The 55,365-nt window shown below is 70.4% G+C and carries 53 protein-coding genes and 8 pseudogenes (1 of these 61 only partly in view); 32 read left to right on the top strand and 29 right to left on the bottom strand.

Going from position 1 to position 55,365, the window contains the following annotated elements; translation table 11 throughout:
- The first annotated feature begins 378 nt into the window (after positions 1-378).
- The gene (locus tag QMK28_RS03240) at positions 379-1,053 is read left to right on the top strand and encodes a formylglycine-generating enzyme family protein (protein WP_326435427.1); all 675 of its coding nucleotides are present in this window, start codon (positions 379-381) and stop codon (positions 1,051-1,053) included.
- A gap of 284 nt (positions 1,054-1,337) precedes the next feature.
- Here the strand turns inward: QMK28_RS03240 and QMK28_RS03245 are convergent.
- Together QMK28_RS03245 and QMK28_RS03250 are read right to left on the bottom strand one after the other, a co-directional pair.
- Positions 1,338-1,896 (bottom strand): annotated as a pseudogene (locus tag QMK28_RS03245) (transposase family protein); the annotation flags it as partial.
- 118 nt (positions 1,897-2,014) lie between these two features.
- Positions 2,015-3,428 (bottom strand): annotated as a pseudogene (locus QMK28_RS03250) (NF041680 family putative transposase).
- 250 nt (positions 3,429-3,678) lie between these two features.
- Here QMK28_RS03250 and QMK28_RS34145 point away from each other — a divergent pair.
- Positions 3,679-4,026 carry a zinc finger domain-containing protein gene (locus tag QMK28_RS34145; RefSeq protein ID WP_443050520.1) on the top strand — a complete coding sequence of 116 codons (348 nt, stop codon included), beginning with the start codon at positions 3,679-3,681 and terminating at the stop codon, positions 4,024-4,026.
- A 29-nt stretch (positions 4,027-4,055) separates the two neighbouring features.
- The gene (locus QMK28_RS03255; RefSeq protein ID WP_326435428.1) at positions 4,056-4,622 is read left to right on the top strand and encodes a hypothetical protein; all 567 of its coding nucleotides are present in this window, start codon (positions 4,056-4,058) and stop codon (positions 4,620-4,622) included.
- Positions 4,623-4,645: 23 nt separating this feature from the next.
- Here the strand turns inward: QMK28_RS03255 and QMK28_RS03260 are convergent.
- Positions 4,646-5,103, bottom strand: a pseudogene (locus QMK28_RS03260) (transposase); the annotation flags it as partial.
- Positions 5,104-5,125: 22 nt separating this feature from the next.
- Here QMK28_RS03260 and QMK28_RS03265 point away from each other — a divergent pair.
- Positions 5,126-6,226: a M20 family metallopeptidase gene (locus QMK28_RS03265; RefSeq protein WP_326435429.1), complete on the top strand. Its 1,101-nt coding sequence runs from the start codon at positions 5,126-5,128 to the stop codon at positions 6,224-6,226.
- 781 nt (positions 6,227-7,007) lie between these two features.
- On the opposite strand, the gene QMK28_RS03270 is transcribed toward QMK28_RS03265, so the two are convergent.
- Positions 7,008-7,889, bottom strand: a complete 882-nt coding sequence (locus QMK28_RS03270; RefSeq protein WP_326435430.1) for an ABC transporter permease — start codon at positions 7,887-7,889, stop codon at positions 7,008-7,010.
- A gap of 126 nt (positions 7,890-8,015) precedes the next feature.
- Between QMK28_RS03270 and QMK28_RS03275 the strand changes: the two genes are divergently transcribed.
- Positions 8,016-8,411, top strand: coding sequence for a hypothetical protein (locus QMK28_RS03275; protein ID WP_326435431.1), 396 nt, complete (start codon positions 8,016-8,018; stop codon positions 8,409-8,411).
- 29 nt (positions 8,412-8,440) lie between these two features.
- On the opposite strand, the pseudogene QMK28_RS03280 reads toward QMK28_RS03275, so the two are convergent.
- Together QMK28_RS03280 and QMK28_RS03285 are read right to left on the bottom strand one after the other, a co-directional pair.
- Positions 8,441-8,761, bottom strand: a pseudogene (locus QMK28_RS03280) (FtsX-like permease family protein); the annotation flags it as partial.
- A gap of 160 nt (positions 8,762-8,921) precedes the next feature.
- Positions 8,922-9,110, bottom strand: a complete 189-nt coding sequence (locus QMK28_RS03285; protein WP_443050527.1) for a transposase — start codon at positions 9,108-9,110, stop codon at positions 8,922-8,924.
- A gap of 141 nt (positions 9,111-9,251) precedes the next feature.
- Between QMK28_RS03285 and QMK28_RS03290 the strand changes: the two genes are divergently transcribed.
- A complete protein-coding gene (locus tag QMK28_RS03290; protein ID WP_326435432.1) occupies positions 9,252-9,422 on the top strand; it encodes an alpha/beta fold hydrolase in 171 nt (56 codons plus the stop codon).
- Positions 9,423-9,671: 249 nt separating this feature from the next.
- Here the strand turns inward: QMK28_RS03290 and QMK28_RS03295 are convergent, their stop codons facing one another.
- Positions 9,672-10,472, bottom strand: coding sequence for an MFS transporter (locus tag QMK28_RS03295; RefSeq protein ID WP_326435433.1), 801 nt, complete (start codon positions 10,470-10,472; stop codon positions 9,672-9,674).
- A 362-nt stretch (positions 10,473-10,834) separates the two neighbouring features.
- Between QMK28_RS03295 and QMK28_RS03300 the strand changes: the two genes are divergently transcribed.
- Positions 10,835-11,434, top strand: coding sequence for an RDD family protein (locus tag QMK28_RS03300; RefSeq protein WP_326435434.1), 600 nt, complete (start codon positions 10,835-10,837; stop codon positions 11,432-11,434).
- Between the two features lie 361 nt (positions 11,435-11,795).
- Here QMK28_RS03300 and QMK28_RS03305 read toward each other — a convergent pair whose 3' ends face one another.
- Entirely contained in the window at positions 11,796-12,557 is a 762-nt protein-coding gene (locus tag QMK28_RS03305; protein WP_326435435.1) for a hypothetical protein, read from the bottom strand.
- A 290-nt stretch (positions 12,558-12,847) separates the two neighbouring features.
- Positions 12,848-13,315 (bottom strand): Pycsar system effector family protein, encoded by a 468-nt coding sequence (locus tag QMK28_RS03310; RefSeq protein ID WP_326435436.1) that lies wholly within the window; start codon positions 13,313-13,315, stop codon positions 12,848-12,850.
- A gap of 219 nt (positions 13,316-13,534) precedes the next feature.
- On the opposite strand from QMK28_RS03310, the gene QMK28_RS03315 reads away from it, so the two are divergent.
- Positions 13,535-14,047: a DinB family protein gene (locus QMK28_RS03315; RefSeq protein ID WP_326435437.1), complete on the top strand. Its 513-nt coding sequence runs from the start codon at positions 13,535-13,537 to the stop codon at positions 14,045-14,047.
- A 361-nt stretch (positions 14,048-14,408) separates the two neighbouring features.
- Here QMK28_RS03315 and QMK28_RS03320 read toward each other — a convergent pair whose 3' ends face one another.
- Positions 14,409-14,615 (bottom strand): hypothetical protein, encoded by a 207-nt coding sequence (locus QMK28_RS03320; protein WP_326435438.1) that lies wholly within the window; start codon positions 14,613-14,615, stop codon positions 14,409-14,411.
- A 203-nt stretch (positions 14,616-14,818) separates the two neighbouring features.
- Between QMK28_RS03320 and QMK28_RS03325 the strand changes: the two are divergent.
- A pseudogene (locus QMK28_RS03325) lies at positions 14,819-16,047 on the top strand (GDSL-type esterase/lipase family protein).
- A gap of 284 nt (positions 16,048-16,331) precedes the next feature.
- Here the strand turns inward: QMK28_RS03325 and QMK28_RS03330 are convergent.
- The 3 genes from QMK28_RS03330 to QMK28_RS03340 all read right to left on the bottom strand — a co-directional run bounded on the left by QMK28_RS03330 (position 16,332) and on the right by QMK28_RS03340 (position 19,989).
- A complete protein-coding gene (locus tag QMK28_RS03330; protein WP_326435439.1) occupies positions 16,332-16,940 on the bottom strand; it encodes a hypothetical protein in 609 nt (202 codons plus the stop codon).
- Positions 16,941-17,865: 925 nt separating this feature from the next.
- Entirely contained in the window at positions 17,866-18,543 is a 678-nt protein-coding gene (locus tag QMK28_RS03335) for a hypothetical protein (protein WP_326435440.1), read from the bottom strand.
- 723 nt (positions 18,544-19,266) lie between these two features.
- The gene (locus QMK28_RS03340) at positions 19,267-19,989 is read right to left on the bottom strand and encodes a hypothetical protein (RefSeq protein WP_326435441.1); all 723 of its coding nucleotides are present in this window, start codon (positions 19,987-19,989) and stop codon (positions 19,267-19,269) included.
- Between the two features lie 184 nt (positions 19,990-20,173).
- Here QMK28_RS03340 and QMK28_RS03345 point away from each other — a divergent pair, with 184 nt between their 5' ends.
- Positions 20,174-20,524, top strand: a complete 351-nt coding sequence (locus tag QMK28_RS03345) for a hypothetical protein (RefSeq protein ID WP_326435442.1) — start codon at positions 20,174-20,176, stop codon at positions 20,522-20,524.
- Between the two features lie 250 nt (positions 20,525-20,774).
- Here QMK28_RS03345 and QMK28_RS03350 read toward each other — a convergent pair whose 3' ends face one another.
- On the bottom strand, positions 20,775-21,554 hold the full coding sequence (locus tag QMK28_RS03350; RefSeq protein WP_326435443.1) for a S1 family peptidase: 780 nt from the start codon (positions 21,552-21,554) through the stop codon (positions 20,775-20,777).
- 770 nt (positions 21,555-22,324) lie between these two features.
- On the opposite strand from QMK28_RS03350, the gene QMK28_RS03355 reads away from it, so the two are divergent.
- The 3 genes from QMK28_RS03355 (at position 22,325) to QMK28_RS03365 (ending at position 23,825) form a co-directional block, all read left to right on the top strand.
- Positions 22,325-22,705: a peptidase inhibitor family I36 protein gene (locus tag QMK28_RS03355; protein WP_326435444.1), complete on the top strand. Its 381-nt coding sequence runs from the start codon at positions 22,325-22,327 to the stop codon at positions 22,703-22,705.
- Positions 22,706-22,923: 218 nt separating this feature from the next.
- Entirely contained in the window at positions 22,924-23,187 is a 264-nt protein-coding gene (locus tag QMK28_RS03360) for a hypothetical protein (protein ID WP_326435445.1), read from the top strand.
- Positions 23,188-23,480: 293 nt separating this feature from the next.
- Positions 23,481-23,825, top strand: a complete 345-nt coding sequence (locus tag QMK28_RS03365) for a hypothetical protein (protein ID WP_326435446.1) — start codon at positions 23,481-23,483, stop codon at positions 23,823-23,825.
- 144 nt (positions 23,826-23,969) lie between these two features.
- Here QMK28_RS03365 and QMK28_RS03370 read toward each other — a convergent pair whose 3' ends face one another.
- The gene (locus tag QMK28_RS03370) at positions 23,970-24,353 is read right to left on the bottom strand and encodes a hypothetical protein (RefSeq protein ID WP_326435447.1); all 384 of its coding nucleotides are present in this window, start codon (positions 24,351-24,353) and stop codon (positions 23,970-23,972) included.
- A gap of 551 nt (positions 24,354-24,904) precedes the next feature.
- Complete coding sequence (locus tag QMK28_RS03375) at positions 24,905-26,413, bottom strand: alpha/beta hydrolase (protein WP_326435448.1); 1,509 nt, start codon at positions 26,411-26,413, stop codon at positions 24,905-24,907.
- A gap of 112 nt (positions 26,414-26,525) precedes the next feature.
- Here QMK28_RS03375 and QMK28_RS03380 point away from each other — a divergent pair, with 112 nt between their 5' ends.
- The gene (locus QMK28_RS03380; RefSeq protein WP_326435449.1) at positions 26,526-27,446 is read left to right on the top strand and encodes a helix-turn-helix domain-containing protein; all 921 of its coding nucleotides are present in this window, start codon (positions 26,526-26,528) and stop codon (positions 27,444-27,446) included.
- 115 nt (positions 27,447-27,561) lie between these two features.
- Here the strand turns inward: QMK28_RS03380 and QMK28_RS03385 are convergent, their stop codons facing one another.
- A complete protein-coding gene (locus tag QMK28_RS03385; RefSeq protein WP_326435546.1) occupies positions 27,562-28,377 on the bottom strand; it encodes an HAD-IIA family hydrolase in 816 nt (271 codons plus the stop codon).
- A gap of 136 nt (positions 28,378-28,513) precedes the next feature.
- Between QMK28_RS03385 and QMK28_RS03390 the strand changes: the two genes are divergently transcribed.
- From QMK28_RS03390 to QMK28_RS03410, 5 genes are all read left to right on the top strand, one after another.
- On the top strand, positions 28,514-29,803 hold the full coding sequence (locus QMK28_RS03390) for a phosphoribosyltransferase family protein (protein ID WP_326435450.1): 1,290 nt from the start codon (positions 28,514-28,516) through the stop codon (positions 29,801-29,803).
- Positions 29,804-30,490: 687 nt separating this feature from the next.
- Positions 30,491-31,477, top strand: a complete 987-nt coding sequence (locus tag QMK28_RS03395; RefSeq protein WP_326435451.1) for a DUF1259 domain-containing protein — start codon at positions 30,491-30,493, stop codon at positions 31,475-31,477.
- Positions 31,478-31,943: 466 nt separating this feature from the next.
- Complete coding sequence (locus QMK28_RS03400; RefSeq protein ID WP_326435452.1) at positions 31,944-32,342, top strand: acyl carrier protein; 399 nt, start codon at positions 31,944-31,946, stop codon at positions 32,340-32,342.
- Positions 32,343-32,346: 4 nt separating this feature from the next.
- Positions 32,347-32,835 (top strand): hypothetical protein, encoded by a 489-nt coding sequence (locus tag QMK28_RS03405; protein WP_326435453.1) that lies wholly within the window; start codon positions 32,347-32,349, stop codon positions 32,833-32,835.
- Positions 32,836-33,989: 1,154 nt separating this feature from the next.
- The gene (locus QMK28_RS03410; protein ID WP_326435454.1) at positions 33,990-34,847 is read left to right on the top strand and encodes a lamin tail domain-containing protein; all 858 of its coding nucleotides are present in this window, start codon (positions 33,990-33,992) and stop codon (positions 34,845-34,847) included.
- Between the two features lie 228 nt (positions 34,848-35,075).
- Here the strand turns inward: QMK28_RS03410 and QMK28_RS03415 are convergent, their stop codons facing one another.
- Together QMK28_RS03415 and QMK28_RS03420 are read right to left on the bottom strand one after the other, a co-directional pair.
- Positions 35,076-36,362: a sensor histidine kinase gene (locus tag QMK28_RS03415; RefSeq protein WP_326435455.1), complete on the bottom strand. Its 1,287-nt coding sequence runs from the start codon at positions 36,360-36,362 to the stop codon at positions 35,076-35,078.
- Positions 36,363-36,552: 190 nt separating this feature from the next.
- On the bottom strand, positions 36,553-36,747 hold the full coding sequence (locus tag QMK28_RS03420; RefSeq protein ID WP_326435456.1) for a hypothetical protein: 195 nt from the start codon (positions 36,745-36,747) through the stop codon (positions 36,553-36,555).
- Position 36,748: 1 nt separating this feature from the next.
- Between QMK28_RS03420 and QMK28_RS03425 the strand changes: the two genes are divergently transcribed.
- The 6 genes from QMK28_RS03425 (at position 36,749) to QMK28_RS03450 (ending at position 41,475) form a co-directional block, all read left to right on the top strand.
- Positions 36,749-36,940 (top strand): hypothetical protein, encoded by a 192-nt coding sequence (locus QMK28_RS03425; RefSeq protein WP_326435457.1) that lies wholly within the window; start codon positions 36,749-36,751, stop codon positions 36,938-36,940.
- Positions 36,937-38,265 carry an ATP-binding cassette domain-containing protein gene (locus QMK28_RS03430; protein WP_326435458.1) on the top strand — a complete coding sequence of 443 codons (1,329 nt, stop codon included), beginning with the start codon at positions 36,937-36,939 and terminating at the stop codon, positions 38,263-38,265. Before QMK28_RS03425 ends, QMK28_RS03430 begins: the two co-directional genes overlap by 4 nt.
- A gap of 281 nt (positions 38,266-38,546) precedes the next feature.
- A complete protein-coding gene (locus QMK28_RS03435) occupies positions 38,547-38,987 on the top strand; it encodes a hypothetical protein (RefSeq protein ID WP_326435459.1) in 441 nt (146 codons plus the stop codon).
- The gene (locus QMK28_RS03440) at positions 38,984-40,189 is read left to right on the top strand and encodes a glycosyltransferase family 4 protein (RefSeq protein WP_326435460.1); all 1,206 of its coding nucleotides are present in this window, start codon (positions 38,984-38,986) and stop codon (positions 40,187-40,189) included. The genes QMK28_RS03435 and QMK28_RS03440 overlap by 4 nt, the downstream gene beginning before the upstream one ends.
- Positions 40,190-40,198: 9 nt before the next feature.
- Complete coding sequence (locus QMK28_RS03445) at positions 40,199-40,582, top strand: BlaI/MecI/CopY family transcriptional regulator (protein ID WP_326435461.1); 384 nt, start codon at positions 40,199-40,201, stop codon at positions 40,580-40,582.
- Positions 40,579-41,475, top strand: coding sequence for a M56 family metallopeptidase (locus QMK28_RS03450; protein ID WP_326435462.1), 897 nt, complete (start codon positions 40,579-40,581; stop codon positions 41,473-41,475). The genes QMK28_RS03445 and QMK28_RS03450 overlap by 4 nt, the downstream gene beginning before the upstream one ends.
- 71 nt (positions 41,476-41,546) lie before the next feature.
- Here the strand turns inward: QMK28_RS03450 and QMK28_RS03455 are convergent, their stop codons facing one another.
- Entirely contained in the window at positions 41,547-42,902 is a 1,356-nt protein-coding gene (locus tag QMK28_RS03455) for a sensor histidine kinase (RefSeq protein WP_326435463.1), read from the bottom strand.
- Positions 42,899-43,567 (bottom strand): response regulator transcription factor, encoded by a 669-nt coding sequence (locus tag QMK28_RS03460; RefSeq protein ID WP_326435464.1) that lies wholly within the window; start codon positions 43,565-43,567, stop codon positions 42,899-42,901. The genes QMK28_RS03455 and QMK28_RS03460 overlap by 4 nt, the downstream gene beginning before the upstream one ends.
- Positions 43,568-43,669: 102 nt before the next feature.
- On the opposite strand from QMK28_RS03460, the gene QMK28_RS03465 reads away from it, so the two are divergent.
- A complete protein-coding gene (locus tag QMK28_RS03465) occupies positions 43,670-44,497 on the top strand; it encodes a COG4705 family protein (RefSeq protein ID WP_326435465.1) in 828 nt (275 codons plus the stop codon).
- Positions 44,498-44,614: 117 nt separating this feature from the next.
- Here QMK28_RS03465 and QMK28_RS03470 read toward each other — a convergent pair whose 3' ends face one another.
- From QMK28_RS03470 to QMK28_RS03490, 5 genes and pseudogenes are all read right to left on the bottom strand, one after another.
- Positions 44,615-45,814: an SPFH domain-containing protein gene (locus QMK28_RS03470; protein ID WP_326435466.1), complete on the bottom strand. Its 1,200-nt coding sequence runs from the start codon at positions 45,812-45,814 to the stop codon at positions 44,615-44,617.
- A 36-nt stretch (positions 45,815-45,850) separates the two neighbouring features.
- Complete coding sequence (locus QMK28_RS03475) at positions 45,851-46,069, bottom strand: hypothetical protein (protein WP_326435467.1); 219 nt, start codon at positions 46,067-46,069, stop codon at positions 45,851-45,853.
- A 224-nt stretch (positions 46,070-46,293) separates the two neighbouring features.
- Entirely contained in the window at positions 46,294-47,040 is a 747-nt protein-coding gene (locus QMK28_RS03480; protein WP_326435468.1) for a phosphatase PAP2 family protein, read from the bottom strand.
- Between the two features lie 11 nt (positions 47,041-47,051).
- Complete coding sequence (locus tag QMK28_RS03485) at positions 47,052-47,657, bottom strand: phosphatase PAP2 family protein (RefSeq protein WP_326435469.1); 606 nt, start codon at positions 47,655-47,657, stop codon at positions 47,052-47,054.
- A gap of 83 nt (positions 47,658-47,740) precedes the next feature.
- Positions 47,741-47,896: pseudogene (locus QMK28_RS03490) on the bottom strand (DedA family protein); the annotation flags it as partial.
- Between the two features lie 111 nt (positions 47,897-48,007).
- Here QMK28_RS03490 and QMK28_RS03495 point away from each other — a divergent pair.
- Positions 48,008-48,379 (top strand): BlaI/MecI/CopY family transcriptional regulator, encoded by a 372-nt coding sequence (locus tag QMK28_RS03495; protein WP_326435470.1) that lies wholly within the window; start codon positions 48,008-48,010, stop codon positions 48,377-48,379.
- Positions 48,380-48,625: 246 nt separating this feature from the next.
- Here QMK28_RS03495 and QMK28_RS03500 read toward each other — a convergent pair whose 3' ends face one another.
- From QMK28_RS03500 to QMK28_RS34150, 3 genes are all read right to left on the bottom strand, one after another.
- Positions 48,626-49,102 (bottom strand): hypothetical protein, encoded by a 477-nt coding sequence (locus QMK28_RS03500; RefSeq protein WP_326435471.1) that lies wholly within the window; start codon positions 49,100-49,102, stop codon positions 48,626-48,628.
- 211 nt (positions 49,103-49,313) lie between these two features.
- Positions 49,314-49,631: a hypothetical protein gene (locus QMK28_RS03505; RefSeq protein ID WP_326435472.1), complete on the bottom strand. Its 318-nt coding sequence runs from the start codon at positions 49,629-49,631 to the stop codon at positions 49,314-49,316.
- Positions 49,570-49,977, bottom strand: a complete 408-nt coding sequence (locus QMK28_RS34150) for a TetR family transcriptional regulator (RefSeq protein ID WP_443050522.1) — start codon at positions 49,975-49,977, stop codon at positions 49,570-49,572. The genes QMK28_RS03505 and QMK28_RS34150 overlap by 62 nt, the downstream gene beginning before the upstream one ends.
- Between QMK28_RS34150 and QMK28_RS34155 the strand changes: the two are divergent.
- From QMK28_RS34155 to QMK28_RS03525, 5 genes and pseudogenes are all read left to right on the top strand, one after another.
- Positions 49,862-50,206 (top strand): annotated as a pseudogene (locus QMK28_RS34155) (MFS transporter); the annotation flags it as partial. The gene QMK28_RS34150 and the pseudogene QMK28_RS34155 sit on opposite strands and share 116 nt — an antisense overlap.
- 70 nt (positions 50,207-50,276) lie before the next feature.
- Positions 50,277-50,759 (top strand): MFS transporter, encoded by a 483-nt coding sequence (locus QMK28_RS03510; RefSeq protein WP_326435547.1) that lies wholly within the window; start codon positions 50,277-50,279, stop codon positions 50,757-50,759.
- A 468-nt stretch (positions 50,760-51,227) separates the two neighbouring features.
- Positions 51,228-53,572: pseudogene (locus QMK28_RS03515) on the top strand (FHA domain-containing protein).
- 18 nt (positions 53,573-53,590) lie between these two features.
- Positions 53,591-54,478, top strand: a complete 888-nt coding sequence (locus QMK28_RS03520) for a hypothetical protein (protein ID WP_326435473.1) — start codon at positions 53,591-53,593, stop codon at positions 54,476-54,478.
- Positions 54,479-54,570: 92 nt separating this feature from the next.
- Positions 54,571-55,365 carry the 5' portion of a serine/threonine-protein kinase gene (locus QMK28_RS03525; protein ID WP_326435548.1) on the top strand. 165 nt of this gene lie beyond the right edge of the window, so only the first 795 of its 960 coding nucleotides appear in the window; it begins with the start codon at positions 54,571-54,573; its stop codon lies beyond the right edge, outside the window.

Genomic DNA, 55,365 nt, shown 5'->3' on the forward strand with positions numbered 1-55,365 from the left:
CGTCGAGAAGCCGGGAACCGTGCCCCGCCCCGAACCGTCCCGAGCCGCCCGAGCAAGGATCATGAGTCCTGGCTCCCGCGTCGACCGCGTCTTCGCACTGCTGCGATCCGAACCAGATCGCTCCTTCACCCCGAGCGAACTGGCACGGACGCTCGAGATCATCAATATCAACAGCTTCAGCGTTCAACTCGCCACCTGGGCCCGCCGCGGTCTGCTCGCCAAACCCGCACGCGGTCGCTATGCAGCCCCGAGCAACTGCCCCGCACCAAGCCCCTTGACCTGCGCCGATCCGCCTTAACTACGCGGCATTGCATCAAACCCGGAACGGTTCAGTCGATCTGGTCTGTCTCCGCACAGGCGCGGTAGGCTCACCTGATCATGGATGCGAGCGCAGGAAACGAGATGATCGCCATCCCGCCGGGGCCGGTAACGCTGTCGGACCGGCGGACGCAGCGCAGCTGGTCGGTCGAGCTTGCGCCCTACCAGCTCGCGGCGTTCCCGGTCACCCAGGCGCTGTACGAACAGATCACCGGCCAGCGGCCGAGCACCGCTCAGGGGGACGAGTTGCCTGTCGAGGGCGTGTCCTGGTGGGATGCGGTCCGGTTCTGCAACGCTCTGTCCCAACGCGACGGGTGCGCGCCCGCCTACGATCTCCAGGCCGACGGCGAAGGCATCGAATGGGACGCGTCCGCTGACGGGTACCGGCTTCCGACCGAAGCCGAGTGGGAGCACGCCTGCCGTGCCGGTACGACCGGACCGCATTACGGGCCGCTCGACGAGATCGCCTGGTACCGCGTCAACTCGCACGAGCGCATTCACGACGTGGGAGGCAAGCGGCCCAACCCGTGGGGTCTTCACGACATGCTCGGCAACGTCTGGGACTGGTGTTGGGACGTCTACGACGCCGAGGTCTACGACACCTACCGGGTGCTACGTGGCGGTGGCTGGTTCGACGAGCACTGGAGTTGCCGGGCCTCCGCACGGCGCCGCAGCCACCCGAGCTTCCAGGTCGACGACGTAGGGTTCCGCATCGCACGTTCCATCGCGCGCTGATCCGCGTCGTGCAGGGAGGCGCTGTGACCTGGGGTGCCTCAAGTTGAGCGAGACACCGAGCGTTCGTCTGTCTCGCTCAACCTGAGGAAATTTGTCACGCTGCCTTGGGCTTGTGGGCGAGGAAGAAGCCTTGCCGGGGCTTCTCGCTCTCGTCGGGTTCGCGGATCATCTGGGCGTCCATGACGAGGCCGGCCTTGCTCATGAGGTCGGCGTCGGGCGCTGAAGCGTTCCGCGCTCGCGCACTGAAATCTTCCGTGTGGGCCGACATTGAGCCTTTTCCAACCTCAGGTTGAGGCGTGGTGAAGGACGACGACAGCCTTCACGATGTCGGTGATTCGGTTGGTGCTGCAGCGGAGCTTCCGCAGGAGGCGCCAGCCCTTGAGAGTGGCCATGGCCTGTTCGCCGAGACAGCGGATCTTGGCGTGGGTGCTGTTGTGTCGCCGCTTCCAGCGTTTGAGTCGACGGCCCCTGAACGGCACCCGGACGGGGCGGCCGGCACCCTGGTAAGCCTTGTCCGCCCAGCACTTTACGTCGGCCTCGGCGAGCGCGTCGATGATGCCGTGGTGCCGGGCGGCGGTCAGGTCTTGGGTCGAGCCGGGCAATGCCGGCGAGGCCCACAGCAGTCGGCCGAACGGGTCGGTGAGGACCTGGATGTTCATGCCGTGGCGTTTGTGTTTCCCCGAGTAGTACGGGGGCGTCGGCGGCGATTCGGTCGATCGGCAGCAGGGTACCGTCCAGGATGACAAAGGCTTTCTCCCGTACGGTCTTCATCGCCTCGGTCAGGGTCGGCGCGGCGGTGGCCAGGACGTCGATCACCTCACGTATGTATCGGTACACGGTCGCGAGCTCGAACACGTCTACAGCGCCGTCGCCCTCAACCTCATCCGCCTGAGCGCCTGGTGGAACGGCCGACCACTCGACCGCCGCCACACCAGCCACCTCGCCCGACTCGAACTCACCCTCACTGCATAGCCGAATGGGCAACAGGGTCTTTGCCGACGTCGTAGCGAGGTACCCGGTGCTTGTTCTTGGCGCCGGGTGGACGTCCGGGGCCGGTGCCTGTGGGTTGGGGAACACGGGTCGGGCAGGCGAGGTGAGCGGATGTTCCTGAACCCCCGGCGGACCCGGGCCGGGGTGAGCCGGCCGGAGGCAGCGGGCTTCTCCCACGGGCGGCGGAGGTCATCGGCGAGGGGACGGGCGAGCCGGAGCTGAGTGTGGGCGACGATCAGGAGCCAGGTCCAGCGGTCCGCGGCCTCGGGCGTGCGAAGTTTCGGGGTGGTCCAGCCGAGGGTCTGTTTCGCGAAGCGGAAGGTGTGCTCCAGATCGAAGCGGCGTAGAAACGCCTGCCGGCAACGGTCCACATCGTTGGGGGCGGCGCCGGTCTTCGAAGACCACGACCATACCGGCGGAGCATCCCGTTCCTTCGACAGGAACTCGACCTTCAGCCGGATCAACGTGCCTTCCACCAAGGGAAGTTCGCCCTCGTGGTCGAGCCATGCCGAGCGGTGGGTGAGCCGAGGGTGGACCCGGTCCCATGCCTGGGTTTCGGCCTTGCCGTAGTTGCTGGTGTCGGTGGCCGTGGTGATCGCGGGCTCGGGCCAGGTCTCCGGCTTGGTGAAGCGGAACTCCGGCCCGTGCTTGGGCGGCCGGCCGTTGACGCCGTGCGTCCTCGGCGGCTTCGGCAGGCGCATCACGCGGTCGGAGCGGACCCGGCCGACCAGCTCGACGGGCAGGTCTCGCAGGACCCAGGCCAGGCGGGTGACGTCGTAGCCGGCATCGCTGACGATCACGATGTCCGGGTCCCCGGCCTGCCACTGACCGGCGGCGATGAGCCGCTCGACGACTCCTCGCAACTGGACGGCGGTGACAGCGGTCGCGTCGTCCACCGGTGTGAGCCGCACCGCGTCCAGGATCGCGGTCCAGGAGGTGGCGCCCGGCTCCAGCACGGCAACGAAGGAGTAGGGCCAGCCCGGAATGAACTGCGAGGCCGTCTTCGCGCGACCGTAGACGTGGCAGAACAGCCGCTCCGCCGAGCACGGCGCGTCCGAACGCAACCACGGCGACACATCGACCGCCAGCACCAGCCGCCCGCCGTCGAAGCGGGGCAGCGACAGCCCGGCCAGCACGGTCCGCAGCCGGTCCATGTCGATCCGGCCATGGTTCAAGCCGCCGTACATCGCTCCGTGCCCACGACGATGCTCAGGCGACAGTGTCAAGTCCACCGGAGACTTCACCGCCCCGTCCGCGCACAACACCGCGTCGGACAGCTCGAACAGTTCATCGCGCCGCGCGGTCAGACACGCGTAGAACTCGCCCCGGAAGCGTGACGCCTCCGCGAACGCTTCCCTCCGGACAGCATCAGGCAGCAGACTCACCCTCACGGTCTTCGTCTTGGTCACGTGCACCTTGGTCGGAGCACATGATCAGACGAAGGCCGCCTCCACGTCCGGCGAATCCCCAGGTGAGCGACCCAGTTCGAGGCGTCGTTCGAGACCGGTAGATAAAGAACAAGCTGAGAGACCACGGACTCTCGCCGGACCGCATCCGGTTTGCCCCTGATCTTCGTTCTCATAACCTCTCGCAAAACAGCTTTCGCACAATGCCTCTCGCGATAGGTTCTGCGACATGCCAGAGCTCGCCGAACCGGCCGTCGCCGCCGAACAGTTCGACTGCCCCACTTGTTCCGTCCCCGCCGGAAGCACCTGCCGCACCCGCGGCGGCAAGGTCGCCCCGATGTACCACACCCCGCGATTCATGCTCGTCCCCCAACTCCGCGCCGAGCTCGAAGTCCGCACCCCCGCCGACCGCGGCCCCGGCCGCACGTGGGAGATGGGCCCGGCCATCGACGCCGCCGCCCCGGAGGCCGCGGCCAAGCCCACAAGGGTGCTCCCCACGCACGTGGGGATGGTCCCTTCTCCTCGTCGACGACCTGTCCAGGGTTGTAGTGCTCCCCGCGCAGGGAGGATTGGGTAGTAGCTCCGCTACTTGATTGAGGGTCCTTGATGAGTCTGACCGGCCAGATACTTCCGCTCGTCGGCGTCGTGCTCGGCGCTGTCACATCGTTCCTGGTGGGGAGCCTGAACGAGCGGACAAGGTGGCAAAGACAGCAGTCCGTCCGGTGGGACGAGCGCCGGCTGACTGCCTACGCCGGGTACATCGCTGCCGTCAAGGAACTCGCCGCCCGCTATCAGCGCATCGCTGCGGCACGCGGGTTGGTCACCGGCCCTGCGCCCCTGGAGCTCACGGACGAGGTCCTCGCTGAGCTCGCCGAGTGGGAAGCCCGCCGGTCTGCCTTGTCCGCGACGTGCGGGCTCCTGGGAGACACCGAGACGAACACCGCGTCGAAGCCGCTGAACCACTGTCTCTGGCGTCTGGAACACCTTGCGCGGGGCGTACCGACCGAAGTCGAGCAGAACTGGGAGCAGGCATACCAGGAGTTCAGGGATGCGCGGCGGCAGTATGTCGAACGCGCCCGGGTCAGCCTGGACGTGCCCGGGGCTGTCACTCGCGAGGTCGCCTGGCCCGCAGCCTGGCGGCCCGCATCACACTCATCCCGGACAGAAGACTGACCCCGGACCGATCACGGCCGGAGTCACAGCCGGATCGCGGCGACGCTGACCGCCCCGTAAAGACGTAGGCCCTGTCGTCACAGCGGGCCGCGACCGCTCGGAAAATCTTGAGCCGGTTGATCGTCCGCTCGACTTCGTTGCGACGACGGTAGATCGTCTTGTCGAAGCTGGTCGGACGGCCACCCTTGTCGCCACGGCGCTTGCGGTCGGCCCGCTGGTCCTTCGGCTCCGGGATCGTGTGCCTGATCTGCCGCCGACGCAGGCAACACCGGCTGCGGCGCGACGAATAGGCTTTGTCACCCCCGAGGTGGTCGGGCCGAGTGCGTGGGTGTCCGCCTCCGGGCCGGGGTACTCGAATCTGATCCAGCACCGGGATCAACCACCGGGCGTCGCCCCATTGGCCAGGCGCCCGCGTGCCGTCCGCTGCAGGCGACCGCGACCACACCCCGGCGGAACGTCGGGGGCAGTCCTTTCCGCCACGGAGTGCCAGCTACCTTTGCAACATGACGATGCACAAGACCGTCCGTGTGAGTGTCGACGCGATGATTGAGGACCTCAGGACACTCGTCGAGATCGAGTCTCCGTCGCGCGATCTCGACTCCTTGAGCGCATCGGCCAAGGCTGTCGCCGCTGTCATCGAGAGCCGCCTTGGCGGGCAGGCCATCCTCGTTGAGAGCGAAGGCGGGCCGCACGTCCACTGGTCAGCCGGCGGCGATCCCAAAGTACTGATCCTCGGTCACCATGACACGGTGTTTCCGCTCGGCACCCTTGAACGCCGCCCGTTCATGGTCGAAGACGGGCATGCAACCGGCCCCGGGGTCTTTGACATGCTTGGCGGTTTGGTACAGGCCGTTCATGGTCTGGCAATGCTGGATGACCGGTCAGGCGTCGAGATCCTGGTGACCGCCGACGAAGAGGTCGGCTCCCGCTCCTCTCGAGCTCTCATCGAAGAACGAGCCCTCGCTTGCGGCACTGTACTTGTGTTCGAGGGCGCCGCTGATGGCGGAGCCCTGAAGACCGGCCGTAAAGGCTGCGGCACCTTCCAAGTCTCTATCGCGGGCCGGGCGTCGCACGCAGGCCTTGAGCCCGCAGCCGGGGTCAACGCCCTGATCGAAGCATCACACCAGGTACTGGATATCGCAGCGCTTGGTCGACCCGATATTGGCACGACTGTTACCCCGACCGTCGCGTCCGCAGGAACCCTGGACAACGTCGTTCCCGCAGAGGCGACCGTCATCGTCGACGTCCGGGTCGAGTCGGCCGGCGAGAAAGAACGAATCGAATCTGCGTTCGCAGCACTGGCTCCGCATCTCGCTGAGGCGGAGATCGCGGTTCAGGGAGCTGTCAGCCGACCCCCGATGCCTGAGTCGGCGTCGGCCGAGCTCTTTGCCATGGCAAAGCAGCTGCTTCCTGACCTCGAAGGCAAGGCAGTCGGCGGCGGGAGCGACGGCAACTTCACGGCCGCACTAGGGGTGCCGACACTTGATGGCCTTGGAGCAGTCGGGGGCGGTGCCCACGCCGACCACGAGTACCTGGTGCTCGAAGCCATGGCCGAGCGGGCGAACCTTGCTGCTGGACTGGTGAACGCGATTCAGAACACCTAGGAGAACGAGAATGTGTGGAGCCGGGCGCGACCTGTGAGCGATCACGCGAGGGCGCGATCTGCGAGATGCGCGTTCGGTGATCGAACACCGCTGCCGACACGGGGCGCTGAGGCTGACTCGCAGAGCAAGACGCAACACGCACAGACTTTGCCACAGATCTTCACTTCGGCAACCTCACCACCAGCGAGCCGACCCTGCTCGACTTCGAAGGCTTCGGCCTGGCACCGGCCGGCTACGACGGCACCCTGCTGTACGCGTACTCCCTGCCGGCCCCCACCACCGCAGCATGCATCCGGACGGAATTCCCCGCCCGCGACACCACGGCCGGACGAACCGCCCAACTCGTCGCCGCCGCGACCTGCTGCAGTCCGCCTCCCGCAGCGACCACCCCGAGCTCACCGCCCCGCTGCCACCCGGATCAGGAGTTGTTCGCGGTAGGCGGCCAGCACCTTGTCTCCCCATCGGTCATCCGGGTAGGCATCCGGATCTGTCTCCCAACGCTGCACGAAGTCCGACAGGGGGCCGCTGCGGGGTGCGGGGAGCAGGGGCGGACAGTTCCTGCCACAAGTCGTACGATGCGCCGGTCACGCGGTCGGAGGCGGCCGAAGGCTGAGTGCCGTCGAGGAGCTTCCGAGGCCCGCCGGCGCATACCCGGAGCGCTTGGCCCGCCGATGCCGTCCCCAGCTGTGGCGTCGTGGATGAACCGCAGGTCGTCCCCGTATCCCGGGGTAATAGCGAAGAGCGCCTGCCCCGTCGCGTTGCGTGCGATCCCCGCCGCGCGCTATTCGCGGGCGGCACCTGCCTCCATCGGGCGCGTGCGGAGCAGGACGCGGGCCGGGAGGCCGGTGGCGGCCAGGCCCAGGAGGAGCACACCGGCTGCGATCGCGGCGGCGACGCCGGGCGGTACGTACGGGGCGCCGCCGGTCAGACCGCGGGCGATCGGGGTGAGGGTCGCCCAGGCGATGGCCGCGCCGATCCCGATGCCCGCGGTGCCGACGAGCAGCGCCTCCCAGCGCATCATGCCGAGGACCTGGCGGCGGGTGGTGCCCGCCAGCCGCAGCAGCGCGACCTCGCGGCGCCGGTCGAGGACCGTCATGACCAGGGTGTTGGCCGCCGCGACGGCGGCGAACCCGCCGAGGACCATGGCCATCACACCGTTGGCCCAGGCGCTGAGCTCCAGGTCCTTGTCGACCTGCGCGCCGTAGCCGGCCCGGTCGGTGACCGTGACGCCCGGCGCGTCGAGCCGCTGGAGCGCGCTCGCCACGGCGGCCCGATCGGCGCTCCGCGTGTCGCGGACGAGCATCTGGCTGTCGTATGCGGCCGGCACATGTCCGGTGACCGCCGCGCGCGGCAGCAAAACCTGGCCGAGTCCCAGGCCGCGGTCGTAGGTGGCGACGACCCGGGGGCGCACTGTGGTGCCGTCACCGAGCAGCAGCTCGACGCGGTCACCGACCGACGCCTGGACGACGTCGGCGAGCAGCGTGTCCACGGCGACGGTGTCGTTCCCGGCCAGTCCGGCCAGCGCGCCGTCCTTGACGCCGAGGTCGAGCACCTTGGCCAGATCAGCCGGATCGCCGGAGATCCCCAGCGTGCTCGCGGAGGCGAACGTATCGGCCGCCTTGTAGAGCACGCTGGTACGCAGCACCCCGACGGCCGCGTCCACGCCCGGCACCCGTGCCGCCTGGGCGGCGGTGCCGGCGGGCAGTCCCGCACCGGTGCCGCTGACGATCTGGTCGGCGACGACACCGTCGCGGACCTGCTCCGCGGACGCGTGCGTGATGTGCTCTGCATGAAGACCAAAGTGCCGCAGAAGGCGATGACCAGCACGATCGGAGTGATCGCGGAGGCCAGCCTGCGGGAGTTGGCCCGGGTGTTGGTGGCGGCGAGCACCCCCGGTGCCCCGCCGCCCGCGTGCAGCGGCAGTCCCAAAACGGTCGCGGCGAGCCAGGCGACGAGCGGTCCGAACAGGGCGACGGCAACCATGAAGAGCATCACGACCCCCAGCGCGAAGTTGGCCGCGTCCGCCCCGGTGGCATGGGCGGCGAGCGACGCCATAACGATCCCCCCGACAAGCGCGACCGTGCCGAACGCCATACGGACGATCCCCGGGCGCCGCTGTTCCACCGCCGCCTCACCGAGTGCCTGGCTGGGCCGGGCCTTGGAGGGGCGGCGGGCGGCCAGGTAGCCGGCGAGCAGTGACGCGAGCAGACCCGCGCCGACCGCGCTGACCATCGGGGTCCACCCGGTGGACAGCTTCAGTCCGGCGGGCACCGCGCCACGGACGACCAACTGGTCGAACCACCAGTGGGCGAGCGCCAGTCCCGGCAGGATGCCGGCCGCCCCGGCGAGCGGGGCGATCATCACCGCTTCGGTGGCCACGGTGCGGCGGATCTGCCGGGGGGTCGCGCCGATCGCCCGCAGCAAGGCGATCTCCCGGCTCCGCTGGCCGATGGCGAGGGCGACGGTGCCCATGACGACGAAGACCGCGGTCATGGTGGCGATGCCGCCGAAGGAGCCGCCGAGCGCGGTCAGCATCTCCTTCCCGCCCGCGAGTTCGGGGTGTTCCACCTCGCCTCGGGCGTCTCCGGTCCGCACCAGTGCGTCGCCGCCCACGGCGTACCGGACCTGGTCGGATAACCCGAGGTCGGGGGTGATGAAGACCCGGCTCTGTCGACGATCTTGTGATCGGGGGCGGTCAGGCAGCGAGGACGATGCGTTCGCGGAGCAGGTCGAGGTTGGCACGACCAAATCCCATCCGTTTGAGCAATTTGACGCGTGTGACCTGACCCTCGACCTGACCGGAACTCCAGGTGGTGGACAACCCTGCGGTCACTGCGGCTTGGTCGCGGCGGATGCCATTGATGAAGGAGCGGAGTTCAGGCAGCTCATTCGATTCCCGTCACTCGCTCCACAGTCAAGGCCCAGGTCAATGCCCGGGGCCACAACAAAACCTGCGGCCAGGATCTACGCGCACGTGACAGGCCCGGCCAGCATAGGACTCCTAGCAGAATGACCTCGGAAGCCGGTGCTGTTGCTCGCCGGTGAGTACGACGTCGGGCTGCCGCCGCGGAATGCCGCCGAGCATGCCGGTCTCTTCGAGCATGCCGAGTTGGCGGTGCAGCCCGGCGCCGGGCACCTTCCCTGGCTCGACGATCCGGCGTGGTTCACGCGGACGCGGGCGGCCTTTCTCGGATGACCGCGTCGAGAAGCAGCTTCGCGGCCACCGTCGCCCCGTCGGTGCGGATCGCGCCGACCCACGGCGGTCGCCCGTGCGCGGGTCTCGGGGGTCAGGGTCGCCTTGAGCGCGGCTGACAGGGACTCGGTGGCCGGAGTCGGACCCTGGCAACGATGGAACATGCCAGCCAGCCAGCCGAGCACCAACTCGCCGCCCTGGACGACCTCTACAACCTCGCGAGCGCGGCGGACAACGCTCATCCGACAGAGATCAAGACTGCAGGTTAATACTCTGCGAGCCCTGACTTCTCTCCGAGATCGGCGCGTTATCCATCGTCGGTTCCCCTGGCTCTGTGGGCTTTCGAGTAGGACGTAAGGCGGTCGCCAGCAGGACTGCTCCGGAGAGTGCGATCAACATGGTCCAGACCGCGCTGACGTGCATGGCGTGGATGAACGCGTCATCGGCGGCGTGCGCCAGGGCGGGCTGGTGGATCGCGGTGGCGGCATGCCGGGCCTGTTCCGCGGAGACCCGTGCCTGGTCCTGTACTGGGCCGGGCACATCGTGCAGCGAGGCTTCGATCCCGCGCCGGTACGCGATCGACATGACCGTGCCGCCTACCGCGATCCCGAGCAGGCTGCCGGTCTGTCGCACGGTGTTGGTGACGGCCGATCCGGCGCCGGCCCGTTCCAGCGGCAGGGTACTCATCAGTGCTGCCGTCACTGGGCCGATCACCATGCCGATCGAGAGGCCCTGGACCAAATAGACGATCTCGTTCCAGACGAGTGGGGTGTGCAGCCCGAAGAACGCGAGGGAGCCCATGGCCAGTCCCGCCGTGGTCTGCGCCGTCGCGGTAACGGCGCGTAGCGACCAGCGGCGGACCAGACGGACGCCGAGCGGCGCCCCCACGATCGAGCCGAACGCCGCCGGGGAAAAGGCCAAGCCCGCCTCCAGCGGTGAGAAGCCGCGTGCGCCTTGCAGATAAAACGCGCCGTAGAGGCTGGCGGCGGTCATGGCGAAGAACAGCAGCCCGAGCGCCGCGTTGGCGCCGCCGAACATACGGTGGGCGAGCATGCGGGGATCGAAGCTGGGCTGTGCGTGGGGCCGGACAGCAGGTCGAGGACCGGCATGCCGTACTGCGCGGACAACTGGTCGAACACCCCACGTGACATTGAATCGGTGGGACCGTAGTCGTCCCGTCCGCTCCTGTCTCATCCCCGGTCCGATGCCCGCCCGGAGCGGTGTGAGCTCGCTGCTGTGGCGGCTCGACGTGAATCTTCAGATGCGGACTGCTGATCGGATTGGACATGCAGTCAAGTTACGAACACGATGAACGCGCAAGATCGCGACTGTGCGGGGGGCCAACCGCTCGTGCCGCGAAATAGCCCTCCACTCAGGTCGCTTCGTCCCCATTTTATGCCTGGAGAGACTGCGCCATGAGCTTCGGCGACCCTAACAACCCCTACAGCCAGCAGCCTTCGCAGGGCCAGCCCGGTTATCCGCAACAGGCGCCGCAGGACGTGCCCCCGCAGTACGGCTACCCGCAGCACGCGCAACAGCCGTACGGGGCGTACCCGTCGGCCGGAATGGCCGGCATACCGGGGGCAGGGCTACCGCCGCTGGCCCACTGGGGGCAGCGCGCCGGGGCGAACCTGCTCGACGGGCTGATCATCGCGGGTCCGATGTACGCGCTGGGGATCATCGACCTCGCCAACAGCGACGACCCGGCGAACGCCGCCCCCGGGCCCCTCTTCCTGGTCGGCCTGGTCTACTGCCTCGGCATGGCCATCTTCCAGCTCTACAAGGAGGGCAAGACCGGTCAGACGACCGGCAAGAAGGTCCTCGGCATCAGCCTGCGCCGGGAGGCCGACGGCAGCACGCTCGGCTTCGGCATGGCGTTCGTGCGCAAGCTCGCGCATGCCCTGGACACTATGGCCTGCTACCTCGGCTGGCTGTGGCCGCTGTGGGACGCCAAGAAGCAAACCTTCGCCGACAAGGTGTGCAGCACGGTTGTCATCAAGGTCGACAAGGGCTGAGCCGCCGACCGAGGTTAGATGGGACGGCTGGGCGAGGCCGTCCCATCCGGCAGCCCGGTGAGCGTGCGCCCCGTCCGCACCCCTGCCCATGCCCCTCTGAGGACCGTCGCTGTCTCCACTCGGCAGAAGGGCCGGTACGACTGCGGGCCGCCTCACGGCCGGCTGGCACCACGGCTCTGGTCATGGGGAACAGGGCCGCAACCTCCCTTCGCACCACGCGACCGCAACCCGTCCTGTCGCTCCATCGCCCGCAGGGTTCGACCGATCGCGCCACCCGCGTGCGTGCAGCGCCGTGCGAACACGGCCCGTGCCGGCAGATATCCCGGCTCGTTGTTCTGCGGTGATACCTCGGCCTCGGTCGTCAGGAGGAGTCTGCGGGCCGGGTGCACAGGCGGGCCGCGGGGCAGGTCTCACAGTCCTTGCGATCCAGCCATCCCGTCGCCCGGATCGCGGCGAACAACTGCCGGGCGTGGTCGGAGCCGTTGACGCCGTCGAACGCGCCGTACTCCTCAGGGTCCGGCTCCTGCCGCTTCGCCCGCTGGGCTTGCATGTACGCGAAGGCGCCGAACTGGTCCGGCGGCAGTTCGTCCCGGGCCTGGTGCGGGATGCACACGCCCGGCACGGCCGCCGCGTCCGGATCGCCATCCATGATCCAGCGGCCCCCGGGCCGGTCAGGACGGCCGACCACACACCGCAGCATCAGCACATCTTCGTGTTCCTCCACCAGCAACGCACCTGCGGCGTGGAGCTCGTGCAGGCCCGCCCGCACGTCCTCGGACGCAGCAGGCAGACCGAACCGGGCGCCGAGCTCCGCCAGCGGTAGGATCATTCCTTGATCATCGCCTGTGGTCAGAGCGACTTTGCCGATCTCGATCGCCATGTCCAAGCTCAAGGCCGCCAGCGGCACCTGACGGCCGTAGCGGGGACCGAGCCTGGCGAGCCTCACCATGAGATCCCGCGATGCCTCATCCAGGCGGTCGTCGGCGAGCGCATAAGAGGCGTCGAAGCCGCGCTGCACCTCGACCCATTCGTCGTACAGCGCGCCCGGCGGACGCAACTGCCGCAACGTGTAGGTTGCGGCGGCCCGGGTCCGACGAGGTTTGCCCAGCTTCTTCCGGCCCATCTGCGCCGCCCTCCGTATGCTGCCTGCGTTCGTCACCTGCCCAACGACGTCCCGGATCCGGAGGTGCGCGCTGCGCGGGCCCGAGTCACAGGAGCCGGCGGCTCGCACGGATCGCCTCCAGGGCGCCCGGTGCCGAGCAGCAGCACGGAAGCGACCTCGCCCAAGGCTTCGGGGACTGAGGATGTTCACATGCCCCTGTGTCACGCCGGGTTGGATGCCATGGCGGTGACCCGGTTCTTGAGTCGGTGGCTGTTCATGGGTGGAGAAGACGGGCTCCCAAGACGGCAAGCTCAGACCGTGACGACGAGGACAGCTGCGAGCGCCAGCAGGCCGAGCCCCGCGAGCATGCAGTCAACTGCAACCCGGATCAGTCGGAACTTCCGCATGGCCAGTGCTGCCATAAACCTCAGATGGTCCACTTGGTAGCCAGATGTCAGCCAATCGCGCAGTTGATCGGAGCTCGACTGGGGCCAGCTCGTCCAGCCGCTGCCTCGAAGGTTCGGACGGACGGCGAGTAACAGGATCAAGGTCGCGGCCAGCAGCGCAGCGGCGCCGAGAGACGCGGCCACGGCAGCTGGAACGGTCGGATGGAGTTTCGAGGCTGTCGAACCCACCGCCACAAGTCCGGCTCCGGCCAGGGCCAGCAGCAGGCTCGCTTTGGAATCGGAACGAGCCAAGTCAGCTTGCAGTGTCGTCATCATCGCGGCGATACGGTCTTGCGTCCTGTCTGGCTGCAGGTTGGGAGCGGTGGTTGCCATCAGTGTGCCTTCTCCCACCTCATCGGCCGACTTCAACGTGCCCAGGGCCACCTGCCAACGGCCCCAGGAAAGGCTCTGCGCAGTCCGTTGAGATATAGGACGTCGTCATCGGCCGCACAGTTCCGTGGCGTTCTGCTGCCGCGAATCGGCGGTGTCCGCGAGCACCCCGTACAGCCTGTCACGAGCGCATTGTCAGACCCCCCTGCCACGCTGACGACCATGAGCACTCCCGAACGCGCCATGCCCCCCTTGAACGCCGATGAGCGGACCTCCCTGGAAAGCTGGCTCGACTTCTACCGCAGCACCCTCGCTCAGAAATGCGACAGCCTGGAGGAGGACCAACTCCGCGAGACATCCGCGGCGCCCTCACCCATCACGCTGCTCGGCCTCGTCCAGCACATGGCGGAGGTCGAAAGGAACTGGTTCCGCCGCGTCCTGGCGCAGGAGGACGCCCCGCCGATCTTCACCCCCGATGCCGACCCCGAGGCCACCGACGGTGGGTTCGACCTCGACGAAGGAGCCACCTACGGGAAGTCGCTTCCGATCTGGCAGGCCGAGATGGACCATGCCCGTAAGAACTGCGCTGCGCACACGCTTGAGGACACCAGCCCTTTTATGGGCGGGCAGGTCACCCTGCGCTGGATCTACACCCACATGATCACCGAATACGCCCGCCACTGCGGCCACGCGGACCTCCTCCGCGAGCGCATCGACGGCCGGACGGGCGTCTGAGCACTCTCCACCCACGGGCCAGCGGCGGAGCCAAGTCGGATCTCGGCGACGGCGCCGGGGCCAATCCATGAAAGTCCGGTACCGATGCCGGTGACAGTCCGGTGCCAGTGCCGCGGAGTGTCCAGGGACGTTGTCGTACCCTGCAGCCCCGCACCCGGACGTCCTTGAGCTGGAGATGGTCCGGCCTCCGCGTCCGCGTGGGCCCCGGACAACCCACGGATCACGTCCCGGGACAGGCCCTGGCATGGGACTGTCTGTCGCGCCCAGCGTGGTTGAGGCCGAAAGGGCCGTCTGAGCAGGCAAGACAGGACCCACCGGCAGAGTCGCCGTCAGCCCCGGCCACGGGCTGTCGTGGCCTGATTTACCGTCCCGGTTCGTCGGCGTCCGGCCGCTCGGCCACATCCGGAACGTGCTCCCGGCAGTCGGGGTTGTGGCAGGGACCAGCGACCCATGCGGGCACGAAGATACCCAGCGTCTTGTGCCGCTTGATCACCGTCGTCACGGGGTGGTCGCAAGCTGGGCAGACGTGCTCGGCCTGCGTTGCCGTATCACGCTCTTTTCTGCGCATGCTTCTACGGTAGACCCGCGCGGTGCATCCGTGCAGCCCAGCAGCCGCGGACCGTCGAAGTCCCGGTCGGACAGCGACAGGGCGCCGATCCGCTGGGGGCTCGCCCGCTGATCGCCGGGTGACGGCGGCCGTCGGCATCAAATACGCGGGCGGTGGGCCGGAAAAACATGTGCGGATCAGGTATCCGGTGACAGGCTGAGATCATGAACCCTCGGCACGACCCCGTCCCTGGCTCCTCCGTTACTCCCCGGGCAACTACTCCCCGGGCAACGGACTGGATCACCACACCCGTCACCGCTGACCTCCTGCGCGGCGCACTCGACTTGGAGCGCACCGAGCACGGGGTGCTACCGCACCGGCTGCCGGCCCGGGCCCGCGCGCAGTGCGCCGACGGGCAGCTGGCCATGGCGGAGACCCAGCCCTCCGGCGTACGGCTCGTCTTCCGTACCCGAGCCACCGCCATCGAGCTGGACACACTCCGTACCAAGATGGCCTACCGGGGCGCTCCGCCGCGTCCGGACGGGTTGTACGACCTGCTCGTCGACCGCAGCCTGACCCGGCAAGCCAGTGTGACCGGCGGCAACGTCCTGATGGTGGACCTGGCCACCGGGTCTGCGGAAACCCGTCCAGGCCCGGTCGGCACCGTCCGGTTCCCCGGTCTGCCCGACCGGGTGAAGGACATCGAGATCTGGCTGCCCTACAACGAGATCACCCAGTTGGTCGCCCTGCGCACGGCGCCCCCGTCGAGGCCCTGCCGACAGAGGGCCGCAGTGTGTGGCTGCACCACGGCAGTTCGATCAGCCAGGGCTCCGACGCCGCAAGCCCCACCACGACCTGGCCGGCGCTGGCCGCCTCTCTCGGCGGTGCGGAGCTGACCAATCTCGGTCTGGGCGGCAGCGCCCTGCTCGATGCGTTCACCGCCCGCGCGCTGCGGGACACCCCTGCGGACCTGATCAGCCTCAAGATCGGCATCAACCTGGTCAACACCGACCTGATGCGTCTACGCGCCTTCACTCCCGCGGTGCACGGCTTCCTCGACACCATCCGAGAGGGGCATCCCACTACTCCGCTGCTGGTCGTCTCGCCCATCCTGTGTCCCATCCACGAGGACACTCCCGGCCCCAGCGCCCCGGACTTCAATAACCTCAGCGCGGGGAAGGTCCAATTCCGGGCCGCGGGAGACACCGCCGAACCGGCCGGCGGGAAGCTGACGCTCAACGTCATCCGGGACGAACTGGCCCGCGTTGTGAGGCAGCGGGCAGCCGACGACCCGAACCTCCACTACCTCGACGGCCGCGACCTCTACGGCGAAGCGGACTTCGCGGAGCTGCCGCTGCCCGACCAGCTCCATCCGGACCCCGTCACACACCGCCGCATCGGCGAACGCTTCGCCGCCCTGGCCTTCGGCACCGGCGGACCGTTCGCCGCGTGAACCGCGCCGTAGGCGGGCGGCCCCGACACCGCAGCCTCCGCCTACCGGACCGGGACGCATCCCTGGTGCTGCGACGGCTGCTGGGATGCGCGGCTCGGGCAGCGCCGGCCCGTATCCGAAAGCTACGGCCCGCGACCGTGTCCACTCCCCACGCTCGGGCAGGGACACGGTCGCGCCCGGCCGGCCGGCGGCGTTCAGCCGGTCCGGGCTACCCGCCCGACTCACCAGAGTCTTCACACACCACAGTGATCCCATCCGGAACCAGCGGAGTGCTTAAAAAGGAATCAGGCTGCCTTGAACTTCCAGATGTAGGGGTCCTCGTCGTCATCGTTGGCCGCCCAGTGGACCGCCAGTTCCTTCGTCGCCTTCGGGACCATGTAGGTCTCGCAGATGATGTGGCTCTGGCCCTTCTTCCAGTTCTCGATGTCGTTGTCGCTCTCGCAGCCGGGCGCGTCGTCCGCGGCGCCGATGAGCACCGACCCGCGGGTGCCGTCGGCGTAGATCTCGACGTTGTCGCCGACGCCCGGGTACTTGCTGACGACACCGCCGGCCTTGTTCGTGTACTTCACGTAAGCCACCACCGGGACGAGTCCCTTGGCGTCCGCGGGGTCGTTCACGAGCTTTTTGGTCTCGGCCTCGGTGCCCACGTCGACCTTCTGCGCGAGGACGGAGTAGGTGATCTTCCCGTCATCCTCCTTGAAGGCGCTCGTGGCGTCTTCGCCGGCCTGGAGCTCCTTGCTCGGAGCCTCAGCCTTCTGGGGCTCGCTCTTGCTCTTGCCGGCGTCGGCCTTGTCGGCGGTGCCGGAGTCGGATCCGCCGCAGGCACTCAGGGTCAGCGCCAGGACAGCGACGGGCACGGCCGCGCGCAGCAGCACCGTTTTACGGTTCAGCACGTACATCTCCTCGTGGGGAAAAGGCAAGCGCCGCCGCCCCGAAGGCGACGGCTTACGTGAACCCTACGAGTCGGGTCTGACATGTCCCGGACCGGGCTGGCCTGGTCATCCCACAGCACCGCCCCCGCGGCCGACTTCGGGAGCCTCCCCAACGGCCGGATCACGAACCAGCCTCCAGGCCAGGCGAGTTGAACCTGCCTGCTCCGCGAGTCCACTCCCCCGCGCCATCGGCGGCGCGTCCGCTGTCCGGTGAGACGCGGGCGGGCCGGGGCGAGCAGCCCGTACCCAACCGGTATCCGCCGCTCATCGGCCGCGGCCTGCCGCCGCACCAGTGGGCGATGTACCCGGGGTTCCTCCCGGGTTGGTGGCCCGCCCGGGGCAGGCGCGGCACGGACTCGGTAACTGGGGGCACGGAACGGCTGGAACGGTGTTCAGGTGGGCTTGGGCCGGTCTTGCCGAACCAGCGCCTGGCAACCGTGTAACGCGGAGTCGCGTTACACCCCCGGCGAGGCTTCAGGCCGGCCGCCGCACGGGTGGTTGTCCTGTCGCGGCGAAGGTTGATCGTTCTCTCCGAAGGTTGACCGCTGCCCGATTCGTCACATCGACGATTGACCACGCAGGTCAGGCCGCTGCCATGGTGCCTGGTGAACGTTTCAGAGGTCGCTGCCAGCCTCTTGTTCCCCTCCGTGGACATGAAACCCCTGATCATGTCGCGGCGTGTCGCCAGAACCGGCGTTGGCCGAAAGCATTATCGACCAGGCCGCTGGGCCGCACCCGGCGCGCTGGACTCAAGCGCATGTTCGCCCAGATGCAGCTGTTGTCGTCAGTGCGACGCGGCTGTCTCCCAAGACCATGGACGGCTGGCACCGCGCTGACGGCTCGTCGTAACCCGGCTGCCGGAGAGCCTGGCGCAACCGGGTGCCGCTCACCGCTCCCGCCCAACCCGGCCGGCCCGCTCCGCGCGAGCGCGCTGCCGCGCCGCTCGGTACACCGGATCGTCGTCCACGGCCTGGCGCGCAGCACGGGCCTCCAGAATCACGCTGTCCTCAGGGCCCGGCTCCGGCAAAGGATCACCGCCCCGCAACCGCGGCGTGGCCGGATCAGCGTTCTGAGCCCGTACCCGCTCCAACGCCGCGTCCATGGACGCCCGCTGCTCCGCTGACGTCCGGCGCGGCGAGCCGATGCGGGTGCCTGTCAGCGCGCCGGTCCGCAGCGGGCTGCTCAGCAGTGCACGGCGCATGTCCGCGGCTGCCCGGGAGGCGACCTGGGGCGAAGCGGGCCGGCCTTGGCCAGGGGTGAAGCGGTGTTCGGGTTGGCTGCACGCGGGACAGGAGCAGTCGGCGTCCAGGAGCCTGCCGTCCTCACAGCCTGCGGCCTGGCACCAGCCGGCCCGGACGAGGCACACCGCGACCTCGTCCGGATGCCAGCGGCGTCGGCCCTCCGCGTCTTTCTCCGTCAGCGCGTGCGACCAACGGCTGTACCAACGGCGTTCGATGCGCTCGTACAACTGCTGCGGCGAACGGTGGGCCAGCTGGTCCCGGATGGTCTCCGGCACGGAGCGCGGCAGCCGGTGGCCCAGGGCCTGCATCATCGCGTCAGGCACCGCTTGCAGGACGAAACCGATCGGGTCACGCCCCGGAGAACGTTGACGTTCGCCGCACGGTGCGCACATCTGCCGGCCGGAGCCGGGGTCCAGGGCACCGCCGCAACGCCGGCACTCCCGGCGGCAGATCGCGCACAACCCGCCGGGCAGGCCTTCCAGATGCTTGGCCGGCATCCGTCCGCACCACGAGCAGCAGGTCGCGCACAATTGGCACAGCCGCTCCCCGCCGACGCACGCGGTCCACGGGCGGTCCTGGCACCGGCAGCAGCTCTCGCTGTCGCAATGCTCCTCATGCCGGCCGCCACCGCGCCCTGTCACATCCACCGGCTGCGGAATGCGCAACACCTCGGAACCTCCGCACGGTTGGCCGAACGGCAGCCGAACCTCGCTGCCCGTCTCACCAACGGCAGTTGAGGCTTCAGGTCACTCGAAGGCCGACAACTTGCCCCAGCCGGGTGACGCCGTCCCCAAGCACCTGGTGAAGGATCTCGCCGACGCCTGGAGGACGAAACCAGGTACGACGACGCCCGTCGCTACACCACGGCGGCATGGTCGGAGAACGGACTGAAGCGGATCAAGCTCCCCGCGGACGACAGCAACCGAATCGCGGACCTCGCGTGGTCGGACACCAACAAGACCACCGGCCCGTGGCACAACGTCAGCGCGGCCTGGTCCGGCTCCCCCGCACCGACCTCATCCGGGTCAGAGCCGTTGGCGTGCCGGTCAAGCGCTGTAGGCACCCGGTGCGTGCTGCCGGGGCAGGTAGGTCACCTGCGCTTCACAGTCGTACGATCCCCAGCTCTCGCCGGCCCGGCGGTGGCGGCCGGCGTTGTCCTGATCCGCCACCGTGCGGGGGTACGCCGCAGCCGGCGGTGGGGCCTGCGCGGCGGGAATGGACAACTGCTGCACACGCAGCATGACGCTGCGCAAGTCCATACCGAGCTGATCGGCCAGCACCTGTGGATCCAGCCCAGCCCACCAGCCCTGGACCAGGACCGCGTCCATGGAGGAGGTCCACCACGGCGCCCGGGAAGCCGCGGGCGCGGGCTCCGGCGGCGGCGTCATGCCGTCCGGCACCGCAGTGAGATCGGGCGGCGGCAAGGGACCGGCCTGCTGCTCATCGCCCGGGTAGCTTTGAATCGTTTCTGCAGTCGCGCTCCCGGGGCCGTTCCCGCCGGATGCCTGGGCGAAAAGCTGCTCGGCCGTCTCGCGCCCCTGCGCTCGGCCCACCGTGCGCCGGGCCGAGCGCACGGAGCGCTCCCCCACTCCCAGAAAACCTGCCACCGCCCCGTCGCTACCGACCGTCACGGCCATCGCCGCCAGCAAACGAGCCCGGGTCTCCTGCTCAAAGTCCAGCGACCGCTGCGCCATCGCCACCCGCTCCTCCGCCTGGCAGAAGGCCTCGGCCAACGTCGCGTTCCGCTCCCAGACTTCTCGTACGTCCACACCCGCCAAACGTTCGGCGTTCTTCCTCGTTGCGGTTTCCCGCCCCGCCAACCCGAATGCCGACTAAGTCCTCTAAGTTCATTAGATGATCCGCGCTGTCCCGGTCCGGCCTTGTTCGCTTGACGTTGCGAGAACCACCCTATTGCCGCGCATCTCATCGCGAAGAGGGCCTGTTAGCCGACACATGGACTCCCCTTCCCCCCGCCGACTCGCAGAGTCAGCGGCATCCGGCGACTTCGACCTGGCTCCGCCCCAGCCCTGGATCTTTACCGCCGCCACCCCGGCCCCCCACGGCGACATCGGCCACGGAGCCTCACTCCAGCGCGGCGACCAGCACGTCCCTCTGCTCTACTGCGGCCAGGAGCTCAGCGACTTCCTCCTCACCATCCGTCGGCTCGAAAGCGACTACACCCAGCACAGGACACCCGCTCGGCCCGTTCGTGAGGATGGGATTCCCGATGCCGCGACCGCTGTCGCGGCCCTCGCGAAGCCGGCGTCGACGAGCTCGTCGCGGGTGCAGGTACGGGTCATGTGAGTCATGGCGGCCCGCCTCCGTCTCTGCCGGACCGCCATCCTTCCGTACCGCAGCCCAACCGACGCAGCCTGCGACAGTGCGGTTGCACCCCCTTGACCGGCCGCAGGTCACGAGCGGGACCGGCGCAGCGCGGCAGGTGCCAGCCAGCCGGCGGTGGAACCCCGAATGGCCACCGCCGAATTCATCGGCCCTGGAATCAACTCGCGCGACAACAAACCTTCGGCGTTGGCCGGGGAGCTGGTCGCTCCTGCTACGCGACCGGGAGGCCCAGTCCGGCGGCGACCGCGCTGACTCGGGTGTACACGGAGACGGGGTAGTCGTCGTCGCAGTACTGGTTGCCGGTGGAGACGACACCGATCACTTTCCCGCCGGCGACCAGGGGTCCGCCGGAGTCACCGCGGCAGATGCTGTCGTGGGCGCCGGCGGCGGTGACCCCGCACACCTTCTGCGCGTTGGACTCGCTGGGGTCGGTGAAGGGCTCACAGCTCTTGAGCGGCGCCAAGGTGAGCACGGCCGACTTCAGCCGCGTTCCCGGGGTGTCGGTGGTGGTCCTGCCCCAGCCCATGGTCTTCGCGGTCTTCCCGAAGGTGTAGAGGGCCGTGTCCTGGGGCCCTGCCACTGGCAGCGGGGCGTATGGCATGGACGCGGAGAGGGTGATGACCGCCGCGTCGTAAGTGAGCGTGTTCTGAGCGAACTTGGGGTGGATCTTGACCGAGGCGACGTGCCGGACCGTCCCCTTGGTGCTGCCCATGTCGGTGCGCCCGCCTATGATCCGCAGGTCGAGGGGCGCGGCGGCGTCTTTGACGCAGTGCGCGGCGGTGAGCACCTTGGTGGGAGCCACGAGAGTGCCGCCGCAGAACTGCGTGCCGTCCGGCGTCTCGATGAGCATGGCGTACGGGTGGTCCACCACGGTGGTGTTCTGCCCGCCGTGGATGGCGGCGGCCGGTGTCGCGGCGGCCGCGAGACCGGCCGTGGTGAGAACGGAAGCGGTGAGTACGGCAGCCGCGGTACGCCTGTTGAACGTGAACATGTGATCCCCCGGGGCACTTCGCACGCGGTCCGGTGACCGCGCGTCCCTGCTGTGCATCATGATGAGAAGATCAGCGGATCGGTTCCATCACCGGGCGGTGCCGTCGCCACGCCCCGGAGCGGGCTGTGCCCGGGATACGGGCTCGAGCGCGGGCTGCCGATGAGGTCGCCCCCGACGGGGCCACACCCCCGCACTCCGCCGGCTCACGGTCCAACCGCTCGGGCCCGGCCCGGTCACGAGCCGCCCCCGCAGGGTCGGCGCGCTCCTGGACGCCGGTCATGTCTTCCTCAACGCCCGCCCCCAGCGACTCGCTCCCCCGCCACAGCCCTTCCCGCCGCGATCTGCTGACACCGACCGCAGTGGGCGCCGCGCCTCCCAAGCCATGCTCCGCCGACGAGTTGCTGATCACTCGGATGCAGAACGGCCAGGCCGACACGCCCCATCCTGCGTCGCTGCACCGGCCGCTCGGCGCCAGCCGACCGGCCGCAGGCCGTGTCTGCGCTCCGTGACCCCACAGGGGACCCCTGCCAATCGCGCCATGTTGCCCGCCCCCCGGCGGGACCGGTGCCGCGAGCCAGGTGCCGACCAGTCGGCGGGGGGAATCCCGCAACGACCACCGTCGAATTCATCATCCCTGGCACCAATCTCCCAATACGACAAGCCTTTCATCATGAGTTCCATGAATTCATTGACACGGATTACCCGTCCCGAGGAAAGTCAAAGCCACACCACCTGTCGATGAAGTCGCGTAATTCTGGGGGAATTTTTCGATGAAGCGAACCATGGGCATCACGCTGGCCACCCTCGCCCTCGCGGCCGGGACCACCGTGCTGGGTACAGCGGGCGCCTCCCAGGCGGCGGTCGCCTGCGGTTCCGGCATGGTCTGCATCTACCCGCAGACGAACTACGGCGGCGTGCCCTACGTCCGGCGCGCCTCCGACGGCGGAGCACGGTTCCAGAACCAGCCCATCAACGACAACACGTTCTCCGTCATCAACAACTCCGGCCGCACCGCCCGGATCTACCGCAACAGCCTCTACGGCGGATCACACACCTGTATCCTCCCCAACGGCCGCATCGCCGACCTGCAGAGCTACTCCGTCGGCCGCTGGGGATCATCGGTACGCATCAACGACGACAGATGCGGATAAGGACCCCGACACACCGGACCGCGCCACGATCCACTCCCCGCCGACACGCCCAGTCGGCATCCCCTACCAGGGGGCGGGGCGACGGACAGCCGGGCCGTCCCATCCAACATCAGGCCAGGCAGCCGGCCGGGACGTGGTCAGGGGTATCGGCTTACGAGTACATCGGCCTGTGGGGGCTGCTGGCCGATCCCGACAAGGAGGTCCCGCGCAGGGCCGAGATGTACCTCGGCCCGTTCGGCGACGCCAGCGGCTGGTGGTTCGACAAGCGGCACAAGGACACCAAGCGCCTGCCGATGCCCCTGGCACCCGAGCACGAGCACATGACGGGGCTGACGGTCCGGGCCGGGCTCTACTCGATCTACGGAGCCCAGGTCCGGCACGGCAACACGTGGTCCAAGCGCACGGGCAGCAACCAGGGCTCCAACGACGAGGGCGGCAAAGGCAATGAGCGGGGCGGCGGCAAGCCGGAGACCACGCCGTAGTACCCCCAGCCGGGGAATTACATCGCTGAAGAACAACGGCTTCAGCTACGCCCAGTGCCTGGTCGTCGGATTCCGTCCCCTCCAGATTCAACTGCGCTGCGGCACCCCCGATGTGGGGTTGGAGGCACATCAAACAGGGCCCGAACGTCGAAGAGTTCCGCACCCTCATCGGCACACCCGTTGGAACCAATGGCCTTCTCACCGCGCACAAGGTCACTACTCTGGCTGCGTGTTAGCAACCACGTACGGGAACTCGTTCCCCACCGGATGAGGCGAAAGGGCGGATGATACGTATGGTGGCGCAGACACCGGCTGAGCGGGCTCTGGCCCGCTCCTACACCACTGGTTTCGGTCCGGTCGGATTCGACATCTCTGATCTGTCGGTCGATCATCACCCGAACCGCAGTCTGACGTTGACCTACCGGCTCACCGTGGTGCGTCCAGGTCACCCCGACGAGCGGTGGGAGTTCACTCTGCTGTGGGACGACAAGTCCTTCGTGGATGTCTTCACGTCCGCCACGCCCGATCCCGAGCGGCTCAGGATGCTCGTGCACCTGGTCCGCTCCCTGTTGGAAGAGTGGTTCGACACCAAGGGGCATAACCGGCGGTCGGCGCAGATGGGACGCCAACTGCCCTGAACCGCCGCTGATTCGATACCGGGCTCCGCGCCTTCCCTTCGGAGTGCGGAGCCCGGCCTGTCCTCTACGGTGTGACCAACCGCCCTGGCGCCGGCCCTGTCGGGCACGGCCCCGCGGCAGGAAAGCCGCTGCCGCGCCCTGAGGTCACTGGACCACGGGGCCCGGGCCGTAGCCGGGAGTGCGCGGCCTGTTGAACCACTCGCGCGCAGTGCGCCGGCTGAGCAGCACGACGATGGTGATCGCGCCGGCCAGCGCGAAGATTCCGCCCGGGACTCCCCGGAAGGTGGCGCTGAGCGTGAGCAGGATGTGCACGCTCGCCAAGACGATCGAGGTGACGCGCACGCCGTTTTTGGCTGTGCGGTAGCGGAACGCCAGGATGAAGAGCACCCAGCCCAGGAGGTTCTGGCCGCAGACCGCGCCGGCGGCCCGCGAATTGCCTGCGATGCCCACCAGGGCGGCCATCAGCAGGATGATCAGCCCCGTCATCACGAAGATCGTCACCCGCGCGGCACGGACACTGGTCGGCATCGGAACGTGGGGGGACGAGGTTCCGGACGGGCCCGGAGTTACGTAGGCGGCTGGAGCGCCGGGCTCCCCAAACGGCGCCGGGGTGACGGGCTGCCCGTTCGGGGTCGACTGGGGCGAATATTCGTTCGACATGCTGAGACTCTAATCGGCACGAATATAAGGTTCACGCGGCCCGTCAGCCCAGTGCAGTATCCCAACTGCCCCTACGCCGACACCCCGTCCGGCACTCGGTCCATCGCGACGGACACCGGCAGCACCGCAGCCACCACCTGCTCGACCGGTGCCTGGCCGCAGCCACCACCTGCTCGACCGGTGCCTGGCCGCAGCCAGCACCTGTGTCAGCGGGAGTTGGCCGCCGAGCGTCGTGGCCACCCGGTCGGCGGGTAGTCCGCGCGCCGCGTGCGTGGGGCCGGCCAACAGTCGAGGACCGGCCTGCGGCCAGGGGCGCCGCCACGGAGTGCGGGCCACGGCACCTGGCCGCCACGGGCTTCGGCGAGCAGACCTGTGCGGCGGCTCGGAACAGCACCTCGGACTGCTCGTCGGAGCAGGCCTCAGCTCCGCAGGTGCCCCAGCACGGATCGCACCGCGTGGTCCACGGCGTGGCGCGCCTGCTCGGTGTGGTCGATCGTCTCGAACCCGTGGTGACCGAGCGGCACGTCGACCACCTCGATATTGGCGTCGCAGTCCTTGGCGGCGGTCAGGAATTCCTCGACCGTCACCGCGATCTCCGCGCGCTCCAGCCCCACCCGGGTCAACACGATCGGCAACTGCCCCGCAGCGCTCACCGCAGCCGCGGGGCGGAATCGGGTATCCGCGAGTCCCCAGTTCGGCAGCGGCGCGAGCACGGGGTAGGTCGCCGCCACACACCGCAACCAGGGCGGGGGCGCCGCGAGCCAGTCCGCCGACAGCAGCCCGCCGCCGGAGAAGTACCACAGCGCGACGCGTTGCCCGTCGACGCGCGGATCGGCTCGTACGAGCTCGACCGCTTCGGCGACGTCCTCGGCCGCGCGCCCGTAGTCGCCGAGACTGTGCAGCCGGTGATCCACCGTCACGCCGACCGCTCCCAGGCTCGCCACGTACCGGCCGTAGCCGACAAAGGTCGGCCAATCCCGCGGTGTGGGCCGCGTGCCAGGAGGAACCGGGCCGCCGTGGACGAACACCACCGCCGGACGCGGCTGGTCGGCGTCCGGCAGATGGAGATCGACGCGTCCCACCCGCTCGCGACGCCGTTCCGGCACCTCCATGAGGAAGGGGCGAAGATGTGCGGGCTGCTCGCTCACCGTCGCGGCCACCCGGTGCCCCTTCCCCGCGGCGGCTCCCAGCAGCACTTCGGCCAGCTCGTCGGGGCACGAGAGCATCGGCCAGTGCCCGGTGTCGAGTTCGAAGAGGCTCACCCGGGGGTCGGTGAGCGCCTGGAAGCGCGGCTCCCCGAATCCCACCATGGTCTCGACCAGGGCGATGCTCGACCCGTTGCCGGTGCACAGGACGCCCGTCATCGGCAGCTCGGAGACTGCCCCCGACAAGCGGAGCGGCTGGGTCAGCGTGCCCGACGGCTGCGGTGCGGCAAGGCGGTCCAGCCGTGCCAACGCGTCTGCGGAGACGCCCGCGACGCTGCCCCAGCGCTGCCACGCGTCGCGTGACGGCGCGGGGATCCGCCAGTCGTCCCCGGCCGGCTCGGCCGACTGCCGCAGCCGGTCGCGGACCGCCTGGTCGGGGACCAGTTCGAGGGCCGCGTCACCGTCCTGGGGCAGGCCCGCGTCCAGGTGGACGATCCGCGCGATCCGATCCGGGCGCCGGTCGGCGGCGCCCAGCACCGGGTGGATGCCGTAGCAGTGGCCGACGATCACCACTTCCGGCGCATCGACATGGTCGATCAGCCGCACCAGATCCTCGATGTGCGTCTCCAGGTCCGTGTCAGGACCCGCCAGATGGCGGCGGTCTCCCATGCCGGTGAGCGTCGCCGGGTACACCTCGGATCCCGACTCCCGCAGCCGAGCGGTCACCTCCCGCCAGATCCAACCGCCGGTATGGCTGCCCGACACCAGCACGAACGCCGTCATGATCGTCTCCTCGTATGCAGTGGTCCGCGCGGGCGGCCTCGCAGGCCGTCCGCGCTCGCAGCTACGGTAGGAGCTCCCCCTGCGGGAGGTTCAAGCCTTGTCCCCTGATGACATGTGGAGTATCGGAGAGCTCGCCGAACAGGCGGGCGTCACCGTCAAGACCGTCCGCTTCTACTCGGATCGCGGTCTGCTGCCCGAAGCCGCCCGCAGCGCCGGGGGCCACCGCCGGTACGGTCCCGAGGCGCTCGACCGGCTCCGCCTGATCCGCTCGCTACGCACCCTTGAGCTGCCGGTCTCGGAGGTGGGCCGGGTCCTCGACCGGGAGGACGCGCTGGAGGACGTCATCGCGGCACAGCTGCGGGAACTCGGCTCGCGGCGGGCCGCCCTGCACTGGCGCGAGGCCGCCCTCCGCCTCCTCCGGGACTGCACCCCCGAGGAACGCCCCGACCGGCTGCGGCTGATCGGCGCCGTAAGCGCCCCGCCCAACACGGCCGCGCTGGCGCGCTTCTGGCGTCGCGTGCTGCCCGTGGGGCTGCCGGCCCGGCTGGTCTCCGTGATCATCGAAGCGGCGGTTCCGCAGCCCCCCGCGGATCCGACTCCGGGCCAGGTCCTGGTCTTCGCCCGGCTGCACGCCCTCGCCTCCGACGCCCGCATCGTCATCGATCTGTGCCAACCCGCGTTTCGCCTGTCCGACGGGGGCTGCCGCCCGGCCGTGCTCTACGACGGTCTCGGTGAGGCGTGTGCGCTGGTCTCGGCGGACCTGCGGGCCCAACGGCCACCCCACGAGGGCGAGGCACTCGACTGCTTCGTCTCCGCGCATGCCCGCTCACGCGGTATGCGGGACACACCCGCCTTCCGCCAGCAGCTCAGCGGCCTGCTCACCCGGATGGCAAATCCCCCTATCGACCGCTACTGGCAACTCGCCGCCGAACTGTCAGGCCCGCGCTCCGGCCCGCCGGAACCGACCCTCGGTGCCGCCGACGACTGGCTCCGCGCCGCCCTGGACACCCAGATCGGCCGTCCAGGCCTCTGACCTGCGTGGCTTCACCCGGTGGCGGGCGAACAGCGCCACGGCCATGGCCGGCGAATCGGTTCCGGTCCGGCGCCCGGATGAGCACGGACCATGCCGGAACGTACCGTCTCTCCTGTCACTCCTGTCGTTCCAGCAGGGCGGGAAGTTCGGCGAAGGATTCGAGGACATGGTCCGGCCTCCCCTCGGCCGCCCGGTGCGTCTCGGGCAGGTACTTGCCCGTCTTGACGAGAACGCCGGTGATTCCGCTGCGCTGGGCCGCCAGCACGTCGGATTCGATGTCGTCGCCCACCATCAGCGTTTCGGACGGCGTGGCGCCGAGGTGTGCCAGTGCGGTGGCGAAGAACGCTTCGGCGGGTTTCCCGGTGATCTCCGCCTCGACACGGGCAGCTCGCTCCAACCCCAGGAGGAAGGCTCCGGAGTCGAGGTCGAGTCCGGCGGCGGTGCGCCAGTACAGATTCCGGTGCATGGCGACGAGCCGGGCACCGCGTTGCAGATGGCGGAAGGCGCGGTTGACGGCCGCATAGCTGAATTCGCTGCCCGCGCCGCCGAAGACGACCACATCCGGTGCGGCACCGTCCCCGTTCCGGGCTCCGTCCGTGACCGCTTCGTCGACGAGTGTCACGCCCGCGAGATCGTCACGGACGTCACCCGCGTTGAGCAGCAGGCAGCGGGCGCCTGGGTAATGTTCCCGAAGGTACGCGGCGGTGGCGGCCGGCGCGGTGAGGATGTCGTCGACGCCGACGGGAAAGCCCGCCCCGGCCAACGTCACGGCGATCGAGGCACGGGTCCGTGAGGTGTTGTTGGTGACCAGTGCCAGCCGGAGTCCCGCGGCGCGCAGCCGTTCCATGGCCTCCACGGCGCCGGGCAGCGGCTTCCAGGACACCGTGAGCACGCCGTCGATATCGATCAGGACCGCTCCGATTCGCTCCATACGGCCAACCGTAGCCACCAACGCGCGGCGGCCGCTGAGCGCATCGTCCCCGACTTGCGAAAGGGGCGAATATGGGGTTATTTCTAAATAGGTGAAGATATGGTTTCCGTCTCCCCCCGGTTGGGGTGAACCCACGATGCTGTTCACCGATCGCGCCGACGCCGGGCAACGTCTTGCCGAAGCGCTACAGCACGTGGAGCGGGAAAACCCCGTCGTCCTGGGCCTGCCCCGCGGCGGAGTCCCGGTGGCCTTCCAGGTGGCACGGGCGCTCGGTGCCCCACTCGATGTGATCGTGGTTCGCAAACTCGGGGTCCCGTACCACCGTGAGCTGGGGTTCGGCGCCATCGGCGAGGGCGGGGTGCGGATCATCAGCGACGACATCGTCCGCCGCAGCCAGGTCAAGGACGAGGACCTCGCAGCGGTCGAGCACGCCGAGGAGGCGGAACTCGTACGGCAGGCACGGCGGTTCCGCGACGACCGACCGCGGGTGGTACTCGAAGGCCGAACGGCCATCCTGGTGGACGACGGGGTCGCGACCGGCGCCACGGCCGCGGCCGCGTGCGAGGTGGTACGAGCGCAGGGCGCGGCCCGCGTGGTGCTGGCCGTTCCGGTGGCGCCTGCGGACGCTGTCGCCCGGCTGCGCACCGAGGCGGACGAAGTGGTGTGCCTCTCCACGCCGGGCGCGTTCTCCGCCGTCGGCGAGTGGTACCGGGACTTCTCTCAGACCCCCGATGAGGAGGTCGTCTCCCTGCTGGCGCGGGCCGCGGCCGACGCCGCACCTGGCCGGTGCACTCCGGACGCCGAGGTCGAGGTGGACGCGGGCGGGGTCCGGCTGGCCGGGGACCTCACCCTGCCGGAGGGTGCCCGGGCCGTCGTGATGTTCGCCCACGGCTCCGGCAGCAGCCGCCACAGCCCGCGCAACCGCTGGGTGGCGGCTGCCTTGAACCGAGCGGGCCTGGGCACCTTGCTCTTCGACCTGCTCACGCCGGCGGAGGAAGCCGACCGGGCGAACGTGTTCGACATCGAAACCCTGGCCCGGAGACTGGCGGACGCCACCCGCTGGCTGCGGCGCCGCGAGTCCGTCCCGATCGGCTATTTCGGGGCGAGCACCGGAGCCGCGGCGGCGCTGTGGGCCGCCGCGTCCGCGGACGCGGACATCCGCGCCGTGGTCTCCCGTGGCGGCCGTCCCGACCTCGCCGGGCCACGGCTCGCCGGCGTACGGGCGCCCACCCTGCTCATCGTGGGCGGCCGCGACCCGCTGGTGCTCGACCTCAACCGACAGGCCCAGGCTGAGCTCCACTGCGAGACCCGGCTCGAGGTCGTCCCGGGCGCCACGCATCTCTTCGAGGAACCGGGGGCGCTGGACCAGGTCGCCGACCTCGCCCGGGACTGGTTCAGCAGGCACTTGGCGACGCCGGCCGGGTAGCGCCGGCTACGGCTTCCGCCGCGATCAAGGCCAGGGCGTGCACGCGTCCGCGACGAGCCGAACGGGTCCTCACCGTCGTCTCCGCAGTCCATGGCATGAATGGACCGGCGAGCCGGAGAACGTTGAGCAGCGCGGGGCGATGTCACCCGGCTCGCTCTCCGCGCCGACCGGGGGGCGATGAGACCCGGCGCGACGCCCGTCGCGAGGGCGAGGATCGTGGTGCGGTTGTTCACTCGTCACCGGAGGTAAGTCGGCCAGATCGGGGTTGTGCTCCGCCGCGAGGGCGACCAGTTCGTCCACGTCGACGTCCGTGCGAAGCTGCCAGACGTCCCGTGCCGCCCGAAGGGCTTGACCCGTGTGCGGTACCTCCAGTTGCCGATCCGCTGGGTCGACGCATCGTTCACGTGGATCATCACCGGTCGTAACTGCCGCCGCCCTTGTCCAACGTTGCGGCTATGTCGCCGGCTTCGCGCTGCCGCTCGGGGCTGGTCGTCTCGTCGGTGAACACGAATAGCCGTACGCATGGCTCGACAACGACCGCGCAACCTGCCGCGCCGGCCCACACGGGGCGGCCTGGCCACTGGCCGCGTCGTCCCCCATTCGCCCCCGGGAACGCGAGCACGACGCGTCGGACATCGGAAAATCGGCCCGCGCATGTTCCCCTCTCAGCATGGGAAGGTGGATGCGATGAACAGCAAACAAGAGGGTCCGCCCGCACGGCCGGCGACCTCAAGACGGCGGCTGCTGGCGGCCGCCGCGTTGGCTCCTGTGCTGGCAGGGACGGACGCGACCGCCGCGCCAAGACCGTCCGGAAAGATCCGGGAGCTGGTCAAGCCGGTGCGTACCACCGAGGCGGACTGGACAGGCGTTGCGGACGCGCTGGGCCGCGGTGGCGACCTGAAGCACGGGACCGTTTACCACACAGCCTTCCCGCGCGGCGACCTGCACGTTGTCTCCTACGCAGTCACGGTCACCCCCGGACTCGCGCTGGGGACGCACGTCGCTTTCGTCCGTTACGCCGACGGCAGCACGATGCTCATGGGTGATCTGGTGGTCACCGAAGACGAAGTGCAGCGAGTCACCGAAACCCTGCAAGCCCACGGAATCGGACAGAGCGCGATCCACAAGCATCTGCTCGCTCAGTCCCCCGACATCTGGTGGACCCACGTCCACGGACACGGGCGGGACCCGGTGTCCCTGGCCCGCGGCCTGCGTGCGGCTCTCGACCGCACCGGGACACCGCCCGCCACGCCGCCGGTGCCATCGCCGCCCCTGGATCTGGACAGCGCGGGGATCGACGCGGCGCTGGGCGTCAGGGGTTACAGCCAGGACTGCGTCTACAAGTGCGTCTTCGCGCGCCGCGAGACCATCATCGACCACGGGATGGTGCTGCCACCGGGCCTTGGCGCGACCTCCGCGTTCAACTTCCAGCCGGTGGGTAGCGGCAGGGCCGCGGTCAACGGCGACTTCGCCATGGTCGCGGAGGAAGTCCAGGACGTCATCAAGGCACTGCGGCACGGCGGGATCAGTATCGTCGACCTCCACAACCACAGCCTGACGGACGAGCCGCGCCTGTTCTTCATCCACTTCTGGGCCGTCGGCGACGCCGTGGAACTCGCCAGAGCCCTGCATCCCGCGGTGGCCGCCACCAACGTCGCGCCGACCGTCCGATGAAGGAGCGTTTTGGTCCGGGTGAGGGTGCCTGGTGCGAAGTTCAGGCACTTCGCCGGTTCGGGGTGGACTGCCGGTGACTCTCGGCTCATGAAGTCGATCACCGCAGGGTTGATCATGGCTTCGGAGCGATGCGGCGGTGTCGCGTATTGTTCCGCACTCCCGGCTACCGCGACCTGAGCTGAAACGAGCACGGCGAGACGGCAAGTGAGCCCTGGTCAGGCGGTGCGCGCCATGGGTGCGGTCCGGGTGAACCCAGGTCCATCCGCTGCCACGGCAGTTCGGCATCCGTACCCTGAGCCGCTCGCGAGCGTCGGCGACGCGTCGTTCCTGCTCCGGTGCACGCTCACCGTCCCCGATCGCGGCGACGACGTCCCGCGCATCGCCCGATCCTCCAGGCCCTCGATGCGGTCTCGAGTGGGGCGCGGGACGCTTTAACTGGGCCAAGGCCGGCGCGATCCTGAAGTTGATGGCTCGCCCGCGCATGGCGAACCTGGTCCCCGCCCGAGGCGAACAGAACGGCTTCACGCGCGAAGACCTCGTCAGCGGGATTTCCAGCGAGGACGTGCTGGGCTTCCTGACCGAGAATCTGACCATCCTGCTCGCCCAAGTCCTCCATATGGCTCCCGGTCAGCTCGACCACAACCGTCGGCTCGACGACTACGGCATGGACTCGCTGATGGCGGCCGAACTGCTGATCGCGCTCCAACAGCTTTACGAGGTCGGCATTCCGCCCATGGAACTCCTGCGCGCGCAGCAACGGCACGATCGCGGACATCGCCCAGCTCGTCCATATGCGCCTCGGCCAAGCCGGCGAGGCGCCCGCCCGGGCCAAGGGTGCCCCTTCCGCCCGGAGCCAGGACAATGAGCCCATGAAGAAAAAGACCCTGGTCATAGTCGCTGCCTGTGTAGGTCTCTGGGCTGCCGGCTCATGGATGGCGCCGGCGCTGAAGAAGCACGACGACAATTTGCCGGACGCGTTCAACGACCACGTCCTGCACGAGCGAATCAAGACCTTCCCGACCGCGCGCAGCGCTCCGAAGAGCGGCGAGGGCGAAGGGCTCTTCGTCCTCCCCGACTGGGTCCCCCAGGACGCCACCGATGTGAAGGTGAAGGTGCAGACCGACGGCAACGCCAAGTTGATCCGTTTCACCCTCGCCTCCGCCCCGCTGAAGCCGAGCGGCACGGACTGCCCCGAGGGCGCCTTCGGCGACGGGCCGACGCTCGAAGCGAGCTGGTGGCCGCAGAACGTGGGCGACGACGCCGGGCGGCCGGAGTGCTCCGAGATGTACCAGTTCCGGGTGGCGGCCAAGGGCGACCAGGTCTACGCCTGGAGCAACGGCGATATGACGCACGCCTGACGGGACGCCCCAACGACTGCCCTTGCCGTTTGTCCTCCCCCGCAGGCTCGCGGGGAGGCCGAACGGAAAGATCGAGCCGGTTTCACGACTTCCACGTCGGGCGGTGCGGTGTCGACGACGCTCCCGGCCCCGGCCTGCACACCGCGTGCCGGTCCCGGCGTTCACCGCTCCGTCGCCTCAGCCACCCTGCCGAGCGCCCGAGCGGCGCGCCCCCGGTCCGGACCTACGGTACGCAGGCGCACCGCCCCTCACCGGGTCGTCGACGGGCGGCGTCGGCATACCTGTCGGTCACCCAACAGGTTCGAGTTCCTGTCTACCAGGGCGATGAGAACCCGCTGACAGTCGTGACGGTGTCCCCCGGAACGGCACACCGCACCGTCGAAGTCCCTCGGCTCGTCACGATGTTCCCCCAGTGGAGATAGGTCTGCCCGGTCCGCTTGGAGCGGCAGTTCGTGTACGACCGCCAGGGGGACCAGTAGGAGTTGCAGGTGATGGCGTACCCGGCGTGCCCGCCGCTTCCGGTGGGGTAGCGCTCGTAGCACTCCGGGGGCAACCAGCGGGAAGCGGATGCGGATGCCGAAGGGGCCGAGAGGGTGAGAAGGCCCGCTGTGATCATGATGAATGACGCCGCGGCGGCCGCGCGGCTTCGTGCTCGCATATCGGTTCTCCAGCCGACAGTGGGGCGCACTGGCTCTCCATACCTGGCTGCCGAGCGGACGGCGAGGCGGGTGCGCTGTGGTCAGAGTGACTCTCGCACTGCCGACAGCCGCTAGCCAGGGTTGGTTTCGGCTCATCTGCACCACCTGTTTTCGGCCGCCTGTAACGCGAAACGACGAACGGTACAGGAGCTCTCGACCTGTCCCATTCCCGTCGAGCCAAGGCCGCCCCTCTCCCCTCTCCCCCGGTGGCCGGAGCGGAGTCCGGCGTACTCGTTGAAGCACTCCTCCAACGGTCCCGCCAACATGCCTTTGTCAAAGGCCGATTCATCCTGACCGGCCAAGAATCCCGACAGCGACACGCTCTTATCGGCCATTACCCGCTACTTCCTCCGTAACCATGGCATGTGCCTTACAAGGGGAGACTCGGGAAGTTACGGTTGCGTGCCCCGGCCGCCAGGCCGGCACGACCCTCAACCGGGGAGATGAAATAGGCGTATGTCAAAAGTCGCCACGTCCGGCACCTGGACCGGCATCAGCGTGACCCCGCCCAACCTCGCAGGTCTCACAACGGACAACGTCACCTGGGGCATCCCCGCAGGCGGGGGCAAGAGCGGTTACGTGTTCTCCGGCAAAACGACCGAAGTGGCCCTGGACGGAACAGAGTTCACACTGGGCACGTTCATCCACCAGAACTTCCCGATCCAGGCGATGCCGCAGAGCCAGTTCGAGGTAGACCTCGCGGTGCGCATCGTGTTCGAGGACGATGTCGCGCGCGACTTCAGCTTCCGGTTCCGGCACAACGAGACGCCCAATGTCGGGCCCAACCCCGAGGACGAAGTCGATCTGCCCACGACGGTGTCCCCGGAGACGGTGACCATCGACGGGACGGAATACTCGGTCGTGATCACCGGCTTCAAGCAGGGGGGCCAGATCGTCACGAAGTTCATCAGCCCGGAGAACGGCGCCAACAGCGGCGACATCGTCGCCGTCCTCGCTCGCACCGGCGTTCCGGACGTGGCCATCACCAACGTGCGGTACAAGGGCGAGGTCAAGCGCACCCAGGCCGACGAGTACGTGGAGATCGTCAACCGGGGCACCGCGCCCGCCGATATCTCCGGCTGGGTCCTCGGCGCCGACGACCCCGGGCAGGACTTCACCTTCCCGCCGGGCACCGTGCTCCAGCCCGGCCAGCGCATCCGGATCTACACCAACGAGGACCACCCCCAGTGGGGCGGCTTCAAGTACGGCAGCGCGCGCCCCCTCTGGAACGACAAGGGTGACGCCGCCAAGCTGCGTGACACCGGCGGCAAGCTTGTGTCCGAGTACCGCTACGGCTCTGCCGTAAAGCCTTGACCTGACCGCCCACCCGCCCGTCGACACGCTTGTGTCGCCCGGGGCCTCTGCCGCCGTCCCGGCAGAGGTTCCGCTTCAGGACACCGTCGCCGCCGTCCCATCGCCGGCCGACGCCCGGCTCCAGGACACGGCCGCTCCCCCGCTTCCCCCGTCGGCCTCGCCCGGGTGCGTCGACACCTCCCCGGACGGCGCGGCGGGCGGCGCGCTGTCCGGCGGCAGACGCCGTCGTCACCGTGGGGCGGGCAGCAGCAGGGTGAACGTGGTCGGTGTGGAGCCGGCCACGCGGAGCCGGCCGCCGGCCGCCTCGGCCAGTTCCCGGGCCAGGGCCAGTCCGATGCCCAGGCCCTGCCCCGTGGTGGTGCCCCGGGCGAAGGCCGCCGCCGGGTCCAGCGCCAGGGTTCCCTCGTCGGCCACGTCGACAGCGACGGCGCCGCCGATCTCGCGCAGCGTCACGTCGACCGTGCCGCGGCCGTGCTGTCGGGCGTTGTCGAGCAGCACGTCGAGGATCTGCGCGGCGGTGGAGCCGGGGAGCAGCGCGGTGCCGGCTCCCGGTTCGACGGTGAGGCGCAAGCGGCGGCCCTGGCGGGCGAAGATCCCGTGCCAGCGCTCTTCGCCGGCGGTCAGGAGCGCGGCGGCCGGCTGCGGCGTGGTGGCGGTTGCCGGATCGTGCGCCGCTGTGGACATGCGCAGGACTTCGTCGATGGTGGCCTGTAGGTGCCGGGAGCCTTCGAGGGCTTGTCGCAGTGCGGCGCGTGGGTCGGGGTGCGGGTGTTCCAGGGCGGCCTCCAAGCCCAGTTGCAGCCCGGTGAGGGGGGTGCGCAGTTGGTGGGAGGCGTTCGCGCTGAAGTGCCGTTCGTGTCGCAGCAGCCGGGTCAGCCGGGTGACCATCGCGTTCTGGGTGTGGGCGACTTGGTCGATCTCGGGGATTGCGCTGGGGGCCGCCCGGGCGTTGAGGTCTCCGTCGGCGACCGCTTGGACGGTGGCGGACAGCGCTTCCAGCGGGCGGCTGAGCGCTCGGGCCTGGTGTCGCGCGACGAGTACGGCGGCGGCCAGCGCGGCCAGTGCTGTGCCGAGCAGCGCCAGCCAGGTCAGGAAGATCCGGTTCCATACGTCCTGGGTGCGGCTGGAGGCGCGCACCACGCCGATGACCTGTTCCGCGGCCGGGACGGGGACCGCGACGACGAGATCGGCGCCGCTGGTCGCCTGTGCCACCGCCCCGCCGGCCGCGCGGCGGGTGGCGGTGTCCGCGCGGTCTGGGCCGGCGCCGGCGCGCAGGCGCCGCGCCGGATCGTAGACGCCCACCCGGACGCCCGGCTCCGCGGTGGGCAGTTCCACCGCGTCGCCCGACGCGAACCGCGGGCCCACCCGCACGGCGGCGGCGAGCGCCTGGCGTTCGAGCTCGCCGCGCTCCTCGGCGAAGTACGACGCTCGGATCACGACGGCCAGCGGTAGCGCGAGCAGGATGAGGGCCACCGTGACGGCGACCACGGCCACGCGGACCACCCGGTGTCTCATGCGCCCATCATCACCGCGCCGCCGCCCGCTCGGTGGCCCGGCTCGATTTCGGGGCGTGTTTTGCCGTCGTCTAACCCTCGTCGTGCTGCGCGTTAACCGTGCCCCGCCTAGCGTCGTGGACATCACCGGGTTCGTGCGGAGGGTTCCGTGTCTGTCCACGTGTCTGTCAATAAAGCAGTGACCGTTCTCGTCAGCGCGGCTGCGGTGGCAGCGGTGCTGGGGGATGTTCCGGGTCCAGCGGCTCCCCGGGCGCGGGCGCCAGCTCGGGCTCTTCCGCGGCGTCGCGGCCGGCGGCGGGGGCCTCGGAGTCCAATCCGGCCGGGGACATCCCGGACGACCAGGCGTACGTCGCGTACGCGCCGGCCGGCGGCGGCTTCACCGTCAAGGTGCCCGAAGGGTGGGCCCGTACGCCGTCCGGCAAGGGGACGGCCTTCACCGACAAGCTGAACCGGATCGAGATCGCGGCCGGCACCGCGCCGCGCGCGGGCCGCGGCGTGCTGCTGGTCACCCACAGCGCCGCGGTCGTCAAAGTCGCCGACCGCGTCATCGCCCTGCGCGACGGGAGGATCCAGCCATGAGCACCTCCCGCCCGCTCGTCGGCTGCCGCGACGTCGCCCGCACCTTCGGCCGCGGGCCCGCGGCCCTGGTCGCCGTGCACGGCACCAGCTGCCAGGTGCACCCGGGCGACCGGATCGCGATCACCGGCCCGTCCGGATCCGGGAAGTCCACCCTGCTGCATCTGCTGGCCGGACTGGAGCAGCCCACCAGCGGCGATGTCAGGTGGCCGCGGTTCCCGGCGAGCCGAGCCGGCCGGGCCCGCGACATCGGGGTCGTCTTCCAGAGCCCCAGCCTGATCCCGGTCCTGGGCGTGAGCGAGAACGCGGCCTTGCCCCTGGTCCTGGCCGGAGTGCCGGAACCTCAGGCGCGGCGGCGCACCGCCGAGGCCCTGGCCCGGGTCGGTGTCCGGGACCTGGCGTCCAAACTCCCCGACGAACTCTCCGGCGGACAGGCCCAGCGCGTCGCCGTGGCCCGGGCGCTGGCGCTGCGCCCCAGGATCATCCTGGCGGACGAGCCCACCGGCCAACTCGACCGGGCGAGCGCCCGGCACGTCATCGACGTGCTGCTGGACGCCGCCCGGGAGCTCGGCGCCGCGCTGGTGGTCGCCACCCACGACCCGGCCGTCTCCGTACGGCTGCGCACCCGCTGGCAGATGATCGGCCGGCACCTGGAAGCCGGACTGCGCGGCAGCGGCTACACCTGTGCCTGGTCGCGCACGGGCGCTTCCGGCCTGGCCCACGCCCGCGGCGCCCGGCTGGACGTGGTGCTCCTCGACCTCGGTCTGCCCGACATCGACGGCGTCGACGTGGCCCGGCAGCTGCGCTCGGAACACCCCGACCTACTCGTGATCATCCTGACCGCCCGCAGCGACGAGATCGACGTCATCGTCGGCCTCGACGCGGGCGCCGACGACTACCTCGTCAAGCCCTTCAGCCTCAGCGTCCTCCTCGCCCGGCTCCGCGCCCATCTGCGCCGACGCATCGGGAATCCGGACAACAGCCCACCATTGCGGCTGGGCGACCTGACCCTCGACATCACCGCCCGCCGCTGCCTGCTGGGCGAGCGTGAAGTGACCCTGCGCCCCAAGGAGTTCGAACTGCTGGCCATCCTGGCCCGCAACGAAGGCGCCGCCGTCTCCCGGGAAACGCTGATGTCCCAGGTGTGGGACGAGAACTGGTTCGGCTCCACCAAGACCCTCGACGTCACCATGGCCTCGCTCCGCCGCCGCCTGCACGAAGCAGCCGCCGCCCGCCCGGCCCGGCTCCAACTGCCCGACATCACCACCCTGCGCGGCCACGGCTACCGGCTCCAGCTCTCCGCGCCGTCCGGCGAACACCGGACGTAGCCCCGCCCGGGAACCGCCGCACACCGTCCGGACGGCACCGCTGGGCCGGACCGGCCCCGCCGCCCGGTGCGATCGGCCATGCGGTCCGCCGCCCGCGAACTCCCCTCTGCCGAGCGGACGTTCAGGCCCCCTCGCCGCTGCCCCGAGCGGGCGACGGGTTCCCCACGCCGTCGCTGCGCTCCGCGATCGCTACCCCCCAAGGAACCCCTACAGCTTGTAGGGTTTAATCGACCCTACAAGCCGTAGTGTTCACTGCGGACTCCACCAGGGAGGTACGGCCCATGGACGCAACACCGCTCTTCGCGACATCCCCCCACGCCGAGGTCGAGGAGATCTGGCCGCGCGACGGACGGATCGTCATCAAAGGCACCGTCGTCGGCACCGACGCGGCCGCGCGGAACCTGATCATCCGCGCCCGGGGGACGCGGACCACCGCACCGCACCCGACGACCGCCGGCATCCGGAACTCCTTCGAGGCCCGCATCACCCTCGGCGCGCTGGCGGCGGCCTGCTCGTCGGCAGACCGGATCTGGGACCTCTACGTGGCCCTCGACGAGCCCGGACGCGCGGAGCCGCTGCGACTGGGCCGGCACCTGGACGACGTCACGGGCAAAAAGAAGATCTTCATCTACCCGGCGCAGACCGCGGCGGGCATGCGCATCGAGCCGTACTACACCGTCCAGGACAACCTCTCGATCACCTGCCGCCCGGAGAACGCATGACCGTCCGCTTCCTGCTGCTCAACGCCTACGCGATCGGCGGAACGGTGCGCACGGTGGCCAACCAGGCCAACGCGCTGGCCGCCGCCGGACACGACGTGGAGATCGTCAGCGTCCGGCGCCATCGCGAGAACCCGCAGTTCACCATCGATCCACGCATCCGGCTGAGGCCGCTCGTCGACGCCTCCGACCGCGTGCCGGCGCTGCGCCGCCGCGCGGAGGCACTCGTCCAGCGCAGGCCCAGCCGCCTGGTGCCGCCCGACGAAGTCCGCCATGACCGGTTCAACCGCCTCACCGACCGCCGCATCCTGCGCTATCTGCGCTCGCTGGACGGCGGCGTCCTGGTCACCACCCGGCCCGCGCTGAACCTGCTGGCCGCCCGCTTCGCCCCCGCGAGCGTGGTCAAGATCGGCCAGGAACACCTCCATCTCACCCGCCACAAACCGGGCCTGGCAGCCGAGATCGACCGCTGGTACCGCAACCTGGACGCGGTCACCGTGCTCACCGCGGCCGACGAGGACGCCTACCGCACTGTGCTCGCGGGCTCCACCGTGCGCGTCGAGCGCATCCCCAACCCGCTGCCCCCGGCCGCCGCGGAGCGATCGACGCTGCGGCGCCCGCTCCTGCTCGCCGCGGGACGTCTGGTCAAAGCCAAAGGCTTCGACGCTCTGATCAGGGCGTTCGCCCCCGTGGTCCGGGGCCACGGCCAGTGGCAGCTGCGCATCTTCGGATCCGGGCCCGAGCGCGACCGGCTGCGCGCCCTCATCCACGAACAGCACCTGTACAACCACGTCTTCCTGATGGGCTCCACCGCGCATCTCGAACAAGAGCTCGCCAAAGCCTCGCTCTTCGCGCTCAGCTCCCGGCACGAAGGCTTCGGCATGGTGCTCGCCGAGGCGATGAGCCACGGCGTACCCGTGATCAGCTTCGACTGCCCCCAGGGGCCCCGGGAGATCATCACCCACGGCGACGACGGCCTGCTCGTGCCGCTCGGCGACATCGACGGGCTCACCTCGGCGATCGCCAGGCTCATCGAGGACGAACAGCTGCGCGAGAAGATGGGCGCTCAGGCGGCCGAGTCCGCCCGCCGCTACAGCGTCGACCACATCCGGCCCGCCTGGGAGACGCTGTTCGCCGAACTGCTCGCGGCGAAGAGCGATCCGGCCCCGCAGCGGGCATCCCCGCCCCGGCCCTACGCGTTGTAAGGTGCTGCCATGGCAGGCACAGGCCCCCGCGACCGGGGGGAACGACGCAGCGCGGGCGAGCTGGAGAGCGAGGTCCTCGCCACCCTGTGGGCGAGTGACCAGCCCCGGACGCCGGCGGAGGTGCAGTCCGAACTCGGCGGCGGCCTGGCCTACAACACCGTGCACACCATCCTCAGTCGCCTGCTCGACAAGGGACTCGTGGTCCGCGACGCCGGCGGGCGGCGCGGCGCCTACCGCCCCTCGAAGAACGCGGCCGAGCTCACCGCCGAAGTCATGCACCAGGCCCTCGACCGCGGCCCGGACCCCATCGCCGCACTCCAGCAGTTCGTCACCGGCCTCAGCCCCGCCGAGGAACAGGCGCTGCGCGACCTGCTGGGAGGCCAGGCCCCGTGAGGATCGATGTCTACGTCCCGCTCGTCCTGTCCCTGCTGCTCTCCGCAGTGAGTCCGGTCGTCGGCCGTCGCCTCGCCCCCGCACCCGCCGCCCGCACGCTGGCGATTTCCGGTCTCGTCACCGCGGCCGCCACAGCCTGGGGCCTGCTGCTGCTCGCCGGAACCCTCGCCGAGGACGCGCCGCCGCTGGCCGAGGAGGCGCGCGAGCACGGTCCGCGCATCCCGGACCCGGTCCCCGAGATCATCGCGCTGGCCGCGATCGCCGCCCTGACGGTCGGTCTGCTGCGGCTGTACCGCGCGCTGCGCGCCCACCGCGCCACCCGGCGCGCCCTGTTACGCCTGTGCGAGGCCCACCCCGGCGACACGGAGCTGATCGTCGCCGCCTCCCCGGTGCCCCGCGCCTTCGCCGTCCCGGGCTCCCCCGGGCGCATCCTGGTCACGTCCGCCATGCTCGGCGCACTCGACTCGACCGAGCGCCGGGTGCTCCTGGATCACGAGCGGGCGCATCTCGCCCACCGGCACGCCCGGTGGGCCGCGCTCACCGACCTCGCGGCAGCGGTCAACCCCCTGCTCATCCCGGTCCGCGACACCGTCGCCTTCCTGCTGGAACGCTGGGCGGACGAGTCCGCGGCCCGTTCCGTGGGTGACCGGAACGTCGCCGCCCGGGCGCTCGCCCGCGCGGCGCTGATCACGCACCGCAGCCGGGACGTCTGCGCCCTGGGCTTCTCCGAGCGGGCCGTCGCCCGGCGCGTCGCGGCCCTGCAGACCGCTCCGCCGCCCACCGCCCCGTTGATCGCCGCGGCGGTGGTTGTGCTCGGCGCGATTCCGGTGCTCGGCGCGGTGGACGCGACCTCCGACTTCTTCGACCTGCTCGGCCTGATACTGCTCCGCTGATCCGGCCCCGGCACCGGTACCCCGCCGGCCCGCTCCACCGGCCGACCGCGACGCGACGAGCCGACGCACCGTCAACCGGCGGGCAGTGACACCACGAACCGAGCTCCGGAGGGGGAGTCGGCCAGCGTGATCTCCCCGCCGGCCGCACGGGTGAGCCGCCGGGAGAGGGCCAGCCCCAGGCCCGCGCCACGGTGCCCGTCGCCGGGATCGGCGCGGCGCCCGGCCTCGAAGACCGCGGCTCCCACGTCCTCGGGCACCCCCGGGCCGTCGTCGCTCACCGCGACCTCCACGCCGCCGGGCCGCTGCGCGCACTTCACCGTGATCCGCCGTTCGGCGTAGCGACCGGCGTTGTCCAGCAGCGGGGTCAGGATGCGCTCCAGCACGGCCGCCGAGACACCGGCCCGCGCCGCGTCGCCGACCACGATGACCGGCGGGTCCTGCGGATGCTCCTCGGCCCGGCGCCGGGCCAGTTCACCCGCCACCTCCAGCGGCGAGCACCGGCCGGGCAACTGACCGCTGCCGGTGCGGGCGTCCGTCAGCAGCGCCTCGCAGATCTGCTGCATCCGGGCGGCACTCGCCGCGATGGCCTGGTGCGAGGCGTGCTGCTCGGCGGTGTCCCGGGGCCGGGCGGTCAGCCAGTCGGTCTCGGCCGTGAGCCGGGCCAGCGGGGTGCGCAGCTCGTGGGAGAGCTCGGCGGTCAGTTGCTGCTCGTGCCGCAGGACGGCCGCGAGCCGATCGAGGAGTTCGTCGAGGTTGACGGCCAGCCCGGCGAGTTCGGCGGGGCGATCGTCCGCGCCGAATCTGCGGGCGGTGCCGTACTCGCTCCACTGGGCGGCCTGCGCGCTCATGGCGCCCACCGGCCGCAGAGCCCGGCCGACGACGACGCGGCTCACCAGGTAGATGCCGGCGAGCAGCAGCAGGGCGAGGACCGCCGAACCGGCCAGCGCCGAGCGGGCGGTGCTGCGGTACGGGTCCAGCCCGACCGCGGCGACGACGGTGCCCACCTGGCGGTGGCCGGCCTTCAGCGGCAGCGCGTACAGCCGCGAAGCGCTCGGATCCGCCGTCTCGAGGAAGGTCTCGCGACGCGCCACCAGGCGGTCCGCACTGGCCTGCAACGCGGCCGGGGCGCTGGGCCGCTCCACGGTCCTACGGCCCTGGTAGACCCAGATCCCGGTGTCCAGAGCCTGGTCGTCGCTCGGCTCGTGCACCACGATTTCGCCGTCGGGCCGGGTCTCCACCGTCGCGGCGACCGCCTCCGCACGGGTGCGCAGCAGGTCGTCGGCCTGTTCGCGCAGCCGTGCGGTGAGCGCCAGATTGAAGGCGGCGGTCAGGAGGGTGACCCAGACCGCGGTGGTGGCCAGCGCGACCAGCGCGAGCCGGCCGCGCAGGGTGGCCCGGCCCCGGAGTCTCCCGCGAACGCGCCTCATGCGAAGCGGTACCCCACGCCGCGGACCGTGCTGATGCCCTGCGCGGCGCCGGCCTCGCGCAGCTTGCGCCGCAGCCGCGCCAGGTATTGGTCGAGGGTGTTCTCGCTGACCTGGGCGCCCTCGGGCCAGGCCGCGCGCAGCAGCGTGCGCCTGCGGACGACCGAGCCCGGGGCTGCCATCAGGCAGGCGAGCAGCCGGAACTCGGTGGGCGTCAAGGACACCGGCCCGCCGCCGGGAATCTCCAGTACGTGCGCCGCCGGGTTCAGCCGCAGACCGTCCGCCTCCGCCGCGGGCTCGCGCCCGGCCCGGCGCAGCACGGCGCGCACCCGGGCTGCGAGCTCGGCCAGATGGAAGGGCTTGGCGAGGTAGTCGTCTCCGCCGGCGGCGAAGCCGGACAGCCGGTCGGCCAGGCCGCCGTGCGCGGTGAGGAAGACGACGGGCACATCGACGCCCGCCGCGCGCATCGCGAGGCACACGTCACGACCGTCGGAGTCGGGAAGGCCGATGTCCAGGACCACCGCGTCCACCCGGTCGTCGACCGTACGCAGCGCGCCAGCCCCGTCGGCGGCGGTGAGCACCTCGAAGTTCTCCTCCCGCAGGCCGCGGGCGAGTACATCGCGAAGTCCGTGGTCGTCCTCGACGACGAGGACGCGGTGAGCAGTCACCACGCCAGTATCACCCGCTCCCACGCCCGGCCCCCGCCGATGCCCGCCGCGGCCCGGCACGCAGTCAGGTTGTGTACAGGTGCGCTGTGCCAGTCTCCCGGCATGACGACCACTTCACACCGTTCCGGAGCCGTACCGCGGGGCCGCCTGCTGTTGAACAAAGTGCCAGAAGTCGCCGTCTACTTCTGGATCATCAAGGTCCTGTGCACCACCGTGGGCGAGACCGCGGCGGACTACCTGATCGAAAACCTGAACATGGGTCTGACCGACACGACCTACCTGATGAGCGTCCTGCTGATCGCGGCACTGTTCTTCCAGTTCCGGTCCAGGAAATACGTGCCGGGGATCTACTGGCTCTCCGTAGTCCTGATCAGTGTCGTCGGCACGCTGGTCACCGACAATCTGACGGACAATCTCGGTGTCCCGCTGGAGACGACCACCGTGGTCTTCGGCCTGGTGCTGGCGGCGGCCTTCGCCGTCTGGTACGCGAGTGAGCGGACCCTGTCCATCCACACCATCTGCACCGGCCGACGGGAAGCGTTCTACTGGTCGGCGATTCTGTTCACCTTCGCCCTGGGCACCGCCGCGGGCGACCTCGCGGCGGAGACGCTGGGCCTGGGCTACCTGGTCTCCGCCGTGATGTTCGGCGCCCTGATCGCGGCCGTGGCCGTCGCCCACTCCGCCCTCAAGCTCAACGCGGTCGTGGCTTTCTGGATCGCCTACATCCTGACCCGCCCGCTGGGGGCCTCCCTCGGCGACTACCTGTCCCAGCCGCGCGGCAGCGGCGGCCTCGGGCTGGGAACGGTCGGCACCAGCGCGCTCTTCCTCGCCACCATCCTGGGACTCGTCATCCACCTGACGGTCACCCGCAGGGACAGGACCGCTCCCGAGACCGCAGGCGCAGACGCAACGGCACGGGAACCGGCGTAGCGGACTCGGGTTCCTCCGGACCGTTCCGGCCGTGCTCGATCACGGTGCCGCGTACGGGGTGCCGTGTACGGGGTGCCGGGGCGAGGGCGGCTGCCCCGCCCGTCGGCCTCGGGCCGTTCAGTCCTGGGTGAGTTTCGCCCTCCGGTCCAGGGAGCCGTTCGACGTGGATTTCGCCGGAGCCTGCGCGGCCTTGAGCGTGTCGAGAATGGCCAGGCCCTGCCCGACGATTCCGGCGACGATCTGGTTCATGCCGTCCGTACCGTTGAGGACGGTCAGGTGGGCGTCGGCCATCCCCATAGCGGCGGCTTCCGCGAGCGCGGGGAGGTTCTCGACGGTGCGGTTGGCCGCGATGAGTTCCTGGTTGCCGTCCCGCAGCGAAGCCGCTCGCGCGGTGTTCGCATCGGCTTGGGCCTGAGCGAGGGTCCGCTCGGCGTAGGCGCGTCCGTCGGCTTCGAAGCGGGTCTGGTCGCGTTGCGCTTCGGCCAGGGTGCGCTGCCGGTACGCCTCCGCGTCCGCCGGCCGCCGCACCTCGGCCTCCAACCGCTGGGCGGCGAAGGCCGCTTGGCGCTGAGCCAGCGCGGTCTGTTCCTCGATGACCTCCTGGGACGCGCGGGCCTGGGCCAGCGGGCCGGCCTGGGCGGCGCGGGCGTTGGACTGCTCGGTTTCGGCCAGGAACCCCGCCCGCTTGATCGCCGTGTCCCGTTCGTACTCGGCTTTGAGCGCGGCGGCCTGCTGTTCGCGCTCGGCGGCTTCCTGATCGGCCTTGGCCTGCGCGATGCGCGCCGCGCTGGCGACGGCGGCGGCGTGCGGCGCCGCCAGGTTGGTGATGTAGCCGGAGGTGTCCCCGATCTCCTGGATCTGCAGCGCGTCCACCACGATGCCGAGCTTCTCCATCTCGGAGTGACTGCCCTCCTTGACCTCCTGGGCGACCCGGTCCCGCTCCCGGATGATCTGCTCGACGGTGAGCCCGCCGATGATGGAGCGGAGGTGACCGGCGAAGATGCGGCCGACCAGTTCTTCCATGCTGTTCTGTTCGGACAGGAACCGGCGGGCGGCGTTCGCGATGGACTGGGTGTCGTCGCCGACCTTGAACACGGCGACGGCCCGCACACTGAGCCGGATGCCCTGCTGGGTGACGCAGTCCTCGGAGATCTCCGACTCCCGCAGCGACAGCGACAGCACGCTCGCCTTCTGTTTGACCGGCATGACCCAGCAGCCGTGGCCGGTGACGATACGGAATTGGGCGTCCCCGGCCTTGCGCTTGGAGCCGGAGATGAGCAGCGCCTCGTTCGGCGCGGGAACGTGCCAGAACAACATGACCAGGCTCCTGGTGTGGGATCAGTTGGTGTGGGATCAGGGGGACGGCAGCGGAGCGACGATCACCGACCGCGCCGAGGTGCACTCGACGACGACGACCCGCACATGCCGGGCGATGGGTTCGAGGGACCAGGCCGCGAACGCCTCGCTGCCGCCGCGCACCGGCAACAGCACTTCGCCGGGGCCGTCCGGCGGAATCGAGACGGTCACCCGTCCGATGACTCCTATCGGGCTGTAGTCCGTGTCATCCGCCATGCCCACGCGGTCTTCCCGTTCTCGCTCGGCGCGCCGACGAAGCGGCGGGCCCCGGTGCGGTGCGCACGCGCTGCGCGACGGTGCTCCACAGCTGCGCGGGAGCGGCCTGTACCGGCATGACGCGAACCCTGCCCCCGGAGCGGAGCCGCCGCCCGGTGTCGTCGCTCGTCGAGGACGCCGCCGGCACCGCAGCCGGCAAACGGGAAGTCCTCAACACCTCAACGTTACTCCGGCCGGGCCCCGCAGGTCTGCGAGTTGTGGCCGCCTTGTCCGGAGCGGCCGGCATCGCTGCGACCGCGTCGGCGCGGGTACGGCGGTCGCTGCCGGGGCAGCAGTCGGGGCAACGGAATCAGCGCCGCCCCGAGGCCTAGCCAGGCGAGGGCGAACAGCCATCCGCCGAGGACGTCGCCGGCCCAGTGCACACCGAGATGGATCCGGCTCAGCCCCACGGCCGCCGCCCAGCACCCGAGCAGCGCACAGCCGATGCGCGCCGGGGCAGGGCGGGCCCGGGAGGTGACGGCCCAGGCCAGCAGCCCGGCCGCGAGCGCGGAGGTCGTGGCGTGCCCGGAGGGGAACGCGAAGCCGGAGGCGTGGGTGGCCCAGTCGGCGGTCGCGGGACGCGGACGCCCGATCAGGTGGAGCAAGCCGTAGCGGGCGGCCTGGGCGAGGCCGAGGAAGCCGAGCACTCCGGCCGCCGCGCACAGCCGGCGACGTGCGTCGCGGCCCGCGATGAGTCCGGCGGCGACGGCGCACAGGTAGGGGATGAGGCCGGTACCGGTCGCGGTGAGGGCTCGGGCGCAGCCGACGGCGGCGTCCGGGCGGTGGTTCACGGCCCAGCGGTGCAGGCTCAGTTCGACGGGGAAGGGTGCGCCGTCGCGGCTGATGACGCCTACGGCCAGCAGCACGAAGAGCGTGGCGCACAGCACGGTGACACCCGGTGAGGGCAGCAGCCCGGTACGCCGGGCCGTCACGCCGGACGGGTTCACCGCGACGCCACCAGGGGACGCAGCCGCGAAGCGCGCAGCCGGTCCACCAGCGCGGCGGCGCGGCGGGCGGCGACCATGAGCGGCAGCGCGACGACGGCTCCCACGAGCAGGCCCAGGAGCACATCGTGCGGATAGTGCGCCCCCACCCACACCCGTGAGGCCGCCATCAGCACGGCGGCGGGTACCGCGACCCCGCCGAGGCGGCGGTCGGTCAGGAGCAGCGCTACGGCAGCGGCCGCCGCGACGGCGGCGTGGTTGCTGGGCAAGGACCAGTCCCCCAGCGCGGGACAGGCTTCGAGGGTGAGGGTGTGCAGGGTCTGGCAGGGCCGCTGCTCCCGCACGAGTGACTTGATCGCGGAGTCGGCGGTGAAGGCCGCGATCACCACGAGAGGCGCGGCCAGCGCCTGGGCCGCGCGGGGCGCGTCCTCGCGCCGGGCCCGCCACCAGGCCATCAGCAGCAGCACGCCGAAGAGCGCGAGGCCGTAGGTGGACCAGGCGGAGACCACGGAGTCCAGCGGAGCGGGGGCCTGCCGGGCCAGATCGGCGATCCGGGTGTAAAGACCTCCGTCGAAGGAGCTTCCGGCATCGGCGAGCGCAGTCAACGCGCTCCTCCTACGGGTGCGCGGCCTTCAGGTGCGCGGCCTTCAGGTGCGCGGCGGGCTCGGGATGCGCGGCGGGAGCGCAGCAGCAGGGAGTCGCCGGGCAGGAAGAAGCCGATCAGCAGGCCGGTCTCCGCGAAGAGCACGACCGCTACGCCGAGGGCTCCGAACGCGGAGAGCAGCGATCCCGCGTCGAGGAGGTTCACGGCCTGCGGCGCTGCCGCGAGCACGGTTACGGCCATAGGGGGCGGCTCCCATAATGGTGGGCGGGGCCGTCGGCGCGACGACCCGACGGACTACAGTGATGTAGACGGTCTACTTCACTGTAGACGAAGAATGCGGGAGGAGCGTCCATGTCCGACATGAGCGCGGAGCGACGGCCGGCCGGAGAGCTGGAAGCCGGCGTCCTGGCGGCCCTGTGGGCCGCTGACGGCCCGCTCACCCCCGGCCAGGTGCAGACCGCGCTCGGCACGCGGCTCGCCCGCACCACCGTCACCACCATCCTGTCCCGCCTCCACGAGAAGGGCGCCACGGCCCGTGTGCGGTCCGGCCGCGGCTACGCCTACAGCCCGACCGAGGACGCGCCGGGCCTCAGAGCCCGCCGCATGCACAGCGAACTGGAGAAGGACGAGGACCGCAGCACCGTGCTCGCCCGCTTCGTCTCCCAGCTCAACGACGAGGACGAGGAACTGCTCCGCTCCCTGCTCGGGGAGGACACCGGATGATCTACGCCGTGTGGCTGCCGCTGCTCGTCCCCTTCCTCGCCGCCCCCGCCACGCGCCTGATGCCAGCGCCGACGCCGTCCCTTCGTGGAGCCCGAGCCCGCCCCTCCGCACAGGAAACAACGCGGGACTCACAGGGCGTGCCCGCGTTCCAGCGCGGGAACGGGGGCCTGCCGGCGGGAGCGGGGTGATCGATGACCGTGCCGGCGCGCTCAGGAAGGGGTCACAGCCGGCCGCCTCAGGGAGGGGTCACATTTGACTGATCCGCCAGGCGATCATCCCTGATGATCCTTCGCTGCCTGTGATGTCGAGGCGCAATGCCTGACGCACGACGAACCGCTGGGACGTTACGGTCCCGTCGCAGGGGAGAGTCTTCTTCGCGACGTCCAAGGCGGGAGTGAAGGCGACCTCCGCGTCTCCGTGCCCTGCGCACGCGATCGTCAGCCGGTACTGGCCCTTCTCTCGGTGCCGGAACGGCCGCGTGTGCGCTCCGTCAGTGACGCGCTCCTCCCCCGATTCGACCAGCTTCTCGCCTGCTGCCGTGCCGTCGACAGCGGTGCGCGCCTCAGCGGCGAGTGTCTTCTCGACCTGGCGCGGAGAGGGAGTCGCGCCGCGCGAAGCCGACGACGCTGCGTCATCCGGCCGCGGCTCCTGGACCAACGTGCACGACACCAGCAGAAGAGGGCACGCCAGAGCGGACCCGAGCAGCCACATCCGGCGTTTCACCCGGGGATGGCCACGCCCACGACCACCACGAGCGCCCCCGCCGGGCAGCCATGGTTCCCACCGCTCCCACTCCGCATTCGTCAAGGCCCTTCGACCGCTCAGACCGCTCAGACCGCTCATGCGACACAGCCTGACGCCACACCCCGGTCCTGTCAGAAGGTTCGAGAAAGAACCCGATACTCCCGCTCCAGCAGGAAATCGTCGCCTGGCCTCAGAGGCCGGTGCGCTCAGTTCGGGTCGGTTCGCCGACACAGGCGTCACAGGCGACGCAGGTTTCGATCCATGTACAGAGATCGTTGAGCGCGCCTTCCGTCCTGTCCCTGTCGCCGGTGATGAGGAAGCCGCTCTGGAGGCTCGCGAAGGCGCTGTTGAGCAAGGTGGCTTTGACCAGCGCGTCCGCTTCGGGCAGACCGCGCCGTACCAGGCATGACGCGACGAACTCCGCGCGTCCGCGGACGAACCCCGGCTCACACACCGGGAGCCTTCCGGCCGCGCTGAGCCCTTCGATCTCCCGGATGAGCCGGGTCATGGCCAACTCGTCGGGCCCGAGGTTCCGTTCCCAGGCGGATCTCACGATGGAGCTGACCGTGGCGGACGGATCCTCCCACCCCGGAGTCGACCGCAGCGCCGCGTGCTGGCGTTCGTCCTGCTCGCCCCAGGACCGCGGCGAGCAGGGCGCTCTTGTCGGCGAAGTGGTGGGTCAGCACACGGGTGCTCTGCCCCAGGGCTTCAGCCAGGGCGCGAAGGGTGAAGGTGCCGATGCCCGCCCTGGCGGCGGCCGGCACGACAGCGCCACCCGAGCACCGGGGCAGATACCTGGCCACCGTGATGACCGGTCTGACCGGTGCGGTCCTGCTCGGCGTCCCCGCCGGCACGTGGATCGGAGCGTCCGCCGGCTGGCAGGCGACCTTCGTGTTCTGCGGTGTGCTGGGCGTCGGAGCGCTGCTGCTCGCGGCCTGGGCCGTGCCTGGAGCCACCGCCGCGCCCCGAGCCACCGCCGCGGCCGATGCCGGAGCGCAACGCCAGACCATCGCGGATCTGGCACGCCCACTGCTCAACGGCACCGTCATGGCCGTCCTGTTCGTCACCGTCCTGATGGTGGCCGGAAACCTGACCTTCCAGACGTACCTCGCACCCTTCCTCTCCAGCCTCGCCGGAGTCCACCCCGCACGCGCTGGCCATGCTGCTGGTGTGTTCCGGAGCCGGGGGCATTCTCGGGACGCAGCTCTCCGGCAGGCTCGTCGACCGGTACGACCCACCGCGGTGCCTTGTTCTCGCGAGCTCCTTGTTCTGCGGCGCGATGCTGGCCTTCGCCCTGCTCTGGCTCGTCAGGCCGGTTCCGGTCGCACTCGTCGCCGCGCTGCTGGCGTGCTGGTCGGCCGCGGCCTGGGCGGTGCCGCCCGGCATCCAGGCCCTCATGCTCGTCCGCGTGGGCCATCAGGCCGCGGCGCAGGCCATGGCGGTCCACAGCAGTTCCGTATACGTGGGAGCCGCGGCGGGCGGTGCCCTGGGAGGGGCCGTTGTGGCCCTCGAACCAGGCCTCCTGCCGGTGATCGCAGCGGCGTTGGTGGCCCTGGGACTGCTGCTGACCTTCCGCGCCGCACGGTTCCGCACGACGCCGAAGGAGACTGTCACCACGGAAGGGGAGCGGGTGTAGCTGCTGCGCCGCGCCCGTCTTGCGGCGAGAAATACAGAGAGCGTGAGCGGTGACGACCATGACCCCGCGGACATCGTCGCCGCGCTCGAACACGAAAGAATCATGGCGGGCCAGTCGCAGCAGCGCCATCAGGTTCGCGCCAGGTGTGCTGAACTCCGCCGACGACATCGACCGTGCCGTGGACGTCCTGGAGCAGACCCTCGTCGGTCGCCGCCGGACCGGATGATCCAAAAGGTCCGAGGGAGCACCTGGCAGCACTCCGTCAGGTCATCCGATCACGGCCGGCAGCGAGCGCGGTGGCCGAGCGCCCACCCCCCTTCCTCCGCGTTCTTCCACCCGGCACACGGGTGACGTCGCCGTCGCGGACAGAAGTGCGCGTGAACAAGGACGGCTGAGGTGCCGCTTCCCAGCGGGGCCGCGGAGGCTCAGCGCAGGCGGGGCCGGGTCACCGGCCGTAAAATCGTGACCATGGCAGAACAGCCTGTCTCCCCTACCGCGCCCGAACTCGTCCTCGAAGCCGACGGTGGCTCCCAGGTGATGAGTCCGAGCCGCTCCTACCCGTGGGGCGCGACCCCGAGGGCGAAATCGTGCTCAGTGATGCCAGGGTTTCCTGGCATCACGCGGTGCTGCGGCCCACCGACGGCCACTGGACGCTGGAGGACGAGGGCAGCACCAACGGGACCTACGCCGACGGGCGGCGGGTGAGCCGGTCCGGGGTCGGTCCGGGCAGCGTCATCCGGTTCGGCAATCCGGCCGACGGCCCGTGCGCGGTGCTCAGCAGCGTGCAGCGGCCGGCCGAGGTCGGGCGGGGGCAGTCGGCCGTCTCGTATCCCGCCGCCACCCACACCTTCCGCCGGCCGAGTTCGGTGCGGCCGCTGCCCGAGATCCGGCCGGTGCGGATCGGCCGGGCGGCCGACAGTGACCTGGTGATCGACGACCTGGCGGTCTCTCGCCGGCACGCGGAGCTGCGGGTGAGCCCCGCCGGCTACGAGATCGTCGACCTGGGCAGCCACAACGGCACGTACCTCAACGGCCAGCCGGTCACCCGTGCTCCGGTCGAGCCCGGCGACATCGTCGGCATCGGCCACTCCGCGTTCGCGCTCGTCGGCGACCAGCTCCAGGAGTTCATCGACACCGGCGAGGTGTCCCTCGACGTGCAGGACCTGGCGGTACGGGTCGGCAAGGACCGCCGGACGCTGCTGGACGAGGTGTCCTTCCCGGTGGGCGAGAAGTCGCTGCTGGCCGTGGTCGGACCGAGCGGCGCGGGGAAGTCCACGCTGCTCAACGCCCTGACGGGACTGCGCCCGGCGGACCAGGGCACCGTGCTCTACGACGGCCGGGATCTGTACCGGGACTACGCCGAGCTGCGGCAGCGGATCGGGCTGGTGCCGCAGGACGACATCCTGCACTCGCAGCTGACCGTGCGCCGTGCCCTCGGCTACGCCGCGGAGCTGCGTTTCCCGGAGGACACGGCGAAGTCGGAGCGCCGGGCGCGGGTCGACGAGGTGATCCATGAGCTGGGCCTGGACCAGCGGGTCGGCCAGCCCATCCACAGTCTGTCGGGCGGCCAGCGCAAGCGGGTGAGCGTGGCTCTGGAGCTGCTGACCAAGCCGTCACTGCTGTTTCTCGACGAGCCGACCTCCGGTCTCGACCCGGGCATGGACCGCTCGGTGATGCATATGCTGCGCGGCCTGGCGGACGACGGCCGGACGGTCATCGTGGTCACCCACAGTGTGCTGAGCCTGGATGTGTGCGACCGGCTGCTGGTGCTCGCACCGGGCGGCAGGATCGCGTACTACGGGCCGCCGGACGAGGCGTTGGCGTACTTCGGGTTCGAGCAGTGGCCGGAGGCGTTCGAGGCCTTCGAGAATGACGCGGAGCGGGACTGGGCGGGGCAGTTCCGCGCCTCGCCGCTGCACCGGCGGTACGTCGCCGGGGACTCCCGGCAGCCCCGGCGCGCCCCGGAGGCCGCGCGCGGCTCGGTGGCTCCGCCCAAGGCGCAGAGCTGGGGTGCGCAGCTGCGCACCCTGGTGCGGCGGTACGCGGCGGCGCTGACGGCCGACCGGACGTTCCTGGCGATCATGGTCGCCCTGCCGTTCGTGATGGGTGCGATGGCGCACGCTCTGGCCGGAAGCCGGCTCACCAAGGACTCGGCGTTGAACGCGCTGCTGATCCTGTGCGTCGGGGCCGTGCTGACGGGGGCCGCCAACGCGGTGCGCGAGTTGGTCAAGGAGCGGGTGATCTATCAGCGGGAGCGAGCCGTCGGTCTGTCCCGCTCGGCGTATCTGATGTCGAAGGTGGTGGTGCTCGGGCTGATCACGGTGGTGCAGGCCGTGGTGCTCACCATGGTGGGACTGTTCGGCGTGGATCTGAACGCTCCGGGAGGCGAAGGGGTGTTCCTGCCGCCCCTGGCCGAAGTCACTCTCGCGGTAGCGCTGTTGGCGTTCACCGCGATGATGCTGGGCCTCTTCGTGTCCGCCCTGGTGCGGAAGGAGGAAGTCACCATGCCGCTGCTGGTCCTCCTCGCGATCGTGCAGGTCGTGTTCTGCGGTGCGCTGCTCAAGCTGAACGGGGTGCCGGGGCTGGAGCAGCTGGCGTGGCTGGTGCCGGCCCGATGGGCGCTCGGCGCCATGGCGGGGACTGTCGACCTGCACCGGATCGTGCCGCAGGAGCTCACCTCCGACCCGCTCTTCCAGCACTCGCCCGGGATCTGGCTGCTGAACATGGGCATGCTGGTCGTGCTCTCGGCGGTGCTGGGATTTTTGGTCGCCAAGCTGCTGCGGCGGCACGAGCCCGAAATCATGCGGAAGTAGCGCCCGGAGGAGCTGCCTGTGACGTCACCCGAGTTCCGCCCCAGCCATGTCGTCCCCGCGTACGGCATGGCGACCTGGTCGGCGCCGGACGCGACGCGGCCGACGGTTCCGCTGGACCCGCTGCTGCCCGTCCAGGTCGTGGACCGCCGGGGCGACTGGGCGCTGGCGCTGTGCTCCAACGGCTGGTCCGCGTGGGTGGACGGGCGGCTGCTGCTGCCGGTCGGACACGAGCCGCCCGCGGCGGGCCCGCCCGCCGCGCGCACCGCGGATCCCCGCCCGCTGCTGGGGACGATCGAGGGGGAAGTGGGCCGCTACCGGGGCTTGGTGGAGGAGCTGGCCGCCGGGCGGCTGAACGGCGAGTCGTTCCGGGAGCGCACGCGGGGCATGCGGGTGGGCGTGGTCGTGGACGGCGGGGAGGTCTGGCTGTACGACGCGCGGCACGAGCGGTGGTGCTATTGCGACGGGGTGTCGCTGCAGACGTTCGCCGCGTCGCACGGACCGTCGGCCTCGGAGGAACGCCCGCCGGGGGGCGTGCCGCAGGGGGGCGTGCCGCAGGGGGGCGTGCCGCAGGCGGACAGCACGCCACCGCCGCCCGCACCGTCGGCGGACGCGCCGCCCCGGCGGGCTGCCGCTGGTGAACGCGGACCTGTCGGCGAGGGCGAACCCGCTCACGCGCCGCCGCTCACCGGCATGTCACCGCCCCCCGGAGAGGCGCCGACCGCCGCGGTACCGCCGGTGGCGCCATGGCAGGGCCGGGCGGAGGAGGAGACCGCGATCGTCCGACCCGCAGAGGAGGCCGCTGAGGAGGCCGCTGAGGAGGCCGAAGACGCCGAGGAGGCCGCCGAGGAGACCCGGACCATGCGACCGGACGACCACCCGCCGACCCGGCTGGGTGACGTTCGGTGAACAACGACGAGGCCACACCCGACGCCGACGCTGACGGCCGCCGGCGGGAGCGGCCGACCGCCTCCGACGCCTCCGGCCTCCGCGGCCGGCGGATCGCGGAGTACCTGCTGAAGGACGAGATCGGCCGAGGCGGCATGGCGGTCGTCTACCGGGCGGAGGACCTGCGGCTCGGCCGCACGGTGGCCGTGAAGCTGCTGGCGCCCGAACTCGCGCGCAACGATCTCTTCCGCAAGCGCTTCGCCCATGAGTCGCGGGTGGCCGCGGCCATCGACCATCCGCACATCGTGCCGGTCTTCGAGGCCGGTGAGACCGACGGAGTGCTCTACATCGCGATGCGTTACGTCGAGGGGCGGGACCTGCGGGCGCTCCTCGACCGCGACGGACGGTTGTCCCTGGAGGCATGCTGCCGGATCGCCCTCCAGGTGGCCTCGGCTCTGGACGCCGCGCACGCACACGATCTCGTGCACCGGGACGTGAAGCCCGGCAACATCCTGGTGGCCGAGGGCACCGACAGTGACCGTCCGGAGCACGTCTATCTGACCGACTTCGGCCTGACGAAGAAATCGCTGTCCCTGACCGGCTTCACCAGCGTCGGGCAGTTCGTGGGCACGCTGGACTACGTGGCGCCGGAGCAGATCTCGGGGCGCCCGGTGGACGGCCGGTGCGATGTCTACAGCCTGGCCTGCGTCGTCTGCGAGATGCTGACCGGAGCGCCGCCGTTCCGGCGCGATGACGACATGGCGCTGCTCTGGGCGCACCAGTACGACCCGCCCCCGCCGCTGTCCGAACAGCGGCCCGACCTGCCGCCGGGCGTCGACGCGGTGATGGCCACGGCCCTGGCCAAGGCTCCCGGGGACCGGTACGGCACCTGCCGCGGATTCGTGGCG

Origin of the sequence: Streptomyces sp. H27-D2 (genome assembly GCF_035828615.1) — a bacterium.
Taxonomy (GTDB): domain Bacteria; phylum Actinomycetota; class Actinomycetes; order Streptomycetales; family Streptomycetaceae; genus Streptomyces.

Coding starts and splice junctions, on each gene's coding strand:
- QMK28_RS03240 (WP_326435427.1), top strand. CDS start 379: ATGGATGCGAGCGCAGGAAACGAGATGATCGCCATCCCGCCGGGGCCG.
- QMK28_RS34145 (WP_443050520.1), top strand. CDS start 3,679: ATGCCAGAGCTCGCCGAACCGGCCGTCGCCGCCGAACAGTTCGACTGC.
- QMK28_RS03255 (WP_326435428.1), top strand. CDS start 4,056: ATGAGTCTGACCGGCCAGATACTTCCGCTCGTCGGCGTCGTGCTCGGC.
- QMK28_RS03265 (WP_326435429.1), top strand. CDS start 5,126: ATGACGATGCACAAGACCGTCCGTGTGAGTGTCGACGCGATGATTGAG.
- QMK28_RS03275 (WP_326435431.1), top strand. CDS start 8,016: ATGAAGACCAAAGTGCCGCAGAAGGCGATGACCAGCACGATCGGAGTG.
- QMK28_RS03295 (WP_326435433.1), bottom strand. CDS start 10,472: ATGCTCGCCCACCGTATGTTCGGCGGCGCCAACGCGGCGCTCGGGCTG.
- QMK28_RS03300 (WP_326435434.1), top strand. CDS start 10,835: ATGAGCTTCGGCGACCCTAACAACCCCTACAGCCAGCAGCCTTCGCAG.
- QMK28_RS03305 (WP_326435435.1), bottom strand. CDS start 12,557: ATGGGCCGGAAGAAGCTGGGCAAACCTCGTCGGACCCGGGCCGCCGCA.
- QMK28_RS03310 (WP_326435436.1), bottom strand. CDS start 13,315: ATGGCAACCACCGCTCCCAACCTGCAGCCAGACAGGACGCAAGACCGT.
- QMK28_RS03315 (WP_326435437.1), top strand. CDS start 13,535: ATGAGCACTCCCGAACGCGCCATGCCCCCCTTGAACGCCGATGAGCGG.
- QMK28_RS03320 (WP_326435438.1), bottom strand. CDS start 14,615: ATGCGCAGAAAAGAGCGTGATACGGCAACGCAGGCCGAGCACGTCTGC.
- QMK28_RS03345 (WP_326435442.1), top strand. CDS start 20,174: ATGGACTCCCCTTCCCCCCGCCGACTCGCAGAGTCAGCGGCATCCGGC.
- QMK28_RS03350 (WP_326435443.1), bottom strand. CDS start 21,554: ATGTTCACGTTCAACAGGCGTACCGCGGCTGCCGTACTCACCGCTTCC.
- QMK28_RS03355 (WP_326435444.1), top strand. CDS start 22,325: ATGAAGCGAACCATGGGCATCACGCTGGCCACCCTCGCCCTCGCGGCC.
- QMK28_RS03360 (WP_326435445.1), top strand. CDS start 22,924: ATGTACCTCGGCCCGTTCGGCGACGCCAGCGGCTGGTGGTTCGACAAG.
- QMK28_RS03365 (WP_326435446.1), top strand. CDS start 23,481: ATGGTGGCGCAGACACCGGCTGAGCGGGCTCTGGCCCGCTCCTACACC.
- QMK28_RS03370 (WP_326435447.1), bottom strand. CDS start 24,353: ATGCCGACCAGTGTCCGTGCCGCGCGGGTGACGATCTTCGTGATGACG.
- QMK28_RS03375 (WP_326435448.1), bottom strand. CDS start 26,413: ATGACGGCGTTCGTGCTGGTGTCGGGCAGCCATACCGGCGGTTGGATC.
- QMK28_RS03380 (WP_326435449.1), top strand. CDS start 26,526: ATGTGGAGTATCGGAGAGCTCGCCGAACAGGCGGGCGTCACCGTCAAG.
- QMK28_RS03385 (WP_326435546.1), bottom strand. CDS start 28,377: ATGGAGCGAATCGGAGCGGTCCTGATCGATATCGACGGCGTGCTCACG.
- QMK28_RS03390 (WP_326435450.1), top strand. CDS start 28,514: ATGCTGTTCACCGATCGCGCCGACGCCGGGCAACGTCTTGCCGAAGCG.
- QMK28_RS03395 (WP_326435451.1), top strand. CDS start 30,491: ATGAACAGCAAACAAGAGGGTCCGCCCGCACGGCCGGCGACCTCAAGA.
- QMK28_RS03400 (WP_326435452.1), top strand. CDS start 31,944: ATGGCTCGCCCGCGCATGGCGAACCTGGTCCCCGCCCGAGGCGAACAG.
- QMK28_RS03405 (WP_326435453.1), top strand. CDS start 32,347: ATGAAGAAAAAGACCCTGGTCATAGTCGCTGCCTGTGTAGGTCTCTGG.
- QMK28_RS03410 (WP_326435454.1), top strand. CDS start 33,990: ATGTCAAAAGTCGCCACGTCCGGCACCTGGACCGGCATCAGCGTGACC.
- QMK28_RS03415 (WP_326435455.1), bottom strand. CDS start 36,362: ATGAGACACCGGGTGGTCCGCGTGGCCGTGGTCGCCGTCACGGTGGCC.
- QMK28_RS03430 (WP_326435458.1), top strand. CDS start 36,937: ATGAGCACCTCCCGCCCGCTCGTCGGCTGCCGCGACGTCGCCCGCACC.
- QMK28_RS03435 (WP_326435459.1), top strand. CDS start 38,547: ATGGACGCAACACCGCTCTTCGCGACATCCCCCCACGCCGAGGTCGAG.
- QMK28_RS03440 (WP_326435460.1), top strand. CDS start 38,984: ATGACCGTCCGCTTCCTGCTGCTCAACGCCTACGCGATCGGCGGAACG.
- QMK28_RS03445 (WP_326435461.1), top strand. CDS start 40,199: ATGGCAGGCACAGGCCCCCGCGACCGGGGGGAACGACGCAGCGCGGGC.
- QMK28_RS03455 (WP_326435463.1), bottom strand. CDS start 42,902: ATGAGGCGCGTTCGCGGGAGACTCCGGGGCCGGGCCACCCTGCGCGGC.
- QMK28_RS03465 (WP_326435465.1), top strand. CDS start 43,670: ATGACGACCACTTCACACCGTTCCGGAGCCGTACCGCGGGGCCGCCTG.
- QMK28_RS03470 (WP_326435466.1), bottom strand. CDS start 45,814: ATGTTGTTCTGGCACGTTCCCGCGCCGAACGAGGCGCTGCTCATCTCC.
- QMK28_RS03475 (WP_326435467.1), bottom strand. CDS start 46,069: ATGGCGGATGACACGGACTACAGCCCGATAGGAGTCATCGGACGGGTG.
- QMK28_RS03495 (WP_326435470.1), top strand. CDS start 48,008: ATGTCCGACATGAGCGCGGAGCGACGGCCGGCCGGAGAGCTGGAAGCC.
- QMK28_RS03505 (WP_326435472.1), bottom strand. CDS start 49,631: ATGACCCGGCTCATCCGGGAGATCGAAGGGCTCAGCGCGGCCGGAAGG.